Origin of the sequence: Parageobacillus caldoxylosilyticus NBRC 107762, from assembly GCF_000632715.1 — a bacterium.
Lineage (GTDB): Bacteria > Bacillota > Bacilli > Bacillales > Anoxybacillaceae > Saccharococcus > Saccharococcus caldoxylosilyticus.
In genome coordinates, this window is record NZ_BAWO01000018.1 from 1 (window position 1) to 41,845 (window position 41,845).

At 44.5% G+C, this 41,845-nt stretch carries 34 protein-coding genes; 10 read left to right on the forward strand and 24 right to left on the reverse strand.

Annotation, left to right across the window (positions count from 1 at the left end):
* Window positions 1-7 precede the first annotated feature (7 nt).
* On the forward strand, window positions 8-991 hold the full coding sequence (locus tag GCA01S_RS06405; RefSeq protein ID WP_042408372.1) for a Gfo/Idh/MocA family protein: 984 nt from the start codon (window positions 8-10) through the stop codon (window positions 989-991).
* A 33-nt stretch (window positions 992-1,024) separates the two neighbouring features.
* On the opposite strand, the gene GCA01S_RS20875 is transcribed toward GCA01S_RS06405, so the two are convergent.
* The 3 genes from GCA01S_RS20875 to rbsK form a co-directional block, all read right to left on the reverse strand.
* Window positions 1,025-1,153: a DUF3789 domain-containing protein gene (locus GCA01S_RS20875; RefSeq protein ID WP_221198314.1), complete on the reverse strand. Its 129-nt coding sequence runs from the start codon at window positions 1,151-1,153 to the stop codon at window positions 1,025-1,027.
* Between the two features lie 94 nt (window positions 1,154-1,247).
* Complete coding sequence (locus tag GCA01S_RS06410; protein ID WP_042408298.1) at window positions 1,248-1,703, reverse strand: VanZ family protein; 456 nt, start codon at window positions 1,701-1,703, stop codon at window positions 1,248-1,250.
* Window positions 1,704-1,761: 58 nt separating this feature from the next.
* Window positions 1,762-2,649, reverse strand: coding sequence for a ribokinase (gene rbsK, locus GCA01S_RS06415; RefSeq protein WP_042408301.1), 888 nt, complete (start codon window positions 2,647-2,649; stop codon window positions 1,762-1,764).
* A gap of 311 nt (window positions 2,650-2,960) precedes the next feature.
* On the opposite strand from rbsK, the gene GCA01S_RS06420 reads away from it, so the two are divergent.
* The 4 genes from GCA01S_RS06420 to GCA01S_RS06435 all read left to right on the forward strand — a co-directional run bounded on the left by GCA01S_RS06420 (window position 2,961) and on the right by GCA01S_RS06435 (window position 6,676).
* Window positions 2,961-3,308, forward strand: a complete 348-nt coding sequence (locus GCA01S_RS06420) for a DUF3870 domain-containing protein (RefSeq protein ID WP_017437839.1) — start codon at window positions 2,961-2,963, stop codon at window positions 3,306-3,308.
* Between the two features lie 80 nt (window positions 3,309-3,388).
* On the forward strand, window positions 3,389-4,552 hold the full coding sequence (locus GCA01S_RS06425; RefSeq protein ID WP_042408305.1) for a DUF819 family protein: 1,164 nt from the start codon (window positions 3,389-3,391) through the stop codon (window positions 4,550-4,552).
* An 18-nt stretch (window positions 4,553-4,570) separates the two neighbouring features.
* On the forward strand, window positions 4,571-5,647 hold the full coding sequence (locus tag GCA01S_RS06430; RefSeq protein ID WP_042408307.1) for a dipeptide epimerase: 1,077 nt from the start codon (window positions 4,571-4,573) through the stop codon (window positions 5,645-5,647).
* A gap of 21 nt (window positions 5,648-5,668) precedes the next feature.
* A complete protein-coding gene (locus tag GCA01S_RS06435; protein ID WP_017437836.1) occupies window positions 5,669-6,676 on the forward strand; it encodes a C40 family peptidase in 1,008 nt (335 codons plus the stop codon).
* A 120-nt stretch (window positions 6,677-6,796) separates the two neighbouring features.
* Here the strand turns inward: GCA01S_RS06435 and GCA01S_RS06440 are convergent, their stop codons facing one another.
* The 17 genes from GCA01S_RS06440 to GCA01S_RS06520 form a co-directional block, all read right to left on the reverse strand.
* Window positions 6,797-8,269 (reverse strand): sodium:solute symporter family protein, encoded by a 1,473-nt coding sequence (locus GCA01S_RS06440; protein ID WP_042408309.1) that lies wholly within the window; start codon window positions 8,267-8,269, stop codon window positions 6,797-6,799.
* Window positions 8,266-8,466: a DUF3311 domain-containing protein gene (locus tag GCA01S_RS06445; RefSeq protein WP_042408311.1), complete on the reverse strand. Its 201-nt coding sequence runs from the start codon at window positions 8,464-8,466 to the stop codon at window positions 8,266-8,268. Before GCA01S_RS06445 ends, GCA01S_RS06440 begins: the two co-directional genes overlap by 4 nt.
* Window positions 8,467-8,508: 42 nt before the next feature.
* The gene (locus tag GCA01S_RS06450; protein WP_042408314.1) at window positions 8,509-9,693 is read right to left on the reverse strand and encodes a M20 family metallopeptidase; all 1,185 of its coding nucleotides are present in this window, start codon (window positions 9,691-9,693) and stop codon (window positions 8,509-8,511) included.
* Between the two features lie 23 nt (window positions 9,694-9,716).
* The gene (locus GCA01S_RS06455; protein ID WP_042408317.1) at window positions 9,717-10,946 is read right to left on the reverse strand and encodes a Zn-dependent hydrolase; all 1,230 of its coding nucleotides are present in this window, start codon (window positions 10,944-10,946) and stop codon (window positions 9,717-9,719) included.
* Between the two features lie 208 nt (window positions 10,947-11,154).
* Window positions 11,155-12,456, reverse strand: a complete 1,302-nt coding sequence (locus GCA01S_RS06460) for a helix-turn-helix domain-containing protein (RefSeq protein ID WP_042408321.1) — start codon at window positions 12,454-12,456, stop codon at window positions 11,155-11,157.
* A 189-nt stretch (window positions 12,457-12,645) separates the two neighbouring features.
* Entirely contained in the window at window positions 12,646-13,983 is a 1,338-nt protein-coding gene (locus GCA01S_RS06465) for a UDP-glucose dehydrogenase family protein (RefSeq protein WP_042408325.1), read from the reverse strand.
* A gap of 288 nt (window positions 13,984-14,271) precedes the next feature.
* A complete protein-coding gene (gene brnQ, locus GCA01S_RS06470) occupies window positions 14,272-15,615 on the reverse strand; it encodes a branched-chain amino acid transport system II carrier protein (protein WP_042408326.1) in 1,344 nt (447 codons plus the stop codon).
* A 203-nt stretch (window positions 15,616-15,818) separates the two neighbouring features.
* A complete protein-coding gene (locus GCA01S_RS06475) occupies window positions 15,819-16,127 on the reverse strand; it encodes a hypothetical protein (RefSeq protein ID WP_042408328.1) in 309 nt (102 codons plus the stop codon).
* A 96-nt stretch (window positions 16,128-16,223) separates the two neighbouring features.
* Window positions 16,224-17,666, reverse strand: coding sequence for an N-acetylmuramoyl-L-alanine amidase (locus tag GCA01S_RS06480; RefSeq protein WP_042408330.1), 1,443 nt, complete (start codon window positions 17,664-17,666; stop codon window positions 16,224-16,226).
* A 485-nt stretch (window positions 17,667-18,151) separates the two neighbouring features.
* Complete coding sequence (locus GCA01S_RS06485; protein WP_042408334.1) at window positions 18,152-19,474, reverse strand: radical SAM/SPASM domain-containing protein; 1,323 nt, start codon at window positions 19,472-19,474, stop codon at window positions 18,152-18,154.
* Window positions 19,475-19,971: 497 nt separating this feature from the next.
* Entirely contained in the window at window positions 19,972-20,496 is a 525-nt protein-coding gene (locus tag GCA01S_RS06490; protein ID WP_042408337.1) for an AAA family ATPase, read from the reverse strand.
* A gap of 335 nt (window positions 20,497-20,831) precedes the next feature.
* The gene (locus GCA01S_RS06495) at window positions 20,832-21,818 is read right to left on the reverse strand and encodes an MTP-1 family protein (protein WP_017437821.1); all 987 of its coding nucleotides are present in this window, start codon (window positions 21,816-21,818) and stop codon (window positions 20,832-20,834) included.
* A 467-nt stretch (window positions 21,819-22,285) separates the two neighbouring features.
* Window positions 22,286-24,790: a glycoside hydrolase family 2 protein gene (locus GCA01S_RS06500; protein WP_042408339.1), complete on the reverse strand. Its 2,505-nt coding sequence runs from the start codon at window positions 24,788-24,790 to the stop codon at window positions 22,286-22,288.
* Window positions 24,791-24,913: 123 nt separating this feature from the next.
* The gene (locus tag GCA01S_RS06505) at window positions 24,914-25,744 is read right to left on the reverse strand and encodes a carbohydrate ABC transporter permease (RefSeq protein WP_042408340.1); all 831 of its coding nucleotides are present in this window, start codon (window positions 25,742-25,744) and stop codon (window positions 24,914-24,916) included.
* Window positions 25,731-26,609: a carbohydrate ABC transporter permease gene (locus GCA01S_RS06510; RefSeq protein WP_042408343.1), complete on the reverse strand. Its 879-nt coding sequence runs from the start codon at window positions 26,607-26,609 to the stop codon at window positions 25,731-25,733. Before GCA01S_RS06510 ends, GCA01S_RS06505 begins: the two co-directional genes overlap by 14 nt.
* Complete coding sequence (locus GCA01S_RS06515; RefSeq protein ID WP_042408346.1) at window positions 26,610-27,944, reverse strand: extracellular solute-binding protein; 1,335 nt, start codon at window positions 27,942-27,944, stop codon at window positions 26,610-26,612.
* A gap of 183 nt (window positions 27,945-28,127) precedes the next feature.
* Window positions 28,128-29,198 (reverse strand): BtaManbiosPhlase, encoded by a 1,071-nt coding sequence (locus GCA01S_RS06520; RefSeq protein WP_081804178.1) that lies wholly within the window; start codon window positions 29,196-29,198, stop codon window positions 28,128-28,130.
* 633 nt (window positions 29,199-29,831) lie between these two features.
* Here GCA01S_RS06520 and GCA01S_RS06525 point away from each other — a divergent pair.
* The gene (locus GCA01S_RS06525; RefSeq protein ID WP_042408348.1) at window positions 29,832-30,851 is read left to right on the forward strand and encodes a substrate-binding domain-containing protein; all 1,020 of its coding nucleotides are present in this window, start codon (window positions 29,832-29,834) and stop codon (window positions 30,849-30,851) included.
* Between the two features lie 299 nt (window positions 30,852-31,150).
* Here GCA01S_RS06525 and GCA01S_RS06530 read toward each other — a convergent pair whose 3' ends face one another.
* The 4 genes from GCA01S_RS06530 to GCA01S_RS06545 form a co-directional block, all read right to left on the reverse strand.
* Window positions 31,151-32,980, reverse strand: a complete 1,830-nt coding sequence (locus tag GCA01S_RS06530) for a GmrSD restriction endonuclease domain-containing protein (protein ID WP_042408353.1) — start codon at window positions 32,978-32,980, stop codon at window positions 31,151-31,153.
* Window positions 32,981-33,324: 344 nt separating this feature from the next.
* Window positions 33,325-33,804 (reverse strand): macro domain-containing protein, encoded by a 480-nt coding sequence (locus tag GCA01S_RS06535; RefSeq protein ID WP_042408356.1) that lies wholly within the window; start codon window positions 33,802-33,804, stop codon window positions 33,325-33,327.
* A gap of 63 nt (window positions 33,805-33,867) precedes the next feature.
* On the reverse strand, window positions 33,868-34,278 hold the full coding sequence (locus GCA01S_RS06540; protein ID WP_375781802.1) for a DUF488 domain-containing protein: 411 nt from the start codon (window positions 34,276-34,278) through the stop codon (window positions 33,868-33,870).
* Between the two features lie 265 nt (window positions 34,279-34,543).
* Entirely contained in the window at window positions 34,544-35,875 is a 1,332-nt protein-coding gene (locus tag GCA01S_RS06545) for an MFS transporter (RefSeq protein ID WP_042408359.1), read from the reverse strand.
* A gap of 651 nt (window positions 35,876-36,526) precedes the next feature.
* On the opposite strand from GCA01S_RS06545, the gene GCA01S_RS06550 reads away from it, so the two are divergent.
* From GCA01S_RS06550 to pdxA, 4 genes are all read left to right on the forward strand, one after another.
* Window positions 36,527-38,302 (forward strand): sigma-54-dependent Fis family transcriptional regulator, encoded by a 1,776-nt coding sequence (locus GCA01S_RS06550; RefSeq protein WP_042408362.1) that lies wholly within the window; start codon window positions 36,527-36,529, stop codon window positions 38,300-38,302.
* A 163-nt stretch (window positions 38,303-38,465) separates the two neighbouring features.
* Complete coding sequence (locus GCA01S_RS06555; protein ID WP_042408364.1) at window positions 38,466-39,428, forward strand: 2-keto-3-deoxygluconate permease; 963 nt, start codon at window positions 38,466-38,468, stop codon at window positions 39,426-39,428.
* Window positions 39,429-39,446: 18 nt separating this feature from the next.
* Window positions 39,447-40,748: a four-carbon acid sugar kinase family protein gene (locus tag GCA01S_RS06560; RefSeq protein ID WP_042408368.1), complete on the forward strand. Its 1,302-nt coding sequence runs from the start codon at window positions 39,447-39,449 to the stop codon at window positions 40,746-40,748.
* Entirely contained in the window at window positions 40,745-41,740 is a 996-nt protein-coding gene (pdxA, locus tag GCA01S_RS06565) for a 4-hydroxythreonine-4-phosphate dehydrogenase PdxA (protein ID WP_042408370.1), read from the forward strand. The genes GCA01S_RS06560 and pdxA overlap by 4 nt, the downstream gene beginning before the upstream one ends.
* The last annotated feature ends 105 nt before the right edge of the window (window positions 41,741-41,845 follow it).

Here is a 41,845-nt window from a genome sequence, read left to right on the forward strand (position 1 = left end):
GGACAGCATGATTCGATTTGCGACGATCGGCACGAACTGGATTACGGAGGCATTTATTGAAGCGGCTAGAGAAGTAGAAGATTTCGCCCTCGCTGCCGTATATTCGCGGACGGAGGAGAAAGCGCGGGAATTTGCGCAAAAAACAGGGGCAGCGCGCACGTTTACCGACCTAGAAGAACTGGCGAAAAGCAATGAAATCGACGCCGTCTATATCGCCAGCCCGAACTCCCTGCACGCCGAGCAGGCGGTTTTCCTCATGAACCACGGCAAACATGTGCTATGCGAAAAACCGCTCGCATCAAACGAAAAAGAAGTGAAGGCGATGATCGGGGCGGCGCGGCGCAACGGCGTCGTGTTGATGGAAGCGATGAAAACGACGCTGCTCCCGAACTTTCAGGCGATCCGCCAGCACTTGCATAAACTTGGCAAAATCCGCCGCTATTTTGCAAGCTATTGCCAATATTCGTCGCGCTATGACGCGTATAAACAAGGCACCGTATTAAATGCGTTCAACCCTGCCTTTTCCAACGGCGCATTAATGGATATCGGCGTCTATTGCATTTACCCGATGGTCGTCTTGTTTGGAAAACCAAACCGCCTGCAGGCCAGCAGCTTGAAACTCGAATCAGGCGTGGATGGCGAAGGGACGATTATCTTTACTTATGAGGATATGGATGCCGTCGTCATGTACTCGAAAATTACAAACTCCTATCTGCCTGCGGAAATTCAAGGGGAGGACGGAAGCATGCTCATCGACGCGATCCACACGCCGACGAAAGTAGAAATCCGCTACCGCGATGGGCGCGTAGAAGACATTACCGTCCCGCAAGAGAAGCCCCCGATGTATTATGAAGCGAAAGAATTTATCGAGCTGATCCAAAACGGAAAACGCGAATCCGAAGTCAATTCGCATGAGCATTCGCTGCTGACGATTGCCTTGATGGAAGAAGCCCGCAAACAAACGGGAATCGTGTTTCCTGCCGATCAATAAAAACAGCTTCCTGCATGCTCGCAGGAAGCTTTCTCATTTCTTCTGCCATTCTTTCTGCCAATTGGCACTCTTCTCGTCTGCCTGTTTAGCGACAAACATCATGCTCATGACAACAAGCATGACAAGCGATCCGACAAACATTCCAGCGATAAACAAAACCATTGGCGCCCTCTCCCTTTTCTCGCAAACTCGCTATTCCCATTCTTTCCTTTTCGGTCGAAAAACATACTTGGGAGAGCCAGCAATTTGTTTTCTATTATGATACGTCGTATTTCACCGGATCATGCCTCTTTTTCGTCCAACGTGTATAAAGAAAAACACCGATAACGGCCAACAGCGCGCCGCACGAGTCAATCGCCACATCTTTCGGCGTAGCGGTGCGCCCCGGCTCAAACGATTGATGCCATTCATCCGTCATCGCATACAGCGTCGCAAACAGCCAGGCGCCGGCATACGCCGTCCGCTTTGGCGACAGCGCCCGCCAGACAAGCACCGCCAATATGCCATACTCGGTTAAGTGCGCCAGCTTCCGAACGATAAAATTCAGCAAAGACGGTCCTTCTTCTTTGCCACCGCCAAACGGCAAGTACGACAGGATCATATCTAAAATGAGTTTGGTATTCTCCCCGGTAAACAAAGAAAATTCGCTGAAGCAGTAAATGATCATGCACCAAACGATGACCGGGATCCAGCGTTGTATATTTGTCCTCATGTTTGTCACCTAACTTCTGTTTCTTATCTTTGCACACCTTTTCATTGTACACGAATAGTTACACTTTTTCCTGCAAAAAACGTTTCACCTCTTCCTCCGTCGGCATGCCGCCCTGCGCGCCAAGCTTTGTGACCGATAATGCCGCCGCCGCGTTGGCAAAACGACACGCATCTTCCAAGCTCATTCCTTTGCTTAACGCTACCGCCAGTGCCCCGTTGAATGTATCGCCCGCCCCTGTCGTATCGACGACCGGAACACGGAAGCCCGGTATAAGCATTGATTTCCCATCTTTTTGAATTGTCACCCCGCGCTCTCCTTCGGTGACGATCACTTTATCGGCAAATGCTGCAGCGTCGATATGTTCGAAAATGACGTTTCGCTCATGCGCATTTGGAGTAAGAAAATCCACTTTCTCCACTAACTCCCGTGGCAGCGGCTGTGCCGGCGCCGGGTTTAAAATGACGCGGACATGATGTTTTTTCGCAAGCGAAACCGCCCTTTCGACCACAGGCATTGGAATTTCCAGCTGAAGCACACATGCATCGCTGTTGGCAATAATCGACTCGCAGCGTTCAATATCTTCTGGAAGAAGCGAGTGGTTCGCTCCTGGAACGACAATAATGCGGTTATCCTGTTCGGAAATGGTAATGGACGCAATGCCCGTCCCATGATTAGGAACTTTTTTTATGTTATCGATATGCACCCCTTCCCGTTCTAAAGCGCGGACTAACTCGGTACCGAACGCATCCGCCCCGACCGCGCCAATCATATGCACCTCCGCGCCAAGACGTGCGGCCGCCACCGCTTGGTTGGCTCCTTTTCCTCCCGGGATAAGGTGGAATTCCTCGCCTAAAATCGTTTCGCCTTGCGCCGGAAAGCGAGAGGCGATGGTAACAAGGTCCATATTGATGCTGCCGATGACAGTAATGACTGCCTTTTTCGTCATTGGCCATCCCTCCTCCGATCGATCAACTTTTTTTATTTGTTTCATACACCTAAAAATTTTCCTTGCAAGCAGTTGTTTTTTATATCTTTCTTCCTTTCTTTATGTAAAGATATTACCATAAAATGATATATTTTTCCTATGAGGAAAATACCAAAATCATGTACGATGAAAAAGGAAAGATTTCCGAAAATGTTGATTATTTTCTAATTTTTTTGTAAAATGAACTCAAAGGCAAATACATATTACGAGCAACATTTATGAGTCTATCATAAATGCCCCTCGTAATAGCTGTATTTGGTTGGAGGATTAGCATGTTTGAGAATAATACCGTATATATCATCGGGGACGCAAAAGCGCCTTCAAACAATCCGATTACCCAGCAATATAACGCGTTTTTCATCGGATTAGTGGTCAATAAAGAAAGCGGTATCATTGTTGATGCAGATTGTTCAGCGACGATTGAGCTGACGAAATCCTTTGTCAAAAGTTTATTGGTCGGCCGATCGATATTGGATATTGACACAGTAAAAAAAGAAATTCAAACCCGCTATTTCGGCTCTTCACAAAAGGCGTTAATCGTCGCTTTTAAAAACGCCAGCTTAAAATATCAAAATATCGTTTCGTCAGCTGCTTCATCTGTACCCTCATCACGCAGATGAAACCCAGCGAATAGAGCGATTGTTTCTCTCTATTTGCTGGGTTTTTGTATTTTCTATAAACCAAATAAGGGGGAGAAACAATGATTCAAGACGGCGTTGTTTACTTAAGTATTTTACTAGCTTACGTCGCACTTATTGCTTTTGCAGAGCAAAAGTCTAAATCCAAACTTTTTAAAGTCGTCCCCGGCATTATTTTTATTTATGTCGGGGGAGCGCTGATGCAAACATTTGGCGTTTTCGGGAAAACGGATTCGATCGACAATACGTACAATACCGTTCGAAACGTACTGCTTCCTGCCATGCTCATTCTTATGCTTCTGCATTGCGATTTGCGAAAGATCATCAAAATGGGGCCAAGAATTCTTCTTACTTTTTTTGCGGCATCTTTCACGATCATTATTGGATTTACCATTACGTATCTGCTATTCAAAGAACTCTACGCGAAAGATACATGGAAGGCCTTTGCTGCGCTCAGCTCCAGCTGGACAGGCGGGTCGGCCAACATGGTTATTCTGCAAAAAATTTTAGATGTTCCAGAAAACATTTTCGGCTACGCCTTAATGATGGATACGGTCAACTATTCTATTTGGGTCATGTTTATGTTTTGGCTTGTACCGTTTGCCGACAGATTCAACCGTTGGACAAAGGCAAAAATGGTAGATATACCTATTACAAACGATGAAGCAGCGGCAACCAACGAAAATCATCAAGGAAAAATGGGATTTACCGAATTAATCGTCTTGCTTGGATTCAGCATTCTTTTATCGACGATTTGTACGGAAATCGGAAATGCTTTGCCTGAGGTGGGAGCCGTATTTAATGGAACCACATGGACGATTGTACTCGCAACCGTCATCGGTTTAGTATTGGCGATGACAAAAATAGCGAAAATTCCCGGCTCCAACGATGTATCGAAAGTCATGCTTTATGTGGTCATCGCATTAATCGCGTCGCAAGCAGACTTTTCTCAATTGTTCCAAGCTCCCATTTACATCATCTCGGGGTTTCTTATTCTTTTGATTCACGCATTATTAATGCTAATGATCGCCAAAGTATGCAAACTTGATTTATTTACAATGGGGGTAACCTCCCTGGCAAATATCGGCGGAGTAGCTTCCACTCCCATTCTTGCGGGCGCATATCATCAGTCACTCATTCCTGTCGGCATATTGACAGCTTTACTAGGCAATCTCCTTGGAACCTATTACGGATTGCTCACCGCTCATATTTTATCATCACTGTAACCGAAAGGATGTCTATTCATGAAAATCAAAGACGCAGCCATCGCCACACAATCAACTCCATTAATAAAACCGTTCAAAACGGCATTGCGGACGGCTACGCAAATGGAAAGCATCGTCGTAAAAATCACGCTGGATAACGGAATGGAAGGGTATGGGGCCGCCGTCCCGACCGAAGCTATCACAGGAGAAACGAAACAAGGAATCATCGGTATTTTAGAAAATGTACTCATCCCTAAAATCATCGGTAAAGAAATCGAAGAAATAGCAAAAAACGATAAAGATGTTCAAACCAGCTGCGTTGGAAATACGAGTGCAAAAGCGGCATTAGAAATGGCCATGTGCGATGCGCTTTGCAAACTGCTAAACATTCCGCTCTATCAATTATTCGGAGGAAAAACGAACCACCATGTTAACGATATGACCATTAGCGTAAATAGTGTTGAAGAAATGGTCAATGACGCAAAAAAAGTCACAGAAAAAGGTTTTTCGATTTTAAAAATTAAAGTAGGAAAAGAAGCCGAAAAAGATATCGAACGAATCAAACGAATTTATGAAGAAGTAGGTCCAAACGTTTCACTTCGCATCGACGCTAATCAAGGCTGGACAGCGAAAGAAGCGGTGAAAATCATTCAATCGCTGGAACAACTTCAACTTCCGATCGAATTTATTGAACAGCCTGTTCCTAAATACGACATAAAAGGTCTTCAGTTTATCCGTGAACGAGTCAACATACCGATTATGGCGGACGAAAGTATATTTTCTGCGCGAGATGCGCTAGAACTGATCCGTCATCACGCTGTCGATTTGATCAACATTAAGCTGATGAAAACGGGAGGATTACGGGAAGCTTACAAAATTGCTAGTTTGGCGGAAGCAGCTGGCATCGAATGCATGATCGGAAGCATGATGGAACCAACTCTTTCTGTATTGGCAGCAACCCATTTAGCCATGGCTCATCCGAACATTACCAAAGTCGATTTGGATGCCCCTCTATGGATAGACGATGACAGCAGCCGTTCTTTCTTTCAAGGAAGCAAGATTCACGTTCCTGACTTACCGGGTATTGGTTATGTTCCTTATATATCCAATCATTGATCATAAGAAAGGAGATTAGCAATGAAAAAATGGAAAAGGTACTTCACCGCCTTCCTTTGCTTCTGCATGGTTTTCGTCTTTCTTTCACCAGCAAGTGCCAAAACGAACAAGGAGGAAACGGCTTATATTGACGTTTCTGTCGCAACGCTTTGGACAGAACCGAACATTGCAAGAGACATTGACAGTCCATCGCTATCCAACCCGGTCGATATGTGGAAGTGGACAAAAAGCATGACGTACGAAGAAAAACTATGGTTAGTGGGGAATCTCGAAACACAAGCGTTATACGGCATGAAAGTCACGATACTAGAAAAACAAGGAGATTGGGCGAAAGTTGTCGTCCATGGTCAACCGACGCCGCGCCATCCGCTTGGATATCCAGGCTGGGTGCCAATTCGCCAACTGACCAAAGGAAACGCATTTGCAAAATTTCAATCGAAACCATTTGCCCAAGTCACTTCGCCAACTGCATGGCTTTACAAAGATCCAAAAGGGAACCATAAATTTATGGAAATCAGCTTTAACACTCGCCTTCCTGTGATTCAATCAACCAAAAACGCAGTCAAAGTGATGACGCCGAGTGATGGTGCCAAATGGCTGAAAAAAGAGGATGTCCAAATTTTCCGGACGGAAGCAGACATTCCGGCACCAACTGGAGAAGACTTAGTAAATACCGCAAAACAGTTTTTAGGCTTGCCTTATTTATGGGCAGGAACATCCGGATTTGGGTTTGACTGCTCCGGGTTTACCCATACGATTTATAAAGCGCACGGCATTACCATTCCCCGCGATTCGTCCGTACAGGCCCAATTCGGTACACCTGTCCCGGAAAGCGAACTGCAGCCGGGGGATCTCCTGTTCTTTGCGTATAATAACGGAAAAGGGAAAATCCACCACGTCGGCATGTATATCGGCAACGGCAAAATGATCCACTCGCCAAACACCAGCACAACCGTACGCATTGATGATTACCGAGCTCCTGGATATGGCGAAGAGTTCGCCGGCGCAAGAAGATATATCCACAAATAAGAAAAAACCCGAAAAGGAGACATGAATGTTTCGACTCATGTCTCCTTTCTTTTTCACTATCCCTATCGGCTTCCTACTGCCAATACCATGTCCAGTACGAACAACAGCATTTTCTTCTCGCTACATCGTGCTTTTTTCCGTGTCAACGCTGACGGAGCGGGTTGGAATCCAGCTCACCACCACCGTGACAACGATATTGACAATCAACGCGATAATTCCGACATTCAGATCTTGCACTGCCTGCGGCAAGGAAGGGAACAACGTGCCGATGCTGCTGCCGGATAATGTAATATAAGCTACCGTCACAACCCCAGCGATAATACCGGCAAACGCTCCCTGCTTCGTTACAAAGTTGTTTTTCATCAGGCTGAGCACAAGCGACGGGAACAGCTGCGTCACAAGGCTGTACCCCATGAGAAGCAAAGCGACGATCGTATTTCCGCCGCGGAACGTAAAATATAACGAAATGAGGGCAATGACAGGAACGAGATATTTCGCGAGTTTCGCGACCTGCTCGTCGGTGGCGGAAGGAGAAAACACTTTATAGACGTTTTTCGCGAGCAGCGTCGACGCCGTCATTAAAATCATGGAACCTGGAACCATCGCCGTCAACAGCCCGGCCGCGCCGATCAGCCCGACGACCCAAGGGTCAAACGTCTGAATGGACAAGCGCAATAACGCCAGGTCGGCATCAGAGCCTTCCAAATGCGGAATTTGCAAAATCGCCGCAAAGCCGACAAAAAAGACAAATAGCAGCACTAACTGATAAATTGGCAAAATCATCGCATTTTTCCGAAAAACATTGGCGCTTTTCGCCGAATAAATCGAACCGAACGTGTGCGGCCACATATAAAAACCAAGCGCCGTCAACAAAACAGTAGAAATAAACCAAGACACGCTCATGCCTTTATCCGGCAAGGCGAGAAATCCCGGCTTTGCTTCTTCAATCGCCGTAAACATTGGCTCGATTCCACCATAATAATGGAATGGAAGATAAAGACCTAAAAAGACCGCAACAACCAGAATCATGATATCTTTCACTACCGCTGTCCACGCCGAGCCGTGAATTCCTGAAATCATCACGTACACCGTAACGGAAAGAACGCCGATCCAAATCGCCGCTGCCGACGAAATCGTGCCGTATGAAGCTTCTGAAACGATAATGCCCAACCCTTTTAACTGCAGCACCAAATACGGAATAAGCGCAACCACCCCGACCAGGGAAACGAGCACCCCCAACAGCGGGCTGTTGTACTTACTGGCGAAAAAATCAGACTGGGACATAAGCTGATGTTCTTTCGCATATTTCCATACTTTCGGAAGCATCCAATATGACAGCACGTACGCCAAGCAGCCGTACGCGATAATGTAAAACGTCGGTCCGCCTTTGCCGTAAGCCCAGCCGCTTCCGCCCAAAAAGGTGAATGTCGTATAAATTTCGCCGGCCATGAGAAGAAAAACAAAGATGGTGCCAAATCCGCGGCCGCCGACCGTCCACTGTTCCAAGTTCATATCTTTTCCTTTTCGCGCCTGCACCCCTAAATATAAAGAGAGAAGCAGAAAGGCAAAAATAATGATTAGCGCCCCATTCATGTACGCTCCTCCTCCCGCACTTCCGGATCAAAGCGGTAGACAACCGCCATGATGACGGAAGTGAGAATCACCCAAGCGACAATCCAAAAGAGAATAAACGGCATGCCAAGCACATATGGAGTCACTTTATTGGCAAACGGAATGCCGCCAAGTATGCCAAGAAACGGCAGCACCATCAGCCAGCGAATTCCTTTCATCGTTATTTCCTCCCCCCATGGAATATTAGGAAGCGGAAGCTTTTACGGGGCTTCCGCCAATAATTTAAACGCCGCATGGACAAACAGGCGCACGCCAATTTCCAGCGCATCTTCGTCGATCGTAAAACGTGGATGGTGATGCGGATAGATGATGCCTTTTTCTTTGTTTCCCGCGCCGACATAGAAGAAGCTTCCCGGCGCTTTTTGCAAGAAAGCGGAAAAGTCTTCGCCGCCCATGTTTGGTTTCATATGGTCAACCGCTTCTTCGCCAAGCACCTCGCGCACCGTTTCCTCCATCACGCGAGTCACCTCGTCGTTGTTAATGACCGGACGGTAACCGTATTCAAATTCAAATTCATATGTCGCGCCGTGCGCTTCGGTAATGCCTTTAATAATCCGTTCCATTAATTTCGGCACGTTTTTCCGTAGTGTTTCATCAAAACTGCGCACCGTCCCTTGAATTTCGACGCTTCCCGGAATGACGTTATGCGTCGTGCCCGCAACAAATTGCGTCACCGAAACAACAAGCGGCTCGAGCGGATCGACATTGCGCGAAACGATATACTGCAAGTTGGTGACCACTTGGGCGCCGATCGCAATCGCGTCAATCGTTTGGTGCGGCATCGCTGCGTGCCCGCCTTTGCCATGGATGCGGATGAAAAAACGGTCCGGAGCCGCCATCATCGGCCCGTACACAATGCCAATTTTGCCGCGTTCAAGCGGCGACCAAAGATGGGTGCCGATCACGACATCCACCCCATCCATCACGCCGGCCTGCACCATTTCTTCCGCGCCGCCTGGATGCAATTCTTCGGCATGCTGGAAAAGAAAGCGGACTTCTCCTTGGATTTGATCGCGCAGTTTAGAAAGAATTTTCGCCGTCCCTAAAAGCATGGCCGTATGTCCGTCATGCCCGCACGCATGCATCACGCCCGGATTTTTTGAAGCAAATTCAAACGTGTTTTCCTCTTGAATCGGAAGCGCGTCCATATCGGCGCGAATCGCCACCACTCTCCCCGGCTGATGCCCGATCAGCCGCGCCATCACGCTCGTTTTGGTCGGCCGCGAGAGTTCTAGATTCCCAAACGATTGAAGCGTGTCATAAACAAACTGCGCCGTTTTTTCTTCGTGAAACGACAGCTCTGGATTCGCATGCAAGTGGCGGCGCCAGGCAATCACTTCCTCTTTCACTTCATCGACAAGCCGTTTGATTTCTTCATTGGTCATGCGTTCTTCCCCCTTTTTCTCGCTTATTCTCCCGTCGCCAAACGCAGCACCGTATGATACAAAACATTCACTCCGGCCGCGCAGTCCTCCTTCGTGCTCCATTCATCCGGACTATGGCTGACCCCATCTTGCGAGCGGACAAAAATCATCCCGATCGGACAAAGCCCCACTAGCTGCACTCCGTCATGGGAAGCGCCGCTAGGAAGGGAGAAAACATCTAAACCAAGTTTTTGACATGCCTCTTTCGCTGCGTTTTGTACAAGTTCGGAACATAATACAGGAGGCATCTCTTGCAATAGCTCGGTAGTGACCTTCACGTTTCGCTCTTTGCCAATCTTTTGCGCTTGTTCGTTAATCGACTGTAATACGTTATCGCGCACTGCCGCGTCCAAATCCCGCAAATCAAGAACAAATTCAACCCGCTCCGGAATGATGTTAATGCCGCCCGGAAAGACGTGCAGCTGTCCGACGGTGCCGACGGTCGTTCCCGTTTCTTTCGCCTCTTGCTCGATTACTTCAATGATTTGGGCTGCCGCCACAAGCGGATCGCGGCGCAGCGGCATCGGCGTCGCTCCTGCATGTTCCGCTTTTCCTTCCACCGTAAATTTGACCCACACGAGTCCGGCAATGCCGGTGACGATGCCAACCGGAAGATTCGCTTCTTCAAGCACCCGTCCTTGTTCAATATGTAGTTCCACATAGGCTTTGACCGATCCCGGTTTTCGCGCTGCTTTTCCGATGTGATGCGGATTCAGCCCCGCTTCTTGCATCGCTTCGGCAACCGACACGCCGTTTGCATCCTGATAGTTTAGCTCGTCTGTTGACAACGCCCCCGCCATAGCGCGGCTGCCGATCATCCCGAAGCGAAAGCGCGCCCCCTCTTCATCGGTAAATGCGACAACCTCAATCGGATGTTTGGTTTCCACCCCGTTTTCATTCATCGTCTGTACTACTTCCACAGCGGCAAGCACGCCAAGCGGGCCATCAAACATGCCGCCATTGTACACCGAATCCAGATGAGAACCGACCAGCACGACCGGCGCGTCTTTGTCTGTTCCTTCTTTCCGCCCAATTAAGTTTCCGGCTGCATCTTCATAGACAAAAAGCCCCGCCTCTTTCATATAGGCCGCAACCTTTTCTTTTGCCGCGCGCTCCTCTTTCGTAAACGACAAACGCGTAATCCCGCCCGTCGGCTGCCGGCCAATCTCCCCTAATTCCATGAGCCGCTGCCAAAGCCGTTCTTCCTGAATCACGACATTCCCTCCCTTCACCATGATTGCGATTTACGGGTGAATTTCGGTTATGTCCTTAATTATAATATAGTTATGAAAAATTTTAAATTATTTTATTTATTAAAATTTATTAAAACATATTATGAACCATGATGTTTATCTTCTCCATCTAATAAAAAAACTGGCCCAACATCGTTCAAAAAACGATATGGAACCAGCCTCACCTATATCATAAAAAAATACGATATACTTTTCGCGGCCGTCCGCGCGGATACGGATTCGTTTCGCCAATCACCTCAGCGATGCCGCCGTCCTCGAGTTCCTTTAAAATCCGTCTCGCGCTGCGCGGCAAAATTTGCATATACCTAGCCAGCTCATGCGCCTGAATCTCGTTTTTCCCCAGTTTCCGTAAAATGGCGCGCAGCTTGCTTAGCGTGGCGACGCTCAAATTCGTTTGTTGGCTAAGCTGCTGCAGCTCCTCGCTGTCTAGCGAATAATGTATCCGTTCGGCGCGCCCTAACGGACCGGCGATCGTCCCATCATCAAAGACGACCATCCAAGCTCCCCTTCCATATTTTTTCGCGTGCAGAAACGCTTTTCCGGCGTGAATCTCAGCCTCATATGCCGTCCTTCCGATGCCGATGCCGCACGTTGCGATCTCATCATGGATGTGTTCCATTTCATCCGCGGCCGGAACGGTTTTGTATTGGTCTGTCATTTCTTTTAACGCGCCTCTTGTCGTAAAAATGACATACCGTCCAGGCCCCGCGCATTTTAGCGACCCTTGGATTTTTTTTGCATATTGAAGCAATTTTTCTGTCACTTTCATTTCCATCTTGTAAATTTCATCCGTCGAAAACGCTTCCGTGGTGAGCGCGGACAAAGAATCCACTTCCATCATTTGCACGGCGATTTGCGCATTTTGAATGTCAAGCATTTCACCCGTACGAATGATCATTTGCACGACCGACTCGACGGTGGCGCGCGCTGGCAGCACCCGATACACCGGAACGCCAAGCTTTTCTAATTCCAGATGAGCCGTCCGCAAGCAGGTTACCGCCGCCTTTATTTTTCCTTGCTTCCATAATGTATAATGATACTCCGCCAACTCTTCAGCGGAGATCCCGCCTTGATAGTGCTTCACGTACTCGACGGGGTCCCGAATCCCGACCTCTTCAAGCAGCCGTTCGATCTCCGATGGATGGTACGTATCAAAGCTCAACTGATGAACCGGAATTTGCCGCTCGTAATAAGCCTGCAAGAGCGTCCTGTATAAGCTTGCACCTGTATGCGGGACGTAAAACAACGGTACATCGACCTCGCCTGATTCCTTGACAATCGAATACGGAACCTGTCCGGAAAACAGCCACATATCGACTTTAGGAAGCAACGGGCGAATAAGATCCATAATTTCGCTTTCATCCCAATAGACAACCGGCACACAGTCAAGTTCCTTATATTCCTGCGCAATCGTTTGAATAATGTTTAACGAATCGTCTGCCCCCAATATTCCTAGCCGGATGCGAATCATTGGTCCCTCCCCTTGTTTGCAGCATGTTTGCCCGTGATAGCAATCACACGAACAGGACGTCCCCTTTCCTGCAAACTACATTGTTTTTCCTCATGATTGCCTTTTTCTTACTCTCTTATTCTATCAAAATCATCTCCTCTCTAGCGGCAAAAAGCGAAAATAAGGCAGGCCAGCAAGGGCTTTTTCCCTTTACCGCTCATCCGTTTCCACCAAAACAGCACTTTCCGCTGCGCCCACCTGCTTCCGCCCAATCGATTCGTAGAGGATTCCCGCCTTGCGGGCACTTTCAAGGTCATAGCAATTCCGTCCATCAAACACAAGCGGCGTTTTCATTAAAGCAGCATACTGGCACAGATCAAATTGCCGAATCTCTGGCCATTCCGTGAAAATGAAGCATAAATCGGCGTTCGCAATCGCTTCCTCAATCGTCGCGCAATACGTCAAATTCTCGGCAAAGATACGCTTTACGTTATCCATCCCAACCGGATCCCATACCTTCACGTTGGCTCCTTCTTCGAGCAGCACCGCAATATTGGCAAGGGCAGGAGCTTCCCTTATATCATCCGTCCCCGGCTTAAACGTCAGCCCGAGCACCGCTGCTTCCCGTCCGTGAAAATCGCCAATATACGTTCTCGCCTTTTCTATTAATTTGAGCTTTTGCTTTTCATTCACGTCGATCGCGGCTCGTACCGTTTTCAGTTCATAGCCGCAGCGACTTGCAAGGTGACACAGCGCTTTCGTATCTTTCGGGAAACAAGATCCGCCGTAGCCGATCCCCGCGCGCAAAAAACGGGGGCCGATGCGCGGATCCATCCCCATTCCTTCAGCGACTGCCTCAATATCAGCGTCAACGATTTCGCATAAATTGGCAATGTCATTGATATACGAGATTTTTAATGCCAAAAAGACGTTGGAAGCGTATTTAATCATTTCCGCGCTTTTTCGGTCCGTCACCACATACGGAAGCGCAAACGGGTCGTACACTTCTCTCATTACCTTCTCGGCATGGGGCGATTCCACTCCTAACACGATCCTCGACGCGTATAGCGTATCGTTGACCGCCGTTCCTTGCGATAAAAACTCAGGATTAGCGACAACCTCGATATGCACGGGGTGTTTGCGATATTCAGCGATCCAGCGCGCCAATTCATCGCCTGTACCGACGGGAACGGTAGATTTTACCGCCACCACACAGTCTTTTTCCACCGTCCGTGCAATTTGCTTTGCCGCTTCCCACACATAGCGCAAATTCACTGATCCATCCCGCTCTTCCGGGGTGCCAACAGCGATGATAATGACATCTGCCCGCCGATACGCCGCCGCATAATCGGTCGTAAACCTCAACCGCTCACGATTTTTTCTTACTAACTCCTCCAAACCAGGCTCATAGATCGGAGACATTCCGCGCTGAAGCAGCATCACTTTTTCAATATCGACATCCACGCATGCCACCCTGTGCCCCTTTTCCGCCAAACACGCGGCCGTGACGAGTCCTACATATCCTGCACCCGCTACGGCAATATCCATATTTCATCACACCTTTGATTGTTTACTCTGTTCCCAAACGTGCCTAATGTCAGGAAAAATATAGTATGCGGCAATCCAATGACACATTTCCCTAACCAAGCATCATTTCTGTCAAACCATCGGATCATTTACGTTATTTCTCGTACATATATGATGTTATTATAAACTATAATGAACTTCCCTTTCATTTACAACGATTACGTGGGTATGATGGGAACGGTTTCGATTCTAAAAAAAGACAAAAAGGAGAGCCGTTCACTTCTGACCGTGGCAAGCTCTCCTTCTCTTTTATCTCTTAACGGCAGACGCCGTGCTTCTTTTTTGCGCTGTCCTATGCTGCTTCAAGGCAACGTTGTCCATCACAAAGCCAATGATTGCCCCTATGATGGCAGGGACCACCCATCCTAATCCAACCGAGAAAAATGGGGACCAAGATAATAACGCCTTCAGCCACTCGGCCTTTATGCCAAACGCGTTCAAGCCGTCGTAGATGCTGAACACGGCGGTAAACAGCAAGGCCATCCCATACGTTTTCGCCGAACCTTGATAGAAGCGATGGAAAAACGACATAATCACAAGCACAATAGCTAAAGGATAAATCATCGTTAACACCGGAGCGGAAATCGAAATCAGTTGATTCAACCCTAAGTTAGAAACGGCTAAGCTAAAAATCGTAATGATCGTCACATAGGTTTTATACGATATGTTTGGCGTCACTTCATGAAAATATTGCGCGCATGCCGCGGTTAGCCCAATGCAGGTCGTTAAGCACGCTAAAGCGACAATGACGCCAAGCAATAGCTTTCCGCCGCTGCCAAATAAAAGCGCAGCCGCACTCGACAATAGATCTCCACCATTGGCAAATGGACCGTTTACAGACATTTTTGCCCCAACCAACGCAGTCGCTATATAAACTAACGCCAAGCCCATTCCCGCAATCAATCCTGCTTGAATAGTGCCTTTTACCATTGTTGACTGCTGATGTACGCCTCTATCTTTTAACGCGTTCACAACGACAATCCCAAACGCAAGCGCCGCGATCGCATCCATTGTTAAATATCCTTCCATAAACCCTTTAAAAAACGGGACGGAAGCGTATTTTTCCGTCGGTGCTTGCAGCGGATTTTGCAGCTGGATGATCCCTGCAACGCAAAGAACGGCAATAGAAAGAAGCAAAACAGGTGTCAATATTTCCCCAATGCGATCGACCAGCTTTGACGGATTTAAGCTTAACCAATAAACGGCCGCGAAAAAGATAATGGTAAATAATAGCAGCGGAAACGCGCCGCCATTCCCGTTGAAAAACGGTTTGATTCCCATTTCATAAGTGACGCTCGCTCCCCGCGGGATACCGAAAAACGGACCGATCGCTAAATAGACGGTAAACGAAAAGCATAAACTAAACAGAGGATGAACATAATTGCCAATCGATTGAATCCCATCTTTCGCTAGCGCAATCGCGGCAACAGACAAAATCGGCAAACTCACCCCTGTAACGACAAACCCGAAAATCGCCGGCCAAACCGCTTTCCCCGCTTCCATGCCAAGATATGGCGGAAAAATTAAGTTCCCTGCCCCGAAAAACAAAGCAAAAAGCATCAACCCCGTAAAGAAAATGTCTTTTTTCTTCATCTAAGATGCCTCCACATATGATATTTAAAATATTCCGAAAATGAAATCATTTATCCCGGTTTGCACCAAGACTTACTATTTTTGTATAATTACGACTTTTTTAATATTACATTTTTTCTGCCATTTCGTCAATCAAGACAATAGAAAAAAGCCTAGTATGAGCGCATTGCCGAAGGGCAGCGATCCGTCGCGTGGACATTTTTTTATGAAGCTGGCGGAAAGCGGGGAGAAAAAATGGAATATCCCCCTTCTATGCCGCACCCTAACCGATAAGAAGCGCGAGAGTCATCATCCATATATGGCAGGGAGATGGAGTCTCCCCACCAATAGCGATAGTATATTCCTTTTATTATCATTGGTGTGGCATTTATAGATAAATATCTTTCATCCCAATCTCCCCGCATCCTTGTTACCATAAACGGCAACCAATCAATCGCATGGAATTCGATATGAAAACTCCAACAATGATCTTCATCCGTTTTCGGCTTGAACGGCAGAAACCCATTTTCCAATCGAAGTATTCTTCTATTCATTCCTCTTTGCACTTTTATAACAAAAAAGATAGAAAAAGGCAGAGGATTCAACTCCCTGCCTTTTCACTTATGACATTATCCAAAATAATTGCGTAGGCCGTTGGCAATCGCATTGGTCACTTCCTGCTGGTAACGGTCTGTCGCAATGATGTCCGCTTCTGTCGGATTGCTTAAATATCCAAGTTCCACTAGTACAGACGGAAGCTTGTTTTCACGAATAACGTGATAATCTCCGAAACTCACCCCGCGAAACGGAATCGACATGATGCGGGAAAACGGATGTTCAAGCGACAATGCAAGCAAATAGTCGGAAAACATATCATAGTAATACACGGTCATTCCTTTGGCATTTTGATCCTTCGAACTATCATAATGAATGCTAATAAACGCATCGGCTTGATAGCGATACGCCGTTTGCACACGCTCGGGCAAGGAAAGGTATCGATCAGTGGAACGCGTCAGCACGACGTTTGCCCCGTATCGTTCCAGCTTTTCCTTTAACAGCTTTGCCGTTCGTAAAGTTAAGGTTTTCTCCATCGTTCCGTTCACACTTCTCGCACCGCTATCTTTGCCGCCATGTCCGGCATCGATTACCACCGTCTTTCCTTTTAATGTTTTGGACTCCGACTTGCCATCAGCACTAACGGAAACAAGCCAGCCGGCAATATAACCGATTCCTCGTCCCGGAATTTCAATTCCATACCAATTGCCGATCTTCCCTAGCACCCGGTAACGCTCTCCATACCGCGCTGTTGCTTTCACGTTCCCATCCAACGAAGGAGCCGAACGAATATTCACATCGTCATACAATACCGTCAACCATTGCGAAGTCGCAGGAGAAACAATGGATATATAATCGCTAGACACCCAGCCGATCTTTTCATCTTCTGTGGTAATTTGATACCATTCTCCTCGTTTCAACATAATTTGCACTTGTTGGCCGTATGTCACTTTTTCCACACGTTCTGCCTGCAATGACGGTCTTGCCCTTACGTTCAAGGAATCAGCCGTTACCCATCCTATTCGTCTCATCTCTGTTTCCTGCTGACCATCCGAAGCGAGATAAGCCAAGGAAACCCAGCCGACGAACGAAGGTGCTACAATTTTTGCCCATCCGTCCTCTGTTTCTGCTATGTGAACGGTTTGGCCTTGCACAAGATAGCCAATGATATTTCCATGGCTACTTGGGATGGAACGAACGCGAAGACGATCAGCCGTCACCACTGCCTTCTTCCGCACACCAATAACATATTGCTTCGCCACCCAACCAGTTTCGCCATGATTCAACCGTAATTTGACCCAGCTCCCTTTCTTATCAAGGACGTAATACGTTTCGCCTTGATCAAGCTTTGCGAAGGCACGGTACGACGTCCCCGGCCCTGTCCGGACGTTCAAATGATCCCCTTGCACGATCACCTTGTCTGCCTTTGCTCTCCCTTGAAAAACAGGCGGAAAAAAGGAAAAAATGATAGACACCAAAAGGAAGGAAACTACTAATCTTATATGTAAACGACTCAACCTTTCTTACTCCCCCTCTTCATTTCCGTCTACTATATATTTCGATATCACGAAATATTTTCCTGTCCGTTTAAAAATAGGAAATTGGGTTATTTTTTGAAGAATAAAGCGGTTTCCTATTAGAAAGATAGGCAGCAATGAATTAAATAGCAGGAACAGAAAAAACATATCAAAAAATGTCCAAAGAATTGCTTACTTTCCACCAAAAACAACCTAATTAAAGAATTTACCAAATAAAAAATAAAAAAAGAGCGTACCGCCTTCGCGGCAACGCTCTTCCGACAAGTTTCGGGGGAAAACCAGGCATTTGTCATTTTAAGTTGCCCGGAACGGATTTAGAAAGTCTTCCCGAATTGGACGCCGCAACTGGCGATACCGCTGGGCGTAAAATGCGCATATCGTTTCACCACCTCCTTTGCCGCTAACGTTTTGCCATCCCGTTAAGCATTCAAATCGCCTAGCAGCGCGGCATCATCGCGCCGATGTTACTGGATTTCCGATTGCTGCGCATGAATCAAACGCAGCACTTGTTTTATTTTTCGTTTTTCATACGGGCAAGGACGCTTTCCTTTACGTATGCGGTACAACGGACAATGGTTCCCTTGACACGCCGGGCGGAAAAAACAGGCTTGGCACGTTTCATCTTGTTCTTCTCCCGACGTAACCCATAAGGCCAATTTATCAAAATCGATGTCCATCGTTCCATCGGCATGAAGCCATCCGACATGGTTATATTCTTCGTCAAGGGAACACGTACATTTATACACTTGACCGTTGGCCCCAATGACGAACGAATGCGGCTTGGCCGCATAACAAACCGCCCCAGAAGGCATGAGCATCGACTCAATGATCGAGCTCATCTGCAGCCCTTTGTTGATCCCTAATTCCGTAAACTCCCATATTTTCGTTTCTGCGGTACGATGGTCGCAGATCGGCAGCGCTTCATCGTTTGCTCCGCCCCATTTTCCAACAGGACGGCAGAAAATTTGAAAGCGCGAGTCTCCGGCAAAATAACGGGCCAACTCTTCTAAAAACGCTGAAACACGGGAAAGATTGTCTTCATCAAAATTAATGCGAATGTAAATTTCAAACGAATCATCTAACGTCTGTATATCGAGCAAATGATTGACGATCGTCTCATATGTCGGCCCCCGACTCGCAAGGGCCCGGCGCGAATCATGCACGTCTTTGCTTCCATCCAGCGTCACCATAAAGCGATTCACTTTATATTTCAGTAAACGCTGCAATGTTTCTTTGGATAAATAATAGCCGTTCGTAGACATTTCCGCTTGATACGTGACGCCGTGCCGCTCCGTCCATTCGACGATCGCTTCGCTTAACTCTTCGATAATGTCCAGCGCCAGCAACGGTTCGCCGCCAAACCAGCTGACCGTAAGATGCTCGAGCCGCGGAATTTTCTTTTCCAAAAAACGTTTTAACCCATTGATGACATCGCGGCTCATATTTCCGCGCGAAAAATCTTGATAGCAGTATGTACAGCGGAAATTACACGCTTCTGTCGGAAGAACAATCAGATGCATTACATCCGTCCGATGTAAAGTTTGATGCAAAAACTGGGCGCGCTGTTTTTCATTTACACTCTCTGCGACGAGAAACCCGCATTCGACAAGCGTTTTTTCAACAGGCAATAAGTCACGGTCGATGCCGCTTGGCTTTAACGCTTGCAGCACCGTTTTTTTCTCTTCCTCCGCAACAACGCCGACCGCCCCTGTATAACTGTTGTAAAGAATAAGCTCACCGTTTTTGGTTTGCGAAATCGCGTTAAATCGAGATGGAATCCACTTCATGTTTCTCTACACCCTTTTTGTCACTTATCATATAAAAACTTGCCGTTTCTTGCTGTTACATCGGTCACAATACCAATACCGCCCGCTACGCCACTAAATTATTGTAAAAAAGCAAATAGCGAAAAACCCATCTTATTCTTAAATATTAGGTTAATATTTTTCGAAAAAATTTTGACAAGGAACCAACAACAAGGAAAAGAAACAGAGGCGCTTTGGACGGAAGATCAGATCGTAGGATGTCTAAGGGGCAAAAAACTCCCACTTAAAGGGGCGTTCCTGGAGTAAAGAAATCCGGGGAAAGTGTGTCCCCGGATGGAAGCGGATTTTTTGGTGATTGATGCATAGATGATGCGTTCGATAAATGGAATTCCTTGACTTGAAATATTTTCGTCATTTCTAGGCTTGGGACTTCCCCAAGCAATAGAAACGAAAAGAGTGAACCGTCTTGACCAATCTCCTTTTAAAAAATGCGCACATCGATACTATTCCATCCACTGTCACAGTTCAGTCACATAAAAATCGGAAAGATGCATTAAATCATGAACAATTTCCGATGGCTGTTTATGGGTTGTGTCATAAATATATTTTTTATTTTCAGCAGAGCTTCCCAGTTTTTTCAACAAGAATAAGGAACGGTCGATTAAATGGTCATCGCCTCGTTTATTTAAGCGCTCGATTAACTTATCTTCGCTTGCTATTAATACGATATACTTGATGGGTATATTTAAATCTGAAATATGCTGGCAAAACCATTCCAATTCACTTTCAACAACATAATCGATAACAACATTTAAATCATGCTGAACAAAATTTCTCGTTAAAGAAAGAATGTTTTTCCATGTTATGGATAGCCATTCTTCCCAAGGCGGTGCATATCCTTTTTCAATCATAAACATGATGTCATCTCCGGAAATAAGCGCAGCATATTTCAAATTTCGAGAAAGTTCCTTTGCAACTGTAGATTTGCCGACACCACATGGTCCAGATATAATGTAAATGGTTTTCTCTATGCTTGTACCCAAAGTGGTCGCCTCTCTTTTTTTATTATATATTCTAAATATGGAGCTGCTCCGTCAGAAAAATCAACATCATTCTTTAACGGAGCCAATCACCATATCCCTTTCGTCACTACACGTTGTGCCTTTCCATTGGCCGGAACGCGCCACGCTTCACTCGTTCGGATGCTCCGAAATTGCCCAGCAACTCCCCTGTCCGCTTCGATGGAATGTTCTATCCGTACCAGCCGCGCGATGCCGTTCCGCCCCAAATTCTTGAAAAACAGTTATTTTTGCTTGAAATACATAAAACGCCAAAACCGAATTACTTCGGTTTTGGCGAAAAACTTATATTTTCTAACTTATACTTCCGCTGCTATAAATCTATTTTCTTCCTGATATATCTCATTTCTTTCGTATTTGATAAACGGATCCATAATGGTAATTTTTTGTGCTTCCGCATCGCTGATACCCGCATATAAATCAGCCGTTCCATCTCCTTTGCGAATTAAGCCGCCGCTAAAGACGACATCCGCAAGATCCGGACGCTTCGAAACACCTTCTAAAAAATGAGATCTCGTTGCGATAAGCTCAATATCGGAAAACTCCATCGTATCCGGATTCAAAACAAACACCATCGGGTAATAATGGCGGTGTCCCTCTTCATCAAAACAAGCGATATGCCCCAGCACGCCAATCAGGCCATTGGAAAGCAAGTGTGGTTCGTTTGCTCCTCCCCACTCTTCGTCGATAAACTGGCCTTCTAAGAGCGGAGCGTTCTCCATCACCTCACAAGTAAAATCATCGAGCGATGGAATTCGGATAAATCCAATTTTACCGCGTCCGCCTTTTTCACCTTGTGGTCGTGTAAGCACGCCAATCGATCCGTCTTTCAGCTCGATAAGCCTTACATCTTTCATACCATCTGGACCTTTAGCAAACTCTTTTAAATCCGCAATACGCTTTCCTCTATAAAAGACAGTTCTCCATCCGAGGGAACCTTCCATTGTTGGATTAGAAAAGGTTTGAACCCCTCCAAAGATTAATTCACCGCCAATTTTGGTGAAAAAAGGATCTTGTAACTGAAATACCGGTGCGCCTTCCCTTGGTATCCATTCCCCATTGCGATTCACGAAAAAGTATACTTCCGAATGTTCGCTGTCCCGAGGTTCTACCCGGCCGGCAATGACAAGTTCCCCTTCATCTTCAAACGGCGCTGAAATATTATAAACATCGCGGTCCCCTATACCTTTGAAAATCAATTTTTCCGGATTGAAAGGCTGCGGAGCATTTTCGAATTCTTTTAATAACATGGCACATGTCTTGGCATCCGTTTTCTTCAACCTCATAAAAGCTAACCCCCAACTCCCTGCCATTGATGTTTTATACATGATGCATGTGATTATATTCCATGCTCTCGTTTGCCTGACTATAACCGTTCAGAATGAATGGCGAGTCATCTCCCCCCATTCAGGCTTTCCCAAATAAGATGATTTCTAGATGGCTTTGATGAAACAAATGTGGAAACATGCTTTCAAACGAACTCCTTCGCTTTACACCATCTCCAAAATTACAAGCAAGAATTATAACATTAATTCTACATTCCTAACTTATTTAGTCAATCATCATTTTTTGCCTTATTCACGAATTATCGCCATTTATTCGTATTTTTGCAGTTTAAGGATCATATCATCCTCTATTTCTCCAGATTACTATGCGAACATTACAGAAATTAAATGCAACATTACAAATATTAGTCGAAAAAGGAAGGAGCAGGCAAGACCGATTCCCTAATCTTGGATAAAAAATCATCCGATCAAGCACTGCCGTTGATGGCTGATACGCTTAAACCGTCTAAAGAAATGGTTTTGCCATCTAAATGTCTTATCTTAATGATCTTTCGCTCCGAAGGAAGCAAGTCAAAGAAATTATCAGAAAAAATAATTTTTTCAGCCGGAAGTTCCAGTTTTACAAAACGGGCAAAACAATCCGTACGAATTTCTACTTCTTGTTTTTCCGGGATCACTTTGACTTGCAGCTTCGCTTTAGGGAGCTGAAGATCCTTATGATTTCTCAAGTAATAATAATTTTCTTCTGCTTTTTTCTTCAGCGATTTTAAGCGGACAACCACTTGTTCCGCAGGTTGGCCTTGCAAAACCTCCGCTTCTGTTAAGGAAGCAATGCGAGTCGAAGTATTCCCTTTCACATCGATAAAAAATTCTTTGGAATACACTAACTCGCCATTAAAACGAAACACTTCAAACACCAGTATATCTTCCACATCTTCTAATCGGTCATTCACAATCCATAGATGCAAATCATCACCAGGGTCATGTTCAAGCGTAAATAAAAGTGGAGCATTAAATTTTTTACTATAATAATATGAAGCTTTTGGCAAAAGGTAATAGTCAATCATGGACCAACTTGTTCCAGGCCAGCAATCGTTCAATTGCCAGATTAAAGCTCCGCTTGTTTGCGGTTTATTACGGCGATAATGTTCCATTCCATACTTTAAACCTTCGGCTTGCGTGAGCATCGAATAATTCATGTATTCCTCCACATTTTTTGGAATGCCGGTATACCCTTCCATTAATAAAATCCCTTTTATATGATGATAATCTTTATTGCGATATGCCAGCTCATCGCTGCCCCAATAAAAAGTTCCCTCAGGCAGATTTTTTTCCAGTGTATAGCGATTGGCAGAAGCATGCATGCCAAACTCGCTGCAAAACCGGGTACGATCCTTCTTATAATTTCGAAACGAAACCCCCTCCACACTGATGTTTTGCCCTAAATTTTGACCAAATTTCCGGGGTTCGACATTTCCATGCCAAACTTGCCAATTATGACGATCGCCTTCCTCTTCCGAGTTGTGGTCATTTCCGCCATATGGCGAGCTTGGCCAGTAAACCCTTGAAGGATCCAATTCTTCCAATAGTTCAGGAATTAACTCATGATAGATTTTTTCCCCGTAAAAAGGGGTATGAATGTTCCCGGCAGCCCGCTCCACTTCATATAACCAATCGTTTTCGTTATTTCCGCACCATAAAGCGATGGAAGGATGATTCCGCAGCCGCTTAATCACCGAAACCACTTCTTCCCGGACATTTTCCATATAATTGCGGTTGTAATCCGGGTATAATGCACAGGCAAACATAAAGTCCTGCCAAACTAAAATCCCTTGACGATTGCATTCCTGATAAAAAATGTCTTTTTCATAAATCCCTCCGCCCCATACACGCAGCATATTCATATTCGCTTCTTTCGCCAGTTGAATAAGATGGCGATAGCGCGATTCCGGGGCAGATCCTAAAAAGCTATCAACAGGAATCCAGTTTGCTCCTTTGGCAAAAATCTCTACTCCATTTAACACAAAGGTAAACCGCGGATTCCCTTCGCGATCTCTTTGCATGACTTCCATCGTGCGAATCCCAATTTCGGTTTGATACGTATCAAGAACTTCATCTTCCCATTTTAAAACGACAGATAATTGATAAAGATTTGGCTCTCCTAAATCATGCGTCCACCAAAGGTTTGGATGGTCGATGTTTAATTTCAGCGTCGCCCGATCTTGTTCCATATTTACGGTTTGGAAAAATTGTTGTTCTGGATCTTTTAGCGTAATTTCTGCGTGCAACGGTTTTCCCTTAACAAAGCTTTTTGTGTAAATATCTATTTGAACAAGAGCCCGAGAATCTTGGATATCAAGCGTTCTTGCGTAAACACTTTCGATTTTGGCAATTTTTCTTTTTTCCAAACGCACCTCTTTCCAAATTCCTACCGTTAAAATTTGCGGACCCCAGTCCCAGCCAAAATGATATTGAGCCTTGCGCGCCCATATGCGGTCTTTGCCAAATCCAGCCCAATAATTCTTCTCCTTATCCTTTAACTGATAGGAGACAGGATTAAATTTCACAGCCAAGACATTTCTTCCGTCCACAATTTCTCTAGTCACATCAAAAGTATGAGAAATGAACATATTTTCCGTAGACCCTAATTCCACTCCATTTAAATAAACAGTCGCAAAAGTATCCAGCCCTTCAAAAATCAACTCCAGCCGTTCATCTTGATCTAAGTTTTTTTCAAATGTAAATTCCGTACGATACCACCAAACCTTTTCTTCCACCCATTTCGATTTCAAATCATTATGGCCAAAAAAGGGATCATCAATCAAATTTTTTTCCCGCAAAATCGAATGTACGTCTCCCGGCACCTTTGCGGACATCCAAAAGTGATCAATATAGTTTGGATCCGCAATCGTCAAATCCCTTACTTGCCCTACGTCAAAATATTGTATTTTCCAATTTTTATTAATTAACAAGGTTCACTCCCCCTCATCATCGCAAAGAAAAAGAGACCGAATCTTATTCATCGTTCGCAGGCGGTCTCTTATATAAAGAATTTTTTATCGCAGCCCAATCGGCGACGCCGTTTTAGCCAGCCATTACTTCAATACAAACTGCATTCCCTCTTTAAAGTTTTTGCTAAAGATAATGAATAGGATAAGAATTGGCAATGTCAGCAATACCGAAGCCGCATACATTGGCCCCGGATATGCTCCATACGGACCAAACATTTGCGCCAGCAATACGTTTAGCGTCAGCATTTTTTCATTTCTAACCACTAGCATATCCCATAAAAGTTCTACCCATCTTTCCATAAAGAGGAACAGGAATATAATCGTTGTGATGGACTTAGACATTGGCAAAACAATTCTTGTAATGATGGTTAATTGCCCTGCCCCATCCATTTTTGCCGCTTCAATCAGCTCATCAGGTATGCTGCGGAAGAAGTTCGTATACATAAATATTGCCCACAAATTCACAGCCTTTGGCAGGATCATGGCCCAATATGTGTCATACATTCCAGAGTAACGAACAATCAAAAAGAGCGGAATCAATAGGATAATCGCCGGATAAAACATTTGAAACAAAATGACATTGTTGATAAAACGGCTGCCTTTAAACTTTAATTTCGCTAAAGAATAGCCCACTAGAACCGCCGTCACCAGCATGAGCGCAGTAGAAGACAAGGTGACCAGTATGCTGTTAAAAAAGGCGCGCAGCCATGGTCTAGGAACAACATCTTCCCCGCCGGCAAATAACCATTCATACGAACGCAGGGTCAGCTTCGTTGGAATAATTTTACGGTCCACTTGTTCCCATGGGGCTAGAGAGCTTAAAACCATATATATGTAAGGAAACACCATGATGATCAGAACAACAAAAGCCAACACGTATAACAGCATGGTTTTTATTTTTTTACTCCCAACCATGTCTTGCACCCCACTTTTCCAAAACCTTTCTAAACACAAGAATCGACACGAATGTGACCACCGAGTTGATGATCGCTACGGTTGTTCCATACCCAGCATTTAATTTTTGGAATGCTTGATTATAAATTTCCAGCTGCCATGTATGTGTCGAATAATCCGGTCCGCCCCCCGTTAATACGTACGGTTCCGTAAAGATTCCAAACATGAGGCCTACTGCTAAAATGGTGACGGTATAAAATGACGGATACAACATCGGAAGGGTTACGTACCAAAACCTTTTCCATCCCACGGCGCCATCCATTTCAGCTGCTTCATAGACTTCTTTCGGTATGCTTTCTAAACCAGATAAAAACAACAGTGCATAGTAGCCCATGAATTTCCATGCCATCATAAGGGCAATGATCAACGGCGCTAAAATCGGAGAACCTAGCCAATCGATATCCAAGCCCAAATATCGGCGAAGGAAAGCGTTGAACGGGCTGTTATAAGATAATACCCCTTTGACGACAATGGCAGAAGCTACTCCGGATGCCAAATAAGGCAAGAAATATCCTACGGAAAACAATCCTTTCAGCCTAGGCAAAGAATGGATAATCAAAGCCAAAAAGAGAGAACCCGCAATAACAATAGGAACAAACATCAACATAAATTTATAAGTAACCAAAAACGCAGCCCGGACGCTTTCACTAAAAAACGCTTCGATAAAATTTCGCAGTCCAACCATTTCATAATCAGGCGCAATTAAGTTCCAATTGGTAAAAGCCAAATAAACGGCCCATAACAGCGGAAACAGAAAGAAGATGAGCGAATAGATAAGGTATGGGCTGGCCAAAAGCCACCCCAACCTTGCCGTGCTTTTATTCATTTACTTTAACACCCCGTTAATGGCATTTTTCATATCTTTCCAGGCTTTTTCAGCGGTTTTTTGGCCTTTCACAACCGGATTTAATGCTTCTTTGCCGATCAATTCTTGAATGTCTACTACTTTTTCGTTATCCACAGGCGGGATTGCGTTTGGAATATTTTCCGCATATTGTTTTAATTGCGGGTTTGCCGCAAGATAAGACGCAAATGCTTTATTGGTTGATAAATCATCACGCGCAGGCGGTAAATTGGTTTGTTTGAACCAAGCTAAGTCGTTATTGGCGTCTGAATATACCCACTTCACAAAGTCGAATGCTGCTTGCTGTTGTTCTTTCGTGGCAGAAGCATAAATCACCAGACCTTTTGTATCCGCAAATGTTTTGGCGTTTTTCGGATCTACATCATCTGGCACAGGCGGCAAAGATAAGACATAATTTTGATTGAATTTCATTTCTGGGAATTTTTCAGCCCAATACGGAAATGTCCATGGCCCCAGATCGACCATAATGGCTGTCGCATTTTCAAATGGGTCCGTTGCTTTCCTAGTCAACAGCAAATCATTTTTGCTTAAATCATGAAAGAATTGAAGGGTTTTTACACCTGCTTCGTCATCCGCCACAAATTTATTTCCTTTTACGAAGCTATTTCCATTCGAAGCTGCATTATACAACATGAAGAAATCAAACCATCTTGCCCACCAGGTTGGTTGCACTAAATCAGCACGCGCCCATAGAAACTTGTCAGGATATTTTTTCTTTAATTTTTTGCCAAGCTCTATAACCTCACTGTATGTTTTTGGCGGCGCATTATATCCAAGCTCTTTGAGAACGTCCATTCTCCAGCCAAACAACATCGCATTCGAGTAAACCGGCAAGACGTATTGATGGTTATCGGCAAACTTCCATTTTGCAATCGTTTCCTTCATTTGGCGTTTGCTAATTAACTCATCAAAACCTTTAAATTCGTCCAATGGCACAATCGCATGATTCGCTGCTAACTGGGCGGCAAAACCGCGAGAAATATTTTCAGAGATCACAGGCGCATGCCCTGATGCAATGGCGGATTGGATCCCTGCTTCAGAAGAAGGGCTTTCCGGCATTGGCGAAACCTTGATTTTCACGTTTTTATGTTCATTCATATAATTATCGGCCATCTTTTTCCAAAAGGCTTGTTGGGTAGGGTTAGGCGCGGCCCAGAAATCCACTTCCACCACATTGTTTGCCCCACCGCCTTTGTCATTTTTCCCTTCATTTCCATCTTGCCCTTGGCAGCCCGTGCCGACGAGAGCCACGGCAAGCAAAGCGGCGATGAGTTTCGTAACCCCTTTCTTTTTCATGTTTTACTCCTCCTTTATTCAAGCTTAAATGAACCTATACAATAAAAGCATACCAAAATGGGTGATTAGCCTGACCATTAGAATGGTTTCTATACATTTTTGTATTCCGAGTATGCATTTTCACCCCCATCATCCGCCAGATGATATTTTTTCCATAAAAAACGCCGCTATGCTTCATCGCTATTATAAATACGTTAATTTCGACATGATTTCCTGCAGACTAAGTTCTGCGCCGGCCATAGATTCATCGGCCGCACCATAGTAGATTCGAACGGTATCTCCTTCTACAACGACACCGCAAGTAAACACGACATTGCCAAAGAAACCATTTTTTTCATAATCCGCTTCGGGTTCTAAAATAGGCTCTTTTGTTTTGGCGAGAACTTTGGCCGGGTCATGAAGATCCAAGAGCACAGCTCCTAAACAATAGCGGTCATTTTTATCAGCGGCATGATAAATCGCTAACCAGCCTTTATCTGTTTTAAACGGAACCGCGCCTCCGCCAATGCGGCCATTGTCCCAGCCTTCTTCGCTAAGGCCTAACAAATATTGATGATTTCCCCAATAAAGAAGATTGTCTGATTCGGCAATCCAAATTTCGGGCCGGCCAATTCCTTTTGGCACTGGACGATGCAATGCATAGTATTTTCCGTTAATTTTTTCAGGAAAAATGGCCACATCTTTATTTTCCGGGTGAAAAATCAATCCGTGGCGTTCGTAAGTCACAAAATCTTTTGTTGATACAAGCCCTACGCCAATTCCTTCGGCCGACACCGCACTATATTGAATGTAATAGGTATCACCGATCTGCGTCACGCGCGGATCTTCAATCCCCCATGCTTCCCGTTCCGTTCCCGGATAGATGAAAGGGTTCTCATCAATGGTGAAGCGGCGGCCATCTTTGCTGCGGGCAATACGAATATACGACAAAGACGTAAGATAAGCGACTCTGCGATGCGAATCGTTGTAAAGAATCGCACGTGGATCAGAAAAATCAAACCGCGAATCATCTTTACGCAGCTCGACCACTTTCAGTTTTCCTTCTCCGCTTGAAAAATCAATGACAGGAGCTTTGACGATATTCGGATCTTTGCTAATCGGGCGTTCAGCGACGCGAAGCAATAACAGCACTTCGCCATTGTATTGGGCGACCCCGGCGTTAAAAACCCCAATCACTTCATGGTCGCGGTGAAATGGCTTCACATCGTTCGGAGTGATTAACGGATTTTCCAGAAAACGATGGACTCTCACCATAAATAATCTCCTCCAACCTTTTTATTCGTTTATCAACTTATAGTCAATGAAAGAATGGAACGAATCCTCCTGCCGAAGAAATGAAACAAACCAAAAACGAATGACATCGTCTCGCATCTTTGCCTTTGAAAAATCCTATGTTAAATGCGCGCTATTATGAAAACGCTTTAAAATGATGGCGTAAAAAGAGGATGCAGATGCATCAAAATGTTGTAACGTTACATTTTTTATTTGTAAATATGTAATTTTGGTTTTGTAACCTCACAAGAAGATTATTCCATCTTTCATTCTTGTAGTCAATAGCTTTTTTATAAATTACATTACAAAACTTTGAGCTTCCTAAATTTCTATACAAAAATAAAAGCTTGCCTGAACAAAAAAAATATATGTATATTACAAATGTAATGTAAATCATGTAATGTTTGTAATGTTACATAATTCGTATTCATTGGCTGGTTTATTTCTCGTTGAGACCGGGAATCATGTGAAGATGCCGAAAAAACTCCGTTTTGCCATGGATGGAAGGATGGTTTCTTTTCTTTCCAATTTGGTTGATTCTTATTACAATATTAGTTGAAAGCAAATGGAATACTTTGGTTCATGGAATGTTTTATAAGAATAGTAGGTGTGAAGATGAAAAAGAGAGTAACGATGCAAGATATCGCAGATCGATTAAATATATCGAAAAACTCCGTATCACAAGCATTAAGGGGAAAACAGGGAGTCAGCGAGGAAACACGGCAGCTGATCAAGCGTGTTGCTGAGGAAATGGGGTATCAATATCCAGGACCGCGAAAGAAAAAGAAACAAGGAAAAACGGGGAACATTGGATTAATCGCTTCGGATTTAACATTTTCCTTTAAAAATTTTTTTGGAGAAATTTATTTGAGCATCGAAAAAGAAGTAATAAAACGGGGCATGAACTTACACATTCAGTCGGTGAATCAAGAACAAAAAGAACGGCTTATTTTGCCTTCATTTATCGAAAATAAACTGGTAGATGGAATCCTGATTCTCTCTCATATCAGCACGGAATACATTAATAAAGTGATTGCCACCGGCATTCCAACCATACTCGTCGATCACCATCATCCTAATATTCAGGCAGATGCCGTATTAACCAACAATCGCTTTGGCGCCTATCTTGCCGTCCAGCATTTAATCGAACTGAACCACCGGGACATCGCTTTTGTCGGCAATATCGATTATTCGCCAAGCTACGAGGAACGATATGAAGGATACTTGCTTGCCTTGAAAGATTATGGAATTAAACCAAACGAACATTTTATTTTTAAAAACGCGGAAGAAAAAGAAGAAGTCATATTCCAATATATTCGGCAATTAAAAAAACAGCCGACCGCATGGTTTTGCGCCAATGACGGATTGGGATTCCTGGTTAATTCATGCCTGCAGCAACAAGGCATTCAAGTGCCGGACCAAGCGTCGGTGTGCAGCTATGATAATGGACAGCTGTCCAAAATAGCGACCCCAAAAACAACCACTGTTGACATTGACTTGGAGTTATACGGAAGAAGAGCGGTAGAGCTGCTGTTCTGGAGAATGGAGAACAAAAACGAACCGTTCCAAGAAATCCTGCTCTCATCCAAACTGATTAAAAGGGAATCGACCGCATTAGCACCAAAACAATCATAAACCTTCTCCAAAGAAGCCGCATGCAAGAGACTGGCCCGACACATTTGGGATTCCGTTTCTTCTTTATTATTGACAGCCTCCCGCTAAACGCCGTTGCGCGGGAGGCCTTTTCATCGGGGCGGTGACAGCGGAGCGAGTCTTCGAAAGCAGACAAACGATGCCCATGCAATATACCAAAAGGAGCGGAGCATCTTCTTTGATGCTCCGTTCCTTTTAGTCGCCGGCAGATGAAATAATGACTTGAATTTAAGCAGTTGAACAAGGCAGCAACAATAATATAATACTTCCTCCTATAGTCTCTATACTTCTATATCACTGCTTTCCATACCATCTTCTATCTCATCAAGGCTAATAATGTCATCTAGTGTATGATCACGATTTATTTGTTTTCCCATTGCCTTTTCAATTCGGTCAAGCAATGCATTGTATCGAAGATTGAAGAATGTTTCAAAGTCATTCAGTTTCATAGCTTCATAGTTTATAACATGAGAATTCAATATCTCTTTCATTCGCTCTTCTGTTATCCCTGCAGTCTTTTGCAGTCTTTCCAAATATGCGCTCGGAGGCTTTCCGCCAATCATACGATTTGTCTTGGCAGATAAAGGTGTTTTATTTACAATACAATCACATTTTCGGGAGTCAATCCCTCTTTCCTGACAATACGCTCTAGGAAATATATGGTGAATATCAATTCTCTCGTCAAAGTACATTTGCAGATCTATTGTTTCACCACTTCTAAAATCGAGGGCACCCTCACGTAACAAGAGAGCAGATATACCTTTATAAGCAGCACTATTTCTAGTTCTTAGGGTCAACAAGCGACTCGGTGAAAAATTGGCATCTTGTATAGTAGATGGTGTTCCTACGCCATCAATCCAAGCTAGGACTTCTTGTAAATCTCTTGCAAATCTAGTTTCAACTGCACTCCCATACAATTCCCCCAAAACACCACACCAATACCATTGAGCCAACTTAGAGCGGACGCCATCGTTATCTGCGAGATCCCCAAGTACAGAGAAGATTGCTGCCAAAGGTACTAACTGTGTCCGATAAGGTAAATCTCTAGCGGAAAATATCTTTTGAGAATAGAGAAACTTTGCTGCCTTCTCAAATCCTTGTGTTGCAACTTCAGCCCAAGTTTGGTAATCACTTAATGGCAAACGGAGAACATCTTTACGTTTACAACTAACCGCAACATCGGGATTTTGTTTTTTTCTTGAGTATGTAGCTAGCAGTGTAACAGTTTGTAAAAAGTCAGTATTTTCGACTGACTCAAGAACTTTGAACTTGCGAATTCGCTTGAGACGTGAACTCCAATCCTGCCTTAAGTTAAAATCTTCTGCCGCATAAGTGGCTGTAAGAAGTTCAAAAGCAGTAAGCGATACCCCTCCAGTATTAACTTTTTCAAAGACTTGGCAAACTGCTTCTTTTGGATTTTCTTTCCTCAGCAGGATAAGAGGCACTTGATATTGTTGGAACCGTTGTATGACTTGTTGCAGCAGCTCGTTCCATTTGCTCATCCTTTCCCGCATCGCATTGGCATCGATTTGAAAATAGTGCATTTGCCAATTGGTAAGTGCAGAAAAGTCAAAGACAAGTGATAGTGGCAGTAATTCAGCCTTACATTCCTTCTCTATCGTCGAGTAATCCTCAATGATTTCTCCTCTAAAATTACGAATTTTTTTATCCTCAGGAAGAGATACAATAGCTTCCTCCCTGTCAATTGTTGGGTCTAAAGCTTTGTTTATATCCAAATAATACCACCTTTTTATTTCTTTTCCTCTTGAGTCCCTTGTAACAACAGGTTGCTCGGAAAACAGTGATTGAAATAAAGATGTGAGCCTTTGTTGGCCATCCAGTATCAGTCTTTCTGGTTCGGGAGGATTTTGGAGAATTACGCCTTCTACCAATCTCGGTTTAAATCGGACTTCATCATTGCCGGTTTGCAACATCATAACCGCGCCAATAGGATATGATAAAGAAATACTTGCCAATAAGCTCTTGATATGCTCATCGTCCCAGACCCATCCCCGTTGGAAATCGGGAAGCTGCGTCTTGCCTTCTTTAATGCTTTTTAACAAATCAAGCAACGACTCTTTTGTGCTATCAAAAGTTGTTACCGAGTTCACTGTCTACACCGCCTTACAATTATAAATGGTTTTTTCGAAAATTATAAAGCTATCTATTAGCTGTCTCTCGCCAAAAGATGTACTTAAATCGGGTGATGACACAGGCACCGAGTTCTTATGAATCTCCGCTCCTATGTCCCACAAAACTTCGAGGCATGCTAGGCGTGCTACAGAAAATAAAAAGGAACCGATAAGCCATACCTACAAAAAGAAGAACCTATAAAAGTTATTTAATTGAAATTTGAAACAGTAAAAAGGGCCTTAGCAAGAGAAAGTGTAAAGGTCATTGCGCATCACTTCGATATGCACTGCGATCAGTCATCGTCAGATGAAACATTGCCGCTTCAAGCGAACAATGCGATAAAATCTTGATCGATATCGGCAACGATAAACTCAATGTCTTTCACCGGCTCCAACACTTCTTTGAAAATGGCGGCGACTTTTGCTTTATCCAAATTTCCTACCCCTGTTCCCAACGCGGGAAGGGCCACCTTGTCAATGCCTTGCTTTCGGCAATAAGCGACTAAATTGTGTAAACATGTTCGCACCACATCATAAGACGTCGGTCCTGCCGGCTGTTTCATCGTCACAAGATGAATGATTCCTTGAAACGGAAGCGTTCCCGCATGGGTGACATAAAGATCGCCTGGCATTGGATTTTGCTCCTTACAAACTTTGATCGCTTCGGTCTCAATCTCTTTGCCGCCGGCTTTGCGAATCGCCGCCGCCACTCCTCCTCCCATCGGACCGATTCCGTTTGCCGCGTTGCAAATGTACGAAACGCCTTGCAGTTTCGTAATGTCTCCATGTACGGCTTTGATCATAACCATTCCTCCTTCCTATGTCGTCCGTAGTGACAGGCATCGCGCCCATCCAGCCCTCTCCCCTTATCCGTCAGCGTTGGCTATCAAAAAGCTTCGCAGCACAACGGCATGATTGCATTCTTGATCCTTCGCCCCGTAAAGGAGGGTTACTTTTTCTTTTTTTGCCATCGCCATCAGTTCCCTGACCAGCATTTGTTTTTGTTCCTCCGTTTCCAGCTCCGTCACATAACGCTTTGAAAATTCTTGAAACCGCTCCCGTTTATGGCCAAACCATTTTCTAAGTTCGGTGCTTGGGGCAATCTCTTTCATCCACAGATCAATTTTTGCTTCCGTTTTCGAGATGCCTCTTGGCCAAATCCGGTCAATCAAAATTCGTTTTCCATCTTTTGAATCATACGGTTCATAAATTCGTTTTAAACCATAATCTCCGGCCATTCCACCCACTCCCTCTTCAAACCCTCTTAAAATTATCATAGCGCATCTTTCCCAAAACAAAAAGGGAAGCAATCTCTCTGTTTGACCGGATCGCATTCCGGTAAATACAAAATGTTCAATCAATATATCTAACAAATCCAGCAGAAAAATAGCCGGACTTGTGAGAGGAGGAACACCCTCTCCCGTCCGACGCTCGCTCTCATTCCCATAGCTGAAAGCTAAAGGTTTTCTCGTTTGCATTCTATAAAGTATCCATTTAGCCGCCGACTGGCTGCCAAGAAACAGGCACCCATAAAATCTTCCATCAGCTCTCTGGCTCGGCAGGCGCCTGCGGCTTTACCTTCCGCAAAAAGAAAATGCCAAGGAGCACCATCACCAAAAGCGTCCCCATCGCCAACCGATTGGCAATGTTTCCATATGAATGAAAAACGAGGGTAATGCTTCCGTAAATCGCCGGACCGACGATGGCCGACACTTTTCCGGAAAACGCGAACAGCCCGAAAAATTGCCCTTGCTTGTCTTGCGGCGAAAGTTCGACAATATACGTTCTCGAAGTGACCCACATCGCTCCTAAACTGACGCCGAACAAACTTCCGGCGATCCAAAAAGACAGCTTGGAAAAAGCAAGCGCCCCTATCGCCAGAGCGACGCACATCAGGATGCCGACATACAAAACCGCTTTTTTTGCCCCTTTGCTTCTCGTAATATAGCCAAACAAAAAGGAACCGATAATGCTAGAAACAGTGGAAACTAAATATAAAAGGATAAATTCCCCCGCCGTAAACCCGGCAATGGCCTTGGCATAAACGGACATGATGGCGATCGTCGTCGCCACCGCATCATTCAAAAAGAAATAAGCAATCATGAAAGTAAAAATGTTTTGATACTTTTTCATTTCTTTCAACGTCGCATAAATATCCCGATAGCCCGCAAAAAATCCGGCCTTTCGCTTGAGCAGAGCGGCTTCTTCTTTGACAAAGAAAAAAAGCGGCAAAGAAAAGAGGAGAAACAAAAGGGCGCTTGGAATAAAAGCACGGTAGTAATCCTTTTCGCCAACAAACGGATACACGGCAAGCCCGACAAGCGTTCCAACATACCCGACGGCAACGCCAAAACCGGAGATGAGTGGAATTTCCTGTTTATTCCCCAAACTGGAAATCATGGAATCGTAAAACACGAGGCTCGAATGGTAAAAAAACTTGGCTGCGACAAATAAAAGCACGGTGATGACAAAAGACGCCGGCAATCCAAACATGAAATCCGCACGGTTCGAATATCCGGCAACGCCCATAAGCAACGTCGCCGCAACCGAAAGAGACGTAAAGATCCCAAGCCATTTCTTTCTTCTCCCAGTCCGGTCAATCCATGTGCCGTATAAAGGAGAAAATACGACTAAAAAGAAAGAGGCCAACGCATTCGCATACGAAATAAATGTACTGGCTATCTGGTTCAAGCTCTCGCTTTTTCCCACCGTTTCCGAAACATAAAGCGGGAAAAAAATCGTATTCACATTCGAAGAAAAAATCGTATTCGCAAAATCATACAATGCCCACGATAAAACCGGCAAAGAAACATACAGTTTCCAGCCCGGCCGCCTCTTTGTTTCAAAAGACAAGGCTTCTCCTATCTTTTCCACCGCGCTTCCCCCATTCTTTCGGTTATGGAACGGTCGGCAAACCGCCTATTCTAATATATTAGGTTACTTCACATATTTGGTGATTTTGTTTAATTGATGTAAATAAATTTTTATCTTTTTTTACGAAAGAACTCCTTCTCCAACTTTCGAAAAACGACGTTTGTATTTTTTGAATATACATAATATTTTAAAAAATTATCACATATTTGTGTATCATCATCGTTTTCCGCTAATGAATGGTGGGAGATCCAGCCGGCAATTGCCTCATCACATATATACATCCCTATTCATCAAAAGAAACCGCCAAACGCTCGATAGAAAACACCCGCAACCACCGCCTTTGGTTAGCCAAATCGAGTAGGAAAGGGTGACTAACTCTCGGCCTCTTAACACTACCTTGATATACGGCGGTTCCATTCAGTTTGATGAGGCGCGTCGGGGCGGCCGGGCGGCCACATACTTCAATGACTTCTTTGACGGAATAGCCTTCGACAAGGGACAGGCGCTTATACATTAGAGCTGTTGAACTCTGATTCTCTTGCTTAACCTTATACTGTCTACTTTTCCGACCGCAATGCACAGGCACCAAACCCAAAAGTGGGCTATAATGAATGGTAGTGAAATACAAAACGAGATGGGTGATTGATAAACATGAAAATAAAAACATTATTTATTGCTCCCTACCCTGGCTTAAAAGAATTAGCCTTAACTCTTGCCAAAGAGCAACAGTCACTGGACATTACAGTGGTACAAGGAGATTTGCAAGAGGCTATTCCTATTGTGAAACAATATGAAAAAAAAGGTTACGATATCATTATCAGCCGTGGCGGCACCGCACAGCTACTGCGCCAACATACATCGTTGCCAATCATTGAAATAAAAGTATCAGGCTACGACATATTACGTATATTGACATTAGTCAAAGACTATAGCGCACACCCCCGTATTATTGGATTCCCTAACATATGTCAAGGATTTGTTTCTGTATCCAATCTTTTAGGTGTCCATATTCCTTATACCATTATCCATGATCAAGAAGAGGTAGCTGAGGCAGTCCAACAAGCTAAAGCCGACGGCGCCCAGACTATTATCGGAGACACGATCACCTGCAAGACGGCAGAAGCATACGGACTTCAGAGTATATTAATCACCTCAGGCAAGGAATCCGTCCTTGAGGCATTTGAACAAGCAAAACAAACATATCAAATCATGAAAAATGCGGCGAAACAGGTAAATTTATATAAACAATTACTACAGAAAACAAAAATCCCTATAGCTATTTATAACGAAAATGGCTCCATCCAGTTTGTCAGTTCATCCTTTCAAAAAATATTGGCATTTATGAAAAACAATTCAGATGAATCGTCCATTTATGCGTATTTTCCGTTTCTCGACAATGCGTACAAACAATTATGCCAAGAAATAGAACCTATTGAAATACAGTATACTTACGCAATCAATGATGAATGGGTGCAATTGCGGCAAGGATATCTGAAAACTGATCAAAACGAAAGCCAATATTATTTGCGTTTTTCCGAAAAAGAAGATAATCAGGAAGAATACGGCCTATCGGTTACCGCCATGCGGCCCATTATGACGTCATTTTCACAGATTGTTGGAAATAGCCAACCTATTCAGATGGTTATTCATCAAGCGGAAAAAGCTGCGATGCATAATGAACCATTAGCGTTATACGGAGAAAAGGGGACTGGAAAAAAAACACTAGCTGGGATTATTCATTGTGAGAGCAAGCAAAAAGACGAGTTTTTATTGCTCGTCCGCATCCTCGCAGATTATCGCGAGATTATTGACCATCTCAAACCCATTTTAGCTCATTCGGAAAAAGGGACATGTGTCTTACAAGGAGTCGAACATCTGCGATTAGAACATCAAGATGATGTAGCCCAACTGATTCATGAGACAAAAACACGTACTATTTTTTTATTTGAGGACAGCCCAATTAATTTATTACGACAAAAAAAATTATCCCCTCACCTTTTTAAACAATTTAAACAAAACCAAATTCGGTTACCATCCTTAAAAGAATATATGGAAGATTTAGATGAATATGTTCGAAAGTTTATTGCGCAATATAACGTCAAATATGGAAAGCAAATCGTAGGTGTACACGAAGAGACGCTAAAGTGGCTGTATAACCGCAATTGGCAAGGCAACTTACAAGAATTAAGCCACGTGATCGAACAAGCCATTCAGGTTGCCAATCACGAGTATATCAGTAAAGAAGATTTAAACAACATTTTTAAAAATATAGAACCAGGTTATTCATTAATTGATTTAAATAAACCGTTGGCCGAGATCGAAAAGGACATTATTTGGAAAGTACTTCAAGAAGAGGAAATGAATCAGACAAAGGCAGCAAAAAGATTAGGAATTAACAGAAGTACACTATGGAGGAAACTGAAATAATGTTGCATTATGCAACATTATTTCAGTTTTTTTATTATAAATCAAAAATACTGTTGATAAATAAAACATAATTAAATAAAATAAAAAATGTAAGCGATTTCTATATTCAGATTTTATAAAATTGTTTCATTTTTAAACATGAGTGTAAGGGGGAGAAGAAAAAATGAAAATCAAGGCAACGTTGGATCGTATCCCAGGCGGAATGATGATCGTTCCACTAATTTTGGGGGCAATCATCAACACATTGTTTCCGACCGCATCGAAGACATTCGGTTCGTTCACAGGTGCACTACTGACAGGAGCGTTACCAATCCTCGCTGTATTCTATGTGTGCATGGGGGCAACGATTGATTTTAAAGCCACTCCGTACATCCTTAAAAAAGGAGGCGTGTTACTCCTCAGCAAAGTAGGCATCGCAGCAATAATCGGGATCATTGCCGCCCGCTTCCTTGGGGAAGGGATGATCAGCGGAGGGGTGTTTGCAGGTTTGTCAGTGTTGGCGATCGTAGCAGCCATGAACGACACAAACGGCGGGTTGTACATGGCGTTGATGGGACAGTTTGGTAGAAAAGAGGACGTCGCAGCTTATTCGATCATGAGTTTGGAATCGGGACCGTTCTTTACGATGGTAACACTTGGGGTAGCAGGGCTTTCCGCGTTTCCTTGGCAAACGTTGGTAGGAGCGATTTTGCCGTTGGTAATCGGAATGATCCTTGGCAATTTGGATCGGGAGTTACGCGAATTTCTCGGTCGCGCAGTGCCAGTGTTAGTTCCATTTTTTGCGTTCGCACTAGGGGCTGGGCTGAACTTGCAGAACGTGTGGAAAGCGGGGCTCGCAGGAATTTTGCTAGGAATCACGGTCGTGCTCGTAACAGGTACGGTGCTTTGGATAGTTGACCGGTTGACCGGCGGCAATGGGGTAGCCGGACTGGCGGCCGCTTCGACAGCAGGCAATGCGGCGGGTGTCCCTGCGGCAGTTGCGGCAGCCAACTCTGCGTATGCTCCGGTAGCTCCTGCAGCCACTGCATTGGTCGCTTCCTGTGTCATCGTCACCGCCATCTTGGTGCCAATCGTCACTGCTTGGTGGGCAAAACGAGTCGGGGCAGGCGACCAGGCAACCGTTTGATGTACGGAGGGAGACAAGATGAACAAACTAGCAATTATTGCCGATGACTTGACCGGTGCTTCCGATTCCGGGGTACAATTCGCCAGAAAGGGGCTTGTCACGCAGGTCTTGTTTGATCTGACCGGACTGTCCGGCAAGCGGGAAGCAGAGGTAATCGTGGTTGACACCGATAGCCGAGCGCTTCCCGCTCTTGATGCATACCGACAGGTACAGGATGCAGCGAAAACATTACAAGAAATGGGTTTTAACCACCTGTACAAAAAAATCGATTCCACCCTCAGGGGAAATATAGGAGCGGAAATCGATGCCATTTATGATACAATAAAACCGACATTTATGATTATTGCACCGGGTTATCCTAAAAACGGGAGAACCATTTATAAAGGGTATCATTTTTTACACGATACATTGCTACATGAGACAGAATTATCACGAGATCCGAAATGTCCGATAAAAGAATCTTATGTTCCCAGTTTAATTGCCAAGCAGACGAAGCGCCCCATAGGGCTGATTGACTATCAAACACTTCGTCTCGGATTTGACAAAGTCAAAGAACAGCTCGATCATTATCGGGCAAACGGTATTCCTTACATCGTCTTTGACTCCTTAAGCGAGGAAGATTTACAGCGCATCGTCCGATACGTGTGCCGTATCAATGAAAAAGTCGTATGGGTCGGGTCGGCAGGTCTTGCCAATTATCTTCCCGAAGCATATCACCTGCAAAAATCAAAAAAAGCGACCATGATTGAGCCAAGCGAGCGGCCCATCCTGCTAGTCGTAGGCAGTGTGAGCCAAGTATCCCGCAAACAGCTCGATCGTGCCCTTTCTTTAAAAAACGTGAAAGGAATACAGATAGATTCCGTAAAACTCGTAAGCGATAACCAGTCCCGTTATGAGGAAATGGAAAAGGCCCTTCACCAGGCAGAAAACTGGGCAAAACAAGGATACCATATTGCCCTCTATTCCTCTGCTTCACCAAATGAAATAAAACAGGCGCAGGAAATAGGCGAAGCGAAGGGATTAGGCGCAATAGAAATAAGCAATTTCATCGCTCAAAATTTAGGAGAGGTTGCTTCTACATTGATCAACAAGGGCTATTTTAGAGGGATGATATTAACAGGCGGCGATACTGCGAAACACGTATGCAATAAAGTTGGGGCTACGGGTTTTGAATTGCTAGACGAAGTGGAAACAGGAGTGCCAATAGCGAAATTAATTCATGACTCAGGGATGTATGTAGTGACAAAAGCGGGAGCCTTTGGTTCGGAAAATACATTTATTCAAGCCATTCACCAATTACAAGGAGTAGATGTCAAATGAAACCTGTTATCGGAATAACGATGGGAGACGCTGCCGGTATAGGACCGGAGATTATTGTCAAAGCTCTCCAAAACACCTCCATCTATGAACAGTGCAACCCTTTAGTCATAGGGGATGCAAAAATATTAGAACGGGCAGCTCGAATTACGAATTCTAGACTGACCATTAACCCTATTTCAGACATAAAGGAAGCAACTTACCAATACGGTACGATTGATTGCATCGATTTAGACTTGCTTCCTGCCGATTTGCCTTTTGGCCAAGTATCAGCGGCTGCCGGAGATGCTGCATTCCAATTCTTAAAACGCGCAATCGAATTAGCGAAAAACGGGGATATTCAGGCAATTTGTACAGCTCCTTTAAATAAAGAAGCACTACACAAAGGCGGACATCTATACCCAGGACACACAGAAATTTTGGCCGATTTAACAGGCACTAAAGATTATGCAATGATGTTATCTTCCCCAAAACTTAAAGTCATTCATATTACCACCCATGTCGGGTTAATTAAAGCGATTGAAATGATTAATCCTGAACGAACCTACAAAGTCATTAAACTGGCTCACGAAACGTTGACAAGAGCGGGAAAAGAAAATCCAAGCATCGCCGTGTGCGGCATTAATCCTCATGCTGGAGAAAACGGACTGTTTGGCAATGGAGAGGAAGAGGAAAAGCTCATTCCTGGCATCCTTAAAGCCCAATTAGAAGGAATCAATGTAACTGGACCGTACCCGGCAGATACGTTATTTTACCGTGCGGTACGCGGAGATTTTGATATTGTTGTAGCTTGCTACCATGACCAAGGGCACGCCCCTATTAAAGTGTTAGGATTAGAAGCCGGAGTAAACATTACCGTCGGCCTCAAAGGCGGCATCATCCGCACATCTGTCGATCATGGAACAGCCTTTGATATCGCCGGGAAAAATTTAGCAGACGAACGAAGCATGATTGAAGCCATTCGCGTGGCTGTTGAACTGGCTCCGAAAGTTTGAATATAACGCCGTTTTTCGGCAAGTCCCTGTTCTTTTACCAATGTCATGTTTTCAAAGCCAAATGCCTGAGGAGACTGCGCACCGATCCGAAAAACATAAGACTAT

Coding starts and splice junctions, on each gene's coding strand:
- GCA01S_RS06505 (WP_042408340.1), bottom strand. CDS start 25,744: ATGGTTGGGAGTAAAAAAATAAAAACCATGCTGTTATACGTGTTGGCT.
- GCA01S_RS06525 (WP_042408348.1), top strand. CDS start 29,832: ATGAAAAAGAGAGTAACGATGCAAGATATCGCAGATCGATTAAATATA.
- GCA01S_RS06425 (WP_042408305.1), top strand. CDS start 3,389: ATGATTCAAGACGGCGTTGTTTACTTAAGTATTTTACTAGCTTACGTC.
- GCA01S_RS06495 (WP_017437821.1), bottom strand. CDS start 21,818: ATGAGGTTGAAGAAAACGGATGCCAAGACATGTGCCATGTTATTAAAA.
- GCA01S_RS06560 (WP_042408368.1), top strand. CDS start 39,447: ATGAACAAACTAGCAATTATTGCCGATGACTTGACCGGTGCTTCCGAT.
- GCA01S_RS20875 (WP_221198314.1), bottom strand. CDS start 1,153: ATGGTTTTGTTTATCGCTGGAATGTTTGTCGGATCGCTTGTCATGCTT.
- GCA01S_RS06515 (WP_042408346.1), bottom strand. CDS start 27,944: ATGAAAAAGAAAGGGGTTACGAAACTCATCGCCGCTTTGCTTGCCGTG.
- GCA01S_RS06465 (WP_042408325.1), bottom strand. CDS start 13,983: ATGGATATTGCCGTAGCGGGTGCAGGATATGTAGGACTCGTCACGGCC.
- GCA01S_RS06520 (WP_081804178.1), bottom strand. CDS start 29,198: ATGGTGAGAGTCCATCGTTTTCTGGAAAATCCGTTAATCACTCCGAAC.
- GCA01S_RS06445 (WP_042408311.1), bottom strand. CDS start 8,466: ATGAAAGGAATTCGCTGGCTGATGGTGCTGCCGTTTCTTGGCATACTT.
- GCA01S_RS06440 (WP_042408309.1), bottom strand. CDS start 8,269: ATGAATGGGGCGCTAATCATTATTTTTGCCTTTCTGCTTCTCTCTTTA.
- GCA01S_RS06555 (WP_042408364.1), top strand. CDS start 38,466: ATGAAAATCAAGGCAACGTTGGATCGTATCCCAGGCGGAATGATGATC.
- pdxA (WP_042408370.1), top strand. CDS start 40,745: ATGAAACCTGTTATCGGAATAACGATGGGAGACGCTGCCGGTATAGGA.
- GCA01S_RS06435 (WP_017437836.1), top strand. CDS start 5,669: ATGAAAAAATGGAAAAGGTACTTCACCGCCTTCCTTTGCTTCTGCATG.
- GCA01S_RS06540 (WP_375781802.1), bottom strand. CDS start 34,278: ATGATAATTTTAAGAGGGTTTGAAGAGGGAGTGGGTGGAATGGCCGGA.
- brnQ (WP_042408326.1), bottom strand. CDS start 15,615: ATGAAGAAAAAAGACATTTTCTTTACGGGGTTGATGCTTTTTGCTTTG.
- GCA01S_RS06460 (WP_042408321.1), bottom strand. CDS start 12,456: ATGATTCGCATCCGGCTAGGAATATTGGGGGCAGACGATTCGTTAAAC.
- GCA01S_RS06405 (WP_042408372.1), top strand. CDS start 8: ATGATTCGATTTGCGACGATCGGCACGAACTGGATTACGGAGGCATTT.
- GCA01S_RS06535 (WP_042408356.1), bottom strand. CDS start 33,804: ATGATCAAAGCCGTACATGGAGACATTACGAAACTGCAAGGCGTTTCG.
- GCA01S_RS06430 (WP_042408307.1), top strand. CDS start 4,571: ATGAAAATCAAAGACGCAGCCATCGCCACACAATCAACTCCATTAATA.
- GCA01S_RS06420 (WP_017437839.1), top strand. CDS start 2,961: ATGTTTGAGAATAATACCGTATATATCATCGGGGACGCAAAAGCGCCT.
- GCA01S_RS06450 (WP_042408314.1), bottom strand. CDS start 9,693: ATGACCAATGAAGAAATCAAACGGCTTGTCGATGAAGTGAAAGAGGAA.
- GCA01S_RS06510 (WP_042408343.1), bottom strand. CDS start 26,609: ATGAATAAAAGCACGGCAAGGTTGGGGTGGCTTTTGGCCAGCCCATAC.
- GCA01S_RS06550 (WP_042408362.1), top strand. CDS start 36,527: ATGAAAATAAAAACATTATTTATTGCTCCCTACCCTGGCTTAAAAGAA.
- GCA01S_RS06410 (WP_042408298.1), bottom strand. CDS start 1,703: ATGAGGACAAATATACAACGCTGGATCCCGGTCATCGTTTGGTGCATG.
- rbsK (WP_042408301.1), bottom strand. CDS start 2,649: ATGACGAAAAAGGCAGTCATTACTGTCATCGGCAGCATCAATATGGAC.
- GCA01S_RS06485 (WP_042408334.1), bottom strand. CDS start 19,474: ATGAAGTGGATTCCATCTCGATTTAACGCGATTTCGCAAACCAAAAAC.